This is a genomic window from Aquabacterium commune (assembly GCF_004362855.1).
GTDB classification, from domain to species: Bacteria; Pseudomonadota; Gammaproteobacteria; order Burkholderiales; family Burkholderiaceae_C; genus Aquabacterium; species Aquabacterium commune.
Window position 1 is genome coordinate 1 of sequence record NZ_SNXW01000011.1, and the last position, 55205, is coordinate 55205.

The window sequence follows — 55205 nt, forward strand, 5'->3', positions numbered from 1 at the left end:
GCCCAAAACGCCTGCCAAAGGTGCGTCCAGCCGCCATTGCTGTCATCTCAGCACATCCAACCATGGTCGGCGCTCATTTGTGCAGACCTTCCTTAACGAGCGGATCTTGCCAGGCACGTGAGCCGGATCCTGCGATGGAAGTGGCAACGACGCTGACCCTCGCAAAACTGTTTCCAGATAGGGGCCGTGGGTTCGTCGAAATCGACGCCGCTTCGACCACGGGTGCAGGCCGCGTGCACGTCGCTGTAGACGCCTCGACCTGAAGAGATCACTCGGTAAGTTCGGGTCAATCCAGGAGGACGAACACAGGTCTGCTTACAAAGTGCTTACATGATCTGCGTCGCAGCCCTCCCGGGCTCTTGCGAAAACGCTAAGTCATTGATTTAATTGGTAGGCCGTGTTGGACTTGAACCAACGACCAAAGGATTATGAGTCCTCTGCTCTGACCAACTGAGCTAACGGCCCCCTGAAACCAGCCTTGGATTGTAGGGCCGCCCCGCCGCTGAGCCCGAGAAACTAGGGATGTGAAACCGCATCGCCCTGTGGCCAGATGGCCCCTCTCATCATCGGACAAACCACCCAGGAGGCTCCATGCCCGGCAACACGTTCCTGCCAAGCTCGGCCACGCGCACCCTCTCCCTGCTGATCGGCACCCTCGCCCTCTGCGCCTCGGGCGCACTCCAAGCAGCCAGTTTCTCGCAGCCCGTCAACGTGATCCTCAGTGCCCCAGGTGGACTCACGTCCGACGGTGTCGATGTCGTCGAGCCCGGCCCCATCACCGTGGCCGACCTGCTCGCCCCCGGTGGCCGACTCGTGCCCGGCGATGGCAGCCAGATCGGAGACTTCATGTTGCCGCTGGAGTCCATCGAACTGAAGGACACCAGCATCCTCGTGCGCATCGCTCAAGGCGCCAGCAACGGCAGCACCGGCTACGTCGGTGCCGGCGGTCTGCCTGCCAGCTACACCTTCACAGGGCTGGAGGTCATTGGGCAGCAGATCACAGGCCTCAGCCTGAGCTTCGGAGACAACTTCAGCCCCTCTGGCTTCGTTGGCATCAGCAACCTGCCGGTCCTGGTCAGCAACAACTGGATCAGCCTGACTTCGCCACACAGCGTGCAGCTGAACCTGGACGCCCTGCGCTTTCTGGACCGCGGTCAGGGCGAGTCCAACAACTTCGCCGACATCCGCATCGACCTGCAACTGGCACCCGTGCCCGAGCCGCAAACATGGCTTCTGGGCCTGAGCGGGCTGCTCGCCCTGGGGGTTGTGGGCATCAGGCGTCACCGGCAAGCGCACTGATCCCGGAGCTCGCGATGTCCACGCCTTACCTGGGTGAGATCCGCATCAGCAGCTTCGCTTTCGCACCCAAGGGCTGGGCCCTGTGCAACGGCCAGCTGCTGCCCATCAACCAGAACCAGGCGCTGTTCAGCATCCTGGGCACGGCCTACGGTGGCGACGGCCGCGTCAACTTCGCCCTGCCCGACCTGCGCGGACGCAGCCCGGTTCACAGCGGCGCCACCTTGCCACTGGGCGCCCGCACAGGCGAGGAAGTCCATGCATTGGCGATGTCGGAGATGCCAGGGCACACCCACGCACTTCATGGCAACAGCGACGTGGCCAACACCACCACGCCGGTAGGCACCCTGCCCGCGGCCAGAGGGCGCGGCGGCAAAGACCTCTACGCCCAAGGTGACAGCATCCCCGTGTCCCTGCATCCCCAGGCCATCGCCAACGCGGGCTCGGGACAGCCGCACGAGAACATGCAACCCTTCCTGACGCTGAATTTCATCATCGCGCTGGTGGGCGTCTTTCCCCCTCGCAACTGAAGCTGGAGTCCTGCCATGCCAGAACCTTACGTTGGCGAGATCCGCATGTTCGCCGGCAACTTCGCCCCGGTGGGCTGGGCCTTTTGCGACGGCAGCATCCTGTCCATCGCAGAAAACGAGGTTCTGTTCACCCTGATCGGCACAACCTATGGAGGCGACGGCCAGGAAACCTTCGCCCTGCCCGACCTGAGGGGCCGCGCCCCCATCCACCAGGGAACAGGTCCAGGCTTGAGCCCTCGCCTCATCGGTCAGGCGGGCGGGGTTGAGCAGGTCACGCTCAGCACCGCGCACCTGCCCAGTCACCGCCACGCGTTGAACGCCACCGCGGCAGCCGCCACCGCAGGCACTGGCGTGTCAGGCAGCCTGCTGGCGGCCACCGCCACCACGCCGCTTTATGGCAGCACCACGGGCGGCGCCCCGATGGCCACGGTGGCACTGACGCCATCGAACGGTGGTCAGCAGGCCCAAGCCCATGAAAACCGCGCGCCGTACCTGGGGATGAACTTCATCATCTCGCTGTTCGGCATCTTCCCCTCGCCAAGCTGAGGAGCGACGCATGAGTGACCCATTCGTTGGTGAAGTTCGCATGTTCACCGGCAACTTCCCGCCCTCAGGCTGGGCCTTCTGCAACGGGCAGCTGTTGCCGCTGTCGCAGAACACGGCGCTGTTCTCGCTCCTGGGCACGACCTATGGCGGCGACGGGCGCAGCACCTTCGCCCTGCCCAAGCTGATGGACGCGATGCCCGTTGGCGCAGGCCAGGGCCCCGGTCTGGCGCCCGTGCAACTGGGTGAGGCCGGCGGTGCCGACAGCGTCACGCTGCAGCCCAGCCAAATGCCACCACACAGCCACGCCGTCAACACCGCCGTGGCCGCCGACAGCAAGGCCCCGAGCAACGACCGGTACATCGCGCCCACGGGGGACGGCAGCGCCGCTTACCGGGGACCATCGCATCAGGTGCCGCTGTCGGCCGCGGCCGTGTCCCTCAACGGCGGAGGTCGCCCTCACAACAACCGCCCGCCCGTGCAGGTGGTGAGCTTCATCATCGCTTTGCAAGGCGTGTTCCCGCAACGCGCCTGACACCGGAGACCGACATGAACAAACGCGAGTTCCTCAGCCGTGGAGGTGCGGGCGCGCTGGCCTCCAGCAGCGCACTGACGCTGACAAGCATGGCCCACGGCCGCGCGCATGCCCGGCCCGACAAAGCAAGGGACGCAGCACCAGGCCGCGAGGTCGATGCCTGGCGCGATCGCATCGGCGAGAGCTTCACAGCGCGCACGGCCATGGGGCGGTCTGTCACGCTGACACTCGCGCGCGTCTCGGCATGGGCCGCTCGGGCGCACACGCTGCACAATCCATCTGAGCTGCGGCAATTCAATCTGACCTTCGAGGGCGCGCGCCACCTGCCTTTGCATGAAGGACTGCACACCCTGTTGAGCGCCAGCCACGGCCCCCTGGCCCTGCACCTTCAGCCCCATCGCCAAGGCGACGGCATCCAGTACACCGCGCACTTCAGCCTGCTGACCTGAAGCTTCAGCCCGCGTTGGCCGTCACGTCACTTCTGGCTGAGCGCGTTGGAGACCAACCGCGAGGTGATGTCCACGATCTCGATCATGCGGTCGTAGGCCATGCGCGTGGGGCCGATGACGCCCAGCGTGCCGACCACCTGGCCATCGATCTGGTACGGCGCCGACACGACCGAAAGCTCCTCGAAGGGCACGGTCTGGCTCTCGCCGCCGATGTAGATGTTGACGCCTTCTGCTCTGCTGGAGCCATCGAGCAGGCGCATCAGCTGGGTCTTCTGCTCGAACAGGTCGAACATGCGGCGCAGCGAGCCCAGGTCGCTGGAGAAGTCCTGCACCGTCAGCAGGTTGCGCTCGCCCGACACCACGAGGTTGTCGTTGCTCTCGGCCATGACCTCGCCGCCCGCCTGCACCGCGGCCTGCATCAGCGAGGCCATGTCGGCGCGCAGCTGCTCGACCTCGTGCTTCAGGCGCTCGCGCATCTCCTCGATCGACAGGCCCGTGTAGTGCGCATTGAGCAGGTTGCTGGCCTCGACCAGTTGCGACTGGGTGGGGTCCTGGGCGGTGAAGATGACGCGGTTCTGCACGTCGCCATCGGGCGCGACCAGGATGACGAGGATGCGGCGCTCGCCCAGGCGCAGGAACTCGATGTGGCGGAACACCGTGGCCTTGCGCGGCGCCGTCACCACGCCCACGAACTGCGACAGGCTCGACAGCATTTGCGCGGCGTTCGAGATCACGCGCTGGGGCTGGTCGGGCTGGAGCTGGTCGCGGGTCTGGTGGGCCAGCTCGTCAAGGCTGAGCGGGCGCGCCGTCATCATGGTGTCCACGAATAGGCGGTAGCCGCGCGCCGTGGGCACCCGCCCGGCGGAGGTGTGCGGGCTGACGATGAGACCGAGCTCTTCGAGGTCGGCCATGACGTTGCGGATGGTGGCCGCCGACAGCTCCAGGCCCGAGGCCCGCGAAAGCGTGCGCGAGCCCACCGGTTGCCCGTCGGCGATGTAGCGCTCCACCAGCGCTTTCAAGAGGTATTTGGCCCGGTCGTCCAGCATGGTCTTCATTCTAGATGCCGCCTGCGGCACAGGGTAGGCCCGCCCTGCCGATGTCCTGATCTGACACAGCCGCTGTGGTGTAATTCTTCGCATGTCTCGCCTGCCTCCCTGCCGCTTCCGCCACGCCGCCTTGGTCGGCAAATACCAGGCCCGCGGCATCCGCGCGGTGCTGGAAGACGTGGCCCATTTGCTGGTGCGCGCCGGCCTCGACGTCTCCCTGGAGGCCGACACCGCGCTCAACACCGGCATGACCGACTACCCGGCCCTGTCCATCAAGGAGATCGGCCAGCAGTGCGATGTCGCCATCGTGCTGGGCGGCGACGGCACCATGCTGGCGATCGCCCGTGAGCTGGCGCGCTTCAACATCCCGCTCATCGGCATCAACCAGGGTCGCCTGGGCTTCATCACCGACATCCAATTGAAGGATGTGGCCACCGCCGTGCCCCTGATCCTCAGCGGGCAGTACGAAGAAGAGCACCGCGCCATGCTGGAAGGCGCCGTGCTGCGCCCGCACAGCGGCGGCGAGCTGGAAACCATCTACGAAGACTTCGCCATCAACGAGGTGGTGGTCAGCCGCGGCGCCACCGCGGGCATGGTCGAGGTGCGCGCCGAGGTGGACGGGCAGTTCATCGCCAACTACCGTGCCGACGGCCTGATCGTGGCCTCGCCCACCGGCTCCTCGGCCTACGCGATGTCCGCGGGCGGCCCCATCCTGCACCCGGCGCTCGGTGGCTGGGTGGTGGTGCCGATCGCCTCGCACACGCTGTCGAACCGGCCCATCGTCATCCCCGACACGGGCACGGTGACCATCGAGATCGTGGCCGGCCGCGACGCCAGCATGAATTTCGACATGCAAAGCCTGGCCAGCCTGCTGCACGGCGACCGCGTCACGGTGCGCCGCTCGGCCTACACGGTGCGCTTCCTGCACCCGCAAGGCTGGAATTACTACGCCACCCTGCGCCGCAAGCTGCGCTGGAACGAGGGAGTGAGCTGACACCATGCTGCGCCGCCTGAGCCTGCGTGATTTCGTCATCGTCTGCGAGCTGGACATCGAGCTGGGCGCCGGTTTCACCGCGCTGACCGGCGAGACCGGCGCGGGCAAATCCATCCTGATCGACGCCCTGCAACTGACGCTGGGCAGCCGCGGCGATGCCGGCGTGGTGCGCGAAGGCGCGGCGCGGGCCGACCTGAGCGCGGAGTTCGAGGTCTCCGCTGCCCTGGCCACGCAGCTGCGCCCCTGGCTGGAAGAGGCGGGCTTCGACACGGCCGAGCTGGACGACCGCGGTGGTCGCCTGCTGCTGCGCCGCGTGGTCGATGCCCAGGGCAAGAGCCGCGCCTGGGTCAATGGCGGCACCGCCACGCTGACGCAACTGCGCGAGCTGGGCGAACAGCTGGTGGACATCCACGGCCAGCACGCCTGGCAAAGCCTGACCCGTGCTGACAGCGTGCGCGCCCTGGTCGATGCGCAAGCCGCGGTGGACACTGCCACGCTGCAAAGCACCTGGGCCGCCCGCCGCGAAGCCCGACGCCGCCTGGACGAGGCCCGCGCCAAACAGGCCGACCTGGAGCGCGAGCGCGAGCGCCTGCAGTGGCAGATCGGTGAGCTGGCCAAGCTCGCGCCCCAGCCCGACGAGTGGGAGGCGCTCAACGCCGAGCACACGCGCCTGAGCCACGGCCAGTCCATCCTGGACGCGGCCCGCGTGGCGCTCGACATGGTCTCCGAGGCCGAGCTCAACGCCGAAGGCCTGACCTCGCGCGCCATCGATGCGCTCGACGAGGTCGCAGGCGTCGAGCCCCGCCTGGTCAACGCCCTGGAGGTGTTGCGCGAGGCCCAGGCCCAGCTGCAAGACGCCGCGCACAGCCTCAACGGCGTGCTGGGCCACACCGAGCTGGACCCGGACCGCCTGGGCGAGCTCGATGCGCGCCTGTCGGCCTGGATGGGCCTGGCGCGCCGCTACCGCCGCCAAGCCCACGAGCTGCCCGAGCTGCTGCAAGCCTGGCAGGTCGAGTTGGCCGAGCTCGACGCTGCCACCGATTTGGCCGCGCTGGAGCGCGACGCGACCCAAGCCCACGCCGCCTGGCTGAAGGCCGCGCAGGCCGCCTCCAAGCTGCGCAAGCAGACCGCGCCCAAGCTGTCCGAGGCTGTCACCGCGGCCATGCAGACGCTGGGCATGGCCGGTGGCCGCTTCGAAGTGGCCCTCACGCCGCAAGAAGAACCCCAGCCCTGGGGCCTGGAAGCCATCGACTTCCTGGTGGCTGGTCACGCGGGCAGCACGCCGCGGCCGCTGGGCAAGGTGGCCTCGGGTGGCGAGCTCTCGCGCCTGGCGCTGGCCATCGCGGTGACGGCCTCGCAGCACGCCGCCGCGCAACGCGGGGCTCAGGTCGCCACCCTCATCTTCGACGAAATCGATTCGGGCGTGGGTGGCGCGGTGGCCGACACCGTGGGCCGGCTGATGCAGGGCCTGGGTGCTGCGCAGGAGGGCGAGCAGGAAGGCGAGCAGGGACGCCGCCAGGTCCTGGCCGTGACCCACCTCGCGCAGGTCGCGGCCTGTGCCCACCACCACCTGCTGGTCAGCAAATCGCTGCAGGGCGGCCAGACCACCAGCGACATCCGCTCGGTGGATGACGAGGCCCGCGTGCAGGAAGTCGCCCGCATGCTGGGCGGCGCCGTCAGCGACACCAGCCTGGCCCATGCGCGCGCCATGCTGGACGCGGCCCGCACACAGGCCCACACACAGGCTGACACGCCAGCCAGCACCGGCCACGGCCCCAAGCGCCGCAACAAGGAAACCGCATGAGCAAGCTCGACATCGTGCTGCTGACAGGGATCTCCGGGTCCGGCAAGTCGGTGGCGCTCAACGCCCTGGAAGACGCCGGCTACTTCTGCGTGGACAACCTGCCGCCCGAGCTGCTCAGCGGCCTCATCGTGCTGGAAGAGGCGCGGGACGCCAGCATGCGCCGCCGGGTGGCCGTGGCGGTCGATGTGCGCAGCGCGGGCTCCCTGCCCCACCTGATGCCCGTCTTGCAAGAGCTGCAGCAGGACGGCCACAAAGTGCGCTCGGTTTTCCTCGATGCCAGCACCGACGCCCTGGTGCGGCGCTTCTCGGAAACCCGCCGACCACACCCGCTGTCCCAAGTGCACCAACCGGCCCCGCGCACGAACCCTGCCACCCCGGCGCCACGCCGCCGCGCGAGCGACAACGACACCACCCTGGCACCGCCCGCCGATCAGGCACTGGTCGAAGCCATCCGCACCGAGCGCGAACTGTTGAGCCCGCTGCGCGAAGTCTCCACCGTCATCGACACCTCGCTGTTGCGACCGGCCCAGCTGCGCACCTGGATCCGCAACATCGTGCAGGCCGCGCCCTCGCGCCTGACGCTGGTGTTCGAGTCGTTTGCCTTCAAGCAAGGCGTGCCCATGGACGCCGACTTTGTCTTCGACGTGCGCATGCTGCCCAACCCCTTCTACATCAAGGAGTTGAAGCCTCAGACGGGGCGTGACCAGCCGGTCATCGACTACCTGGCACAGCAGCCCGAATCGGCCGAACTGATCGCGCAGATCGAGGCCTTCCTGCTGCGCTGGCTGCCGGCCCTCGAAGGCGACCAACGCAGCTACGTCACGGTGGCGATCGGCTGCACCGGCGGCCAGCACCGCTCGGTCTATTGCGTGGAGCAACTGACGCAGCGCTTCTCGGCGCGTGGCGTGGTGCTGGCCCGCCACCGCGAGCTGGACGCCAAATGAGGCGGGGCCTCAGCCCTTCATCGCGTCGCGCAAGGCGGTCTTGAGCTGCTGACCGATCTCCGGCTTGCCCGCGAACGGGTCGGTCGGGTTGCGGCCCTGCACCACGTCTTCCAGGCGGGTCTGCACCATGCCGAGTGCCTGCGGGTGGGTGTAGATGTAGAACTGGCCCTTCTCGATGGCGTCGAACACCAGCGCGGCGGTGTCTGAGGCCGTGACCTTGCCCGAGGTGACGGCCTTGGTGCTCATGGCCTGGGCGATCATCTGGCTGGCCGTGGGCTTGCCCTCGCTGCGCATCTCTTTCGGGCGGTTGCGGTGCGACATGTGGATGCCCGTGGGCACGAAGTACGGGCACAGCACCGAGGCGTGCACCTGCTCGGTCACCAGCGCCAGGTCCTGGTAGAGCGTCTCGCTCAAGGACACCACGGCGTGCTTGCTGACGTTGTAGGCACCCATGTTGGGCGAGTTCAACAGGCCGGCCATCGAGGCCACGTTGACCATGTGGCCGCGGTAGGCCGGGTCTTTCTGGGCGGCGGCCAGCATCAACGGCGTGAAAACGCGCAGGCCGTGGACCACGCCAAACAGGTTCACGCCCAGCACCCACTCCCAGTCACGCTGGGTGTGCTCCCAGATCAGGCCGCCGTGGGCCACGCCCGCGTTGTTGATGACGATGTGCGGCGCGCCAAAACGCTCCATGCACAGGTCGGCCAAGGCCTGCACGTCTTCGGCGCGGGAGACGTCACCGCGCAGCGCAGCCACTTTGGTGCCGGTCTGCTCGCCGGTGGCGCTGAGTTCGGCCACGGCCTCATCGAGCGCGTCCTGCTGCACATCGGTCAGCACGAGGTTGAGGCCCTTCTTGGCGGCCAAGCGGGCCAGCTCCAGGCCAAAGCCGCTGCCGGCGCCGGTGATGACGGCGGTCTGGCCGCCTTGCAAAGTGAGGTTCGACATGGTGGGTGTCTTGTGATGTGTGTTTTGCGGTGGGGTTGGATGCGCGCGTGGCTCAGACCAGCTTGACCAGCTGCTTGCCGAAGTTCTTGCCCTTGAGCAGGCCCAGGAAGGCCTCGGGCGCGCTGGCGATGCCTTCGGCCACCGACTCGCGGAACTTCATGCGGCCGGTGGCGACCATGCCGCCCAGCTCCTGCATGGCCTCGGGCCAGACCTCGGGGTGCTCGCTGACGATGAAGCCTTGCAGCTTGAGCCGGCTCACGAGGATGAGCGAAGGGTTGGCCATCGGGATGGGCTGGCCGCTGTAGCCCGCGATCATCCCGCAGAAGGCGATGCGGCCAAACGCGTTCATGCGCAGCATCACGGCGTCCAGGCCCAGGCCACCGACGTTCTCGAAGCAGCCGTCGATGCCATTGGGCGCCGCCGCCTTGAGCGCGGCCGAGAAGCTGCGCAGGTCGGTCAGCGCCTTGTGGTCGAGGCAGGCGTCGAAGCCCAGCTCCTCGGTGACGTAGCGGCACTTGTCCGGGCCACCGGCAATGCCCACCACGCGGCAACCGCGGGCCTTGGCCAGCTGGCCCACCACGCTGCCCACGGCGCCACTGGCCGCGCTCACGACGACGGTCTCACCGGCCTTGGGCTCGATGATCTTGACCAGGCCGTACCAGCCCGTCACGCCGGGCATGCCGACCGCGCCCAGGTAGGCCGACAGCGGGATCTGGCGGGTGTCCACCTTGGTGATGGCGCCACGCTGGCTGGCGTCGATGAGGCTGTACTCCTGCCAGCCGCCCATGCAGACGACGGCATCGCCCACATCGAAACGCGGGTGCTTGCTGGCCACGACCTCACCCACGGTGCCGCCGATCATCACGGCGTCCAGGGGCTGGGGTTCGGCGTAGCTCTTGCTGTCGCTCATGCGGCCGCGCATGTAGGGGTCGAGCGAGAGGAAATGGTTGCGCACCAGCACTTGGCCCTCGGCCAGTTCCTCGGCCGTGGGCACGGGCGCTTCGACGAGCTTGAAGTTCTCGGGCGTGGGCTCGGCGGCGGGGCGCGAGGCCAGCAGGATCTGGTGGTTGACGAGGCTCATGGGTCGCTCCTGGGGAATCCGTTGAAGGGATGGAAGGGCGTGGGTGGCTCGAACGTGGTTCAGTCCGAGCCGGCGTGGCGCGCCAGTGGCTTGACCTCGCGGTCACCGACCGGCAAGGCGCGCAGGAACTTGAAGGTGCCCGTGGCATGGGCGCACAGGCGGTCGTGGGCGTCGAGCACCCGGGCCTCGGTGAAGGCCATGGAGGCGGTGGTGTGCAGCACCGAGCCGATCACGCGGATGCGGCCCTGCGCCGGGCGCATGAAGCTGGTTTTCATCTCGATGGTCACCAGGCCTGGCCCGCCGTCCGGCTGGTCCAGGTTGCGGCTGCGCGCGGCGTGGGCCATGGCCACGTCCATCAGCGTCATCTGCAGGCCACCGTGGGCCACGCTGAAGGAGTTGGTGTGGCGGTCTTCGACGTCGAGCGTGATTTCGGCCTCGCCATCGGCAAAGCGCTGCAACTCGCAGCCCAGGCCGGCGATGAAGGGGATGTGGACGGGAAAGGGGATGGCCATGGGGTGTCTGTTCAGCGCCGCCTCAGCCGCCGATCAAGGCGCTGACGCCACCATCGACAGCCAGGACCTGCCCGGTGATGTGCTTGCCCGCCTCGGACGCGAACAGCAGGGTCACGCCCTTGAGGTCCTCGTCGTCGCCCAGGCGCTGCAGCGGCGCGCCCGCGGCCAGGCGCTCTTCGCCCACCGCGGCCAGGGTGCCGGCCGTCATCTTGCTGGGGAAGAAGCCCGGCGCGATGGCGTTGACGCGGATGCCCAGATGCCCCCACTCACAGGCCAGGGCCCGCGTGAAATTCACCACAGCGCCCTTGCTGGTGTTGTAGGCGATGGTCTGCATGAAGGGGTGGTTGCCACCCAGGCCGGCGATGGAGGCCAGGTTGATGATGCGGCCCTGCTGGCGCGGGATCATGCTGGCCTTGGCAATGGCTTGCGACAGCAGGAAGTAGCCGCGCACGTTGAGGTTCATGACCTTGTCCCAGGCCTCCAGCGGGTGGTCTTGCGCTGGGGCGCCCCAGGTGGCGCCGGCGTTGTTGACGAGGATGTCCACGTCGCCCACGCGCTCCAGGGTCTCGTCGGCCAGGCGCTGGATGTCGGCGGGGTTGCCCGCGTCGGCGGCGATCCAGCGGGCGTCGATGCCAGCGTCCTGCAGCGCCATGACGGCCTGTTCCAAATCGGCGGCCTTGCGCGAGCTGATGACGACCTTGGCACCGGCCTCGCCCAACGCATGGGCCATCTGCAGGCCCAGGCCGCGCGAGCCACCGGTGATGAGGGCGGTCTTGCCCGTGAGGTCGAAGAGTTGCTGGACGGTGCGGGGGGTGCTCATGTCGGAGGTGCCTTCAGCGGGTTCAGTTCAGCGGGTTCAGACGAAGTAGTCGATCACCTGACGGCCCGCGGCCATCTCGCGGATTTGCGCGACCACGCCCTGGTGGTGCGGGTGCGGCTGGTAGGCGGCGAGCGCGGCGGCGTCGGCGAAGGTGGAGACCAGCACCACGTCGGCGGTGGCTTCCAGGCCTTCGGTCTTGATGCCCACGTCAAACTCGTGCATGCCGGGCACCAGGCCCTTGCAGGAGTCGAGCAAGGCCTTGACCTGGGGCGCGTCTTCCGCACGCTTGAGCTGGAACATCACGATGTGTCGGATCATCTCGGGGCTTTCAGGAAACGGTGGGCTCAGAACCAGTCGGCCTGGGCTTGCGCGCAGGTCAGGTCGCGGCGCGAGACCACGCCCAGCCAGGCGTCGATCTTGGGCAGCTCGTAAGAGAAGAAGTAATCGGCGGTGGCCAGCTTGCCTTGCAGGAAGCCGGCGCCCAGCGGGGACCGGTCCCAGGCACCGGCCGCTTGCGCCGCCTTGGCGGCCAGGGCCAGCTCCAGCCAGACCCAGGCCAGCACGGTGTGGCCAAAGGCCTGCAGGAAGGGCGTGGCGTTGGCCAGGGCCTCTTCGGACACGCCGGTGGACCAGGCCGCCTTGGTCGTGGCGCCCACCTTCTGCAGGGCTTGGGCCAGGGCGTTGGCGTGGCCAGCCAGGCCCTCGACGTGGCCGGCTTTCTGGATGGTTTCGCTGATGCGCTCGGCCAGCACGCTCAAGGCCTTGCCGCCGTTCATCACCACCTTGCGGCCCAGCAGGTCCAGGCCCTGGATGCCGTGGGTGCCCTCGTGGATCATGTTGAGGCGGTTGTCGCGCCAGTACTGCTCGACAGGGTAGTCACGCGTGTAGCCATAGCCGCCCAGGATCTGGATGGCCAGGGAGTTGGCCTCCTGAGCCCACTCCGAAGGCCAGCTCTTGGCCACGGGGGTCAGCAGCTCCAGCAACAGCCCGGCCTTCTCGGCTTCTTCGCCGGTGCCGGTCTGCTCGTCGTCCAGCAATTGGGCGCACAGCAGGCCCAAGGCCAGGCCGCCTTCGGCGATGGCCTTTTGCATCATCAGCATGCGCTTCACATCGGTGTGCTCGATGATGGGGATCTGCGGCGCGCTGTGGTCCTTGCCACCGGCGCCCATGCGTCGGCCTTGCGGGCGCTGCTTGGCGTAATCCAGCGAGTACTCGTAGCCAGCGTAGCCGAGCATGGTCGCGCCCAGGCCCACGCTGGTGCGGGCCTCGTTCATCAGCGTGAACATGCATTTGAGGCCCTCGCCCTCCTTGCCGATCAGGTAGCCCACCGCGCCGGCCTCGCCGTTGACGGGGAACTTGCCCTCACCGAAGTTCAGCAGGGTGTTGACCGTGCCGCGGTAGCCGCACTTGTGGTTCAGGCCGGCCAGTGCCACGTCGTTGCGCTGCGCCGTGATGCTGCCACCGGCCTTGACCAGCTTGCGCGGCACGATGAACAGCGAGATGCCCTTGACGCCTGGCACCGGCTTGCCGTCGGCCTGCGGGATCTTGGCCAGCACGAGGTGAACGATGTTCTCGCCCATCTCGTGCTCGCCGCCCGAGATCCACATCTTGTTGCCCTTGAGGCGGTAACGTGGCCCCAGGCTGTCCGCCTGCCAGCCGATGCCCGTGCCGTCACCGGCCACATCGGGCACCGCGCGCGTGGCGATGTCCGACAGGCTGGAGCCGGCCTGCGGCTCGCTCAGGCACATGGTGCCGAAGGTGCGGCCTTCGAAGCCGCCCTTGGCGAACACCTCGATTTGCTTGGGCGTGCCGTGCGCCAGGATGGTGTTGGCGTTGCCGCGCGTGAGCATCGGGTACGCGGCCAGCGAGACACTGGCCTTGTAGAAGAAGCTCATCGAGGCGATTTCCACCACCGTGGGCAGACGCATGCCGCCCACGCTCTCGTCCTTGCTGGCTGCCATCAGGCCGGATTCGTTGAAGGCGGCCATGGCCATCGCCGTTTCCTTGGGCAAAGTCACGGTCACGCCATCGAACTCGGGCTCGTGCGTGTCGGTCAGGCGGTTGAGCGGCGCGAACTGCTCTTGCGCGATCTTCTCGCTGAGGTCGAGCACGGCGGTGAAGGTCTCGCGGTTGTGCTCGGCGTGGCGCTCGCGCTGGCACAGGCTTTCGGCCTTCAGCCAGTCGTAGAGCAGGAAATCAACGGTGGCGCGGTGGGTCATGGTGTCTCTCTCAGATCAGCCCGGGCTCAGCCGGTGAAGCCCTTGCCTTGCGAGGCCAGTTGGGCCAGCAGCGGGGCGGGCGTCCAGAAGGCGGGGTCGCCATTGGGGTTGGCCGCGAAGCCCTTCATCAGCTCCACCACCTTGGGCAGGCCCAGCATGTCGGCGTAGAGCATGGGGCCGCCGCGATAGACCGGGAAGCCGTAGCCCGTCAGATAGACCATGTCGATGTCAGACGCCTTGGAGGCGATGCCCTCCTCCAGGATCTTGGCGCCTTCGTTGACCATGGCCAGCACCAGGCGCTGCACGATCTCGTCGTCGGAGATGGCGCGCGGCGTCACGCCCTTGTCGGCACGCACCTTGTCGATGCAAGCCTGCACCTCGGCCGAGGGCACGGGCTCGCGCTTGCCCACCTCGTAGTCGTACCAGCCCTTGCCGACCTTCTGGCCGAAGCGGCCCAGTTCGCAGATGGCATCGCCCACGGGGCTGTAGATGACGTCGGGTTGCTCGACCTTGCGGCGCTTGCGGATGGCAAAGCCGATGTCGTTGCCGGCCAGGTCGCCCACACGGAAGGGGCCCATGGCCCAGCCGAAGGCCTCGGCGGCCTTGTCCACCTGCTGCACGGTGGCGCCCTCTTCCACCAGGAAGAAGCCCTGGCGCACGTACTGCTCGAACATGCGGTTGCCGATGAAGCCATCGCACACGCCCGAGACCACGGCGACCTTCTTGATCTTCTTGGCCACGGCCATCACGGTGGCCATCACGTCCTTGGCGGTGTGCTTGGAGCGCACCACTTCCAGCAGGCGCATCACGTTGGCCGGGCTGAAGAAGTGCAGGCCGATGACATCACCGGGGCGCTTCGTCACTTCGGCGATCTTGTCCACGTCCAGCGTCGAGGTGTTGGACGCCAGGATGGCGCCTGGCTTCATGACGGCGTCCAGCTGGGTGAACACCTGGGCCTTGACGTCCATGTCCTCGAACACGGCCTCGATGACCATGTCGGCCTGGGCGATGTCCTCGTAGCTCAGGGTGGTGGTCAGCAGGGCCATGCGCTGCTCGTACTTGTCTTGCGACAGCTTGCCCTTGGCGACTTGGGCTTCGTAGTTCTTGCGGATGACACCGACGCCACGGTCGATGGCCTCCTGCTTCATCTCCAGCAGCTTGACGGGGATGCCTGCGTTCAGGAAGCACATGGTGATGCCGCCGCCCATGGTGCCGGCGCCGATCACGGCCACGCTCTTGACGTCGCGCAGCGGCGTGGTGTCGGGCACATCGGGGATCTTGCTGGCGGCGCGCTCGCCGAAGAAGGCGTGGCGCAGGGCACGGGCCTGGTCGCTGGTGACCAGCTTGGCGAACACGTCACGCTCGTAGGCGATGCCGGCGTCCAGGTCCAGCTTCGTGGCGGCTTCGACGCAATCGACACAACGCTGCGGCGCTTCCAGGTTCTTGCGGGTCTTGGCCAGCTCGGCGCGGGCCTTGGCGAAGGCATCCGCATCGGCCGGGGCGGCGACGCTCAGGTCACGCACCGAGGGCAGCGGGCGGGCATCGGCCACGCTCTGCGCGAAGGCGATGGCGGCAGGCAGCAGGTCACCGTCCACCAGTTGGTTGAAGAGCTTCTGGCCGGGTGCAGCCGCGAGCTTGTCAGCCGGCACCGAGGCGCCGGTGGTGATCATTTGCAGGGCAGTTTCCACGCCCAGCACGCGCGGCAGGCGCTGCGTGCCACCGGCACCCGGCACGATGCCGATGTTCACTTCGGGCAGCGCGATCTGCGTGCCCTTGGCGACCACGCGGTAGTGGCAGCCCAGGGCCAGTTCCAGGCCACCGCCCATGGCCACGCCATGGATGGCCGCCACGACGGGCTTGGCCGATTGCTCGACCGCGGCAATGGTCACGTGCAGGTCAGGCGCTGCGAAAGCCTTGGGGCTGCCGAACTCCTTGATGTCGGCGCCGCCGCAGAACACCTTGCCCGAACCGATGATGACGACCGCCTTCACGGCCGCGTCGGCATTGGCTTGCGCCAGGCCATCGACGATGCCGGCGCGCGTGCCCTGGCCGAGGCCATTGACGGGGGGGTTGGCGAGGGAGATGACGGCCACGCCGTCGGTGACTTGGTAGGTAGCGCTCATGGCAATGTCGGATAGCGTTCGGTGGAAACACACGGACCCCGACATCCCCCTGCCCCGAGGTGGGGCAGGACGGCCAGCGGCGTCCGCTCAGCGATCAGATCAATTCTGACAAGAAGCCTTGTAAGAATGCCGTTAGATTCTGACACAGGCGCTGCGGCCATGCACCGACGCCCGTTATCCCCCTGGTGAAAACACCTAGCGGGTGGCGATGGGGCAGCGTCGGGGTGAATGGCTGCGGGCGCGCTGTGCCGCAGCGGGATGGTGGCACGGATGGGGGCGGGCGCTGAGATTCAGGGCCGCGCGCAGGGGCTTGGGGCGAGGTGCGCAAGCGAAAAAGTGCGGGGTGCCGCCTGTTCTGAGCGGTGCACAAGCCGGTGTGAGCGACGCGCCGGCCGTTGGGCTCGGGCCACGCCCCAGGGAGGTGCGTGCGCAAGTTGCCTGTGCTCAGCACGCAAGGCGATGCAACTCGGCGCGTGTCACGGCGTGACTCGGCCACCGGTCAATTTGAGCCAAGCGCAAAGCAGTTTGGGCGGCGCGCGAGTGGGGGGAACTCGGCGGTCCGGTGAAAACGGGCGGCGGGTGGGAAAAAAGGGGCGGCGGGCCGCTGGGGGTGGGCGAAGGGCCGCTCGGAACAGGCGGCGGGCCGACGGTAACGGGCGAGAGGCCGGGCCAGGCGTGCGGGCTGCGGCTTGGGGTGGGCTGATGCCGCGCCAAATGGGCTTGTGTGTGGCGCAAATGGGCTGGCCGGCGGAGTGATTGGGACGAGTGGCGAGTGAATGAGGACGGCGCGCGATGGAATGGGAGAACTGCACCGCGGCGATGGGGTTGCGAGTGCCCCGGCATGGGGCGCGCTTGGAGCGAGATGGTTCGCGCTCCGAGCGGTTGGGGTCGTCAGTGCAGCAACGCCACCGGCGCTTCAGCCGATTGACCTCGGGATTGGGCCTCGGGTAGGCTGAGGCACAGTAAAAAGTGTGACATGGGGAGGAGGCATGCTGGGAAGCAGATGGGCGCGGTTGGGCGTTGCTGAGGCGGAGGGCAAGCGTTGATCTTTAGGTTGCCTAAACCGCTCAGGGTTCATGCGTGCGCAGAGAAAATAATGGCGAAAATGATATGTCAGATGTGAACCACCAAAAACAAGCGCAGGACTATTACAGCAAGGCTCCCCTTATCATCTTAGGCAGCGGGGCATCGGCTGCCCATGGCATGTCTGGCATGTGGGCGCTTGCGAATTACCTGGCCGCAAATACCGATATCTCAGGATTATCAGCTGACGAAATAGCAGCCTGGGAGAAATTCTGTGGGACCTTGGACGCTGGCGTTGATCTGGAGTCGGCGCTGCATCAGGTGGCTGTTACAGAAGAGCTAACCTCCAGAATTATCAAAGCAACTTGGTCGCTCATCAACGCTGAAGACATTCACATTTTTAACGAAAGCCTTCAGAACCAGGCGATGTTTCCGCTTAGCCGACTGTTGCGCCACATGTTCAAAAGCAGTCTTACCAGGTTAAACATCGTTACCACGAACTACGACAGACTCGCCGAATACGCCTGCGATCAGGAGCGAGTTCATCATTATACGGGCTTCACGCACGGATTTTTTCGGCAACTGGCTGGACCGAATGAGATAAATGCTGCCAGAAGAGTCAATATCTGGAAGGTTCACGGCTCACTCGATTGGTTTAAATCGCCGCTCGAAGACATTGTGGCCCTTTCAAACATTCAAGGCATCCCTGCAAATTACAAGCCGGAAATCGTGACGCCGGGTACTCAGAAATATCAAACGACGCATTTAGAGCCATATCGCTCAATCATTAATAATGCTGACCAAGCCATTACGGCGGCGAACTCTTACCTGTGCATTGGCTACGGCTTCAATGACGAGCATATTCAGCCGAAACTCATGGCGAGATGTCAGCGCCAGAATACCCCGATCACGATTATTACCTATGCGCTTTCAGACGCAGCCAGGAGGCTAATTACTGGCGGCAAGGTGCAAAATTACTTAGCAATAGAGCGGGGAGCAACAGACGAACAGTCCATCGTCTACTCCTCCTTGGACAAGACTCCAGTGACTGTTGAAAAAAACTTATGGAGTCTTGAGGGTTACCTGTCACTCATCATGTAGGAAGTAGAGATGCCGATTTTTAATTTTAGGGATGAAGACGCGCTTGGAAAGGTGGCCTCGGTCGATACGACAAACGTTATTGTAGACGTGGAAAATATCGAAAAACTCAAAAGGTTGCAAGTCAACCATCTGGCCGTGCTCCAAAGCAGCAGGCCTGGGCAGCATCTCATCGGGCTCATCACACAGGTGACCCGCAAGCGTGCTATGGAGGACATAGCCGATGATGGCATCAGCGAGCAGACCTCAGAGCTGAACTTGTGCAAAATCGCCCTGATTGGCACGATGTTGGATCGTGATGGAGACAGAGAAAACGTATTTCGCCGCACTCTGGAAAGCGTTCCAGAAATTGACGCGAATTGCTTTTCTCTGGAGGGCGAAAACCTTACTAGCTTTATGCGTACGCTCTCTAGCGTCTCAGCAGATGGCAATGCCCTGACACTGGGGAAATACACGCTAGACGAACACGCTGTTGCGTATCTCAACGGTAATAAGTTCTTCCAGCGCCACGCCTTCATCGGCGGCAGCACCGGGTCGGGAAAGTCTTGGACGACAGCCAAGATTATTGAGCAGATGGCAGGGCTTTCTACGGCTAACGCCATTGTTTTTGATCTTCATGGTGAATACGCACCATTGGTGGGCGAGGGTATTCAGCACTTCAAGGTGGCCGGCCCCGCAGATGTGGAGGCAAAACGCACAATTAGCGATGGCGTGCTTTACCTGCCTTACTGGTTGCTTTCGTATGAAGCGCTCGTATCAATGTTTGTTGACCGGAGTGATCAGAATGCGCCCAATCAGGCCATGATCATGTCCCGCGAGATCAACCAGACCAAAAGAAAGTACCTAGAGGGTGGAGACCAAAAGGAAATTCTGAAGCACTTCACCGTAGATAGTCCGGTTCCATTCGATCTGGATGTTCTGATGGGCAGACTGAACGAGATCAACGTGGAGATGATTCCGGGGGCATCGGTCGGCAAAGAAAAGCAGGGGGATTTTTTTGGGAAGCTCGCTCGGATGATTTCCCGCCTAGAGAACAAAATCTCAGATAGACGCCTGGGCTTCATGTTCAGTGGCGGCGGAGACGTTCTTGATTTTTCCTGGCTTGAAAAATTCACGACTGCCGTGCTCGGCAGCTCAGTGGAAAATGGCAAGGCCGGCATCAAGATCATCAATTTTTCCGAAGTACCATCAGACGTTCTTCCGCTGATCGTTTCCCTTGTCGCGCGGGTTACCTTTTCTGTCCAGCAGTGGACACCATCCGAGCTGCGCCATCCGATAGCGCTTCTGTGTGACGAAGCGCATCTCTACATGCCCCAACGAAACATGGCGGAGTCCGCCGACGATATCTCATTAGATATTTTCGAGCGTATCGCCAAGGAAGGTCGCAAGTACGGCGTCAGCCTTGTAGTTATAAGCCAGCGTCCATCCGAAGTTAATAAGACGATGCTAAGCCAATGCAGCAACTTCGTTTCAATGAGACTGACCAACGCCGAAGATCAAGGCGTTATCAAGAGGCTTCTTCCCGATAGTCTTGGCGGATTCAGCGACATCCTGCCAACCCTTGATACGGGCGAAGCTTTGGTTGTTGGGGATGCGAGCTTATTGCCAAGCAGAATTAGGATCGATGAACCCAAAAACAAGCCGAATAGCGGTACGGTGAATTTCTGGGATGAATGGCAGAAACCAGTCAAGGATAAGCGCTTATCAATCGCCGTCGATAATTGGCGCAAGCAGAGTATTCAATAGTAGAAGTCTGTACCAATCATATTTCGCCGCGGATTGACGCGTAAAGTGCAACACTCGTCATGCGTGACGGCACGCCAAGTGAGGGCAACTGAATCCCAACCTCTTTCGGAGTCGCATATCCAACTCTCGGGCCATTTCGTCGCATTCAGAATGGGTGGCTTTGCTCATGCACACTCCTTTCGGGAAATACTGCTAAAGCAGTCCGTTGGAGTTCTCGTTCGAGCCCCGCTCCCACAAGTGATAAGGGGTGCGAATTGACATACGAATCAGAAGCCCAGTTCATGGAACGGTTTCGCCAAAGCGCGGCAGGCAAGGGCGTTGTGGCGCGAGCAGAAGTCGCGAAGCTCGCAAAAGCGAAGCCGAAACAAGCGCTGGAGATCGCGCGGGGCATTGAGCACCCCTGGTATCGCTGTCAGGCCATCACGTCCGTCGCCGAAGTACATCCTGCGGCCAGCGCCGTGAAGGATTGGCTGCAAGAAGCGATGCAAGCCGCACAAAGCCAGACAGAGCCGAACCGCGTTGCGTCTGTTGCCAGCTGGCCGCTCCGGGTCCTCGTCAAGGTAGACGAAGCCTCTGCTGCTACGCACACCAAGGCACTGTTGAAAGTGATCGCTCTGGAACCCCATGGCTTGCGCAAGCTCGATGGACTGAAGGGCATCCTTGTCGCGGTTGCATCATCTGCAGAACTGCGCAGCTTGACCTTCACCCCTTTCCTGCAAGCAGCGAAAGCATCCCAAGGCTGGCGCACCGAGCGGATCATTGACCTTGTCGCCCGAACCCTTGCACCGTTGGACCGAAGCGATGCCATGTCCCTTCTTAGTTCTCGGCCCGCCACCCGTTACACCAAGCGCAGTCGCGCCCTTCTCTCCCAAATGTCAGGTGCCAGCGATACAGGTGCGCCGCTGGACACGTGAAGCACAGCAGCCCATCACCTACAGCCTCACACACAGATAACCCACATGCAAGCCATCGAATGGGCCGACTTTGCCAAGGTGGAGCTGCGCGTCGGGCGCATCGTCACCGCCGAGCACTTCCCTGAAGCCCGCAAGCCCGCGTACAAGCTCCTGATCGACTTCGGCCCGGACATCGGCACGCGCAAGTCCAGCGCCCAGATCACCGCGCTGTACCAGCCGGCACATCTCCTTGGCAAGCTGGTCGTGGCCGTCGTCAACTTCCCCGCGAAGCAAATCGGGCCGATCATGTCGGAGTGCCTGGTCACAGGCTTCCACAATGCCGAGGGGCACGTCACCTTGTGTGTGCCCGAACATGGCGTGCCCCTGGGCACCAAACTGTCATGAGCCTCGCCCCCCTCACCCACCACGGCAGCTGCCTCTGCGAAGGCGTCCGCTTCAGCATCACGGGGCCGCTGGCACCCATCGAGGTCTGCCATTGCGCGCAATGCCGCCGGGCGCAAGGCGGGCCCTTCGCCACCAACATCCCCGTGGCGACCAGCGCCCTCACCTTCCTGGCGGGTGAACACCTGCTGCAGTCGCACGCGTCGTCGCCGGGCAAGGAGCGGGTGTTCTGCCGGGTGTGCGGCTCACCGCTGTTCAGCCGTCGGGCCTCGCTGCCGGGCGTGGTGCGCATCCGGGCCGGCCTGCTGCACGAACCAGTGGCCACGCAGTTGGCCTTCCACGCTTTCACCGCGTCCAAAGCCAGTTGGTGGCCGCTCTCAGACGCCCTGCCGCATCACCCCGAAGGGGTGCCTCCCATGGCATCCCGCGCACCCACTCACGCTTCGGACGATTGAGCCGCCATGACGCCAACGCGAAGCATCAACAGCCATCGGATGACCCTCCTGGGCCTGTCCCTTGTCGCCGTCCTCGGCGCTCTGTCGGGCTGTGCATCGACGACCATCGACGTCACAGGCCAGGCGCTGCAGGCCCCGCTGTGCGGCCGCGCCTCTGCGGCATCTGCCTCCGCGTCCGTGGCGGTGCTTTGGGGGCCGTTGTGGCGGCCCGACCAGAAGGAGCCCCCGCTGCGGGAGGCCGCGGCGCTCAAAGGCCTCCAGCAGTTCTTTGCCACCCAGCGCTGCCTGACGGACGTGGCCATCCAGCGCATCGCCATCCCGGCGCAAGGCGAGCTGCTGTCGGATGCGGCGCTGCTGGACATGGCCAAAACGCTCACGCCCCACGCCAACAAGGTCATCCTGATCGTGGTCAGGGAGCTGGGACCCAAGCTGCGCATCGGGTTGCCCACGCTGGTCGAAGGCGGCACCGAGGTGGTGGTGGATGTGCGCGTGGTCGATGCCCAGCGCCAGACGCGCGAGGCCACGGTCCAGACCCACTGGCAAAAGGGTGGGCCGTTCTATGTCAAAGGCGTCAAGTCGCTTGACCAGGACATGCAAGCGGCCCTCGCCAGCGTGTTTGTGGCACCCTTCGCCACATCGCATCCGCCCTGAGGCACCCATGTCGTTCACACCCGCCTTCGCCCACCTGGCCGCCGACAACCAGTGGATGAACCGCAAGCTCTACAACGCCGCCGCGGTCCTGCCCGACGAGGCCTTGATGCAGCACCGTGGCGCCTTCTTCGGCTCGCTGTTTGGCACGCTCAGCCACCTCGTCGTGGCCGACACCCTCTGGCTGCAACGCCTGGCCCAGCACCCGCCCGGCTTTGCCACCCTGCAGGCCGTGGCGGCGCTGCCCCAGCCCACCGCGCTGGACCAGTTGCCCTGCACCACCCTGGCCGAGCTGACCGACCTGCGCGCCCTGCTCGACGACACCCTCACCCAGTTCTGCGCAGCCTTGCAGCCGGCGCAACTGGCCGAGCCCTTCGACTACGCCTCGACCAAAGGCGTGCGCAGCCGCAAGCTGCTGGGCGAGGTGCTGCAGCACATTTTCAACCACCAGACCCACCACCGCGGACAGGCCAGCACGCTGTTCTCGCAGATGGGCATCGACATCGGCGCCACCGACCTGCTCCTGCTGCTGCCCAACGTGGCATGAGCGTTGACACGCCCCCCCCCACAGCGTCCACACCGGAGCCCCCGCCATGCACATCACCGTCGAAACCACCATCGCCGCGCCCATCGAGGCCGTCTGGCAGGCCTGGACCACGCCCGCTGACATCGTGCAGTGGAACGCCGCTTCGCCCGACTGGCACACCACGCGGGCCTCGGTGGACCTGCGCGTGGGCGGGGCGTTCTCGTCGCGCATGGAGGCCAAGGACGGCAGCATGGGCTTCGATTTCGCAGGCACCTACACCCAGGTCGTGCCGCACGAGCTGCTGGTGGCCGACTTCGGTGGCCGCAGCCTGCGGGTGGCGTTCCTGAACAGCCCCACGGGCGTCACGGTGCGCGAGACCTTCGAGGCGGAAACCACCCACTCCGAAGAGGAACAACGCGCAGGCTGGCAGGCCATCCTCGACAACTTCGCGCGGCATGTCTTGCGCCAGCAAGGCGCTTGAGGCAAGGCCTCAAAATCACGCCATGAGCCCTTCCCTCCCCCACCTGCTGGGCACCGCCCTGCCCATCGTCCAGGCGCCCATGGCGGGCGTGCAAGGCAGCGAACTGGCGCTGGCCGTGTGCGCAGCAGGGGGCTTGGGCTCGCTGCCCGCTGCGGCCCTGAGCCCCGACGCCCTGCGCGCCGAGCTGGGCCTCATGGCCACGCAAAGCCAGGGCTGTCCGTGGAACGTCAACTTCTTCGCCCACGTGCCGCCGGTGCCCGACGCTGCGCGCGAGGCGGCATGGCGGGCCTCGCTGGCACCTTGCTACGCCGAGCACGGCATCGACCCCGCCCGCATCGCCACCGGCCCGGGCCGCAGCCCCTTCAGCGATGAGGTCGCCGAGCTGGTGGCCCCCTTCCGGCCGCCCGTGGTGAGCTTCCACTTCGGCCTGCCCTCGCCCGCCTTGCTGGCGCGGGTCCGCAGCTGGGGCGCCAAGGTGCTGTCCAGCGCCACCACCGTCGAAGAGGCGCTGTGGCTGCAAGCGCAAGGCGTGGACGCCATCATCGCGCAGGGCCTGGAGGCCGGTGGGCACCGTGGCTTCTTCCTCACGCGTGACCTGTCCACGCAGATGGGCACCTTCGCCCTGCTGCCGCAGATCGTGCAGGCCGTGTCGGTGCCGGTGATCGCAGCCGGTGGCATCGTCGATGCCCCGAGCGTGGCCGCGGCTTTCGCGCTGGGCGCCGCGGGCGTGCAAGCGGGCACGGCCTATTTGCTGTGCCCCGAGGCCACGACCAGCGCCGTCCACCGCGCGGCGCTGCAAAGCGAGGCGGCACGCCACACCGCCCTGACCACGCTGTTCACGGGCGGCCCGGCCCGGGGCATCGTCAACCGGGCCATGCGCGAACTCGGCGCGCTCGACAACCAGGCACCCGCCTTCCCGCTGGCCACCTCGGCCATCGCGCCGCTGCGCGCCGCGGCCGAGCGCGCAGGCCGCGGCGACTTCACACCGCTGTGGAGCGGGCAGAACGCGAGCGCATGCCGGGCGGTGTCAGCGGCTGAGGTCACACGGAGCTTGGCGCAAGGGGTGCCAGTGCCCGCCCGCATCACCGCCATCGCCCAAGCCCTGGCCACCGCCCACCGCACCGGCACCGCCTGGCAGCCCACCGGCGGCTGGCCCGAGCTCGGCACGGCCGACGCCTACGCCATCCAGGCTGCCGTGGCGGCGGAGCTGGGCTGGTTCCCCGATGGCCCGCGGGCCTGGAAGGTGGGCGGCACGGCGGACATCACCGCCGCGCCCTTGCCCGAGGTGCGGCCATCGCCCGCCGCATCACCTGTCACCTGGGTGCTGCCGGCGGGGCAGGACGAGGTGCTGATCGAGGCCGAACTGGCTTTCCGCCTGGCATCGGCACCGGTCGCGCCAACCGCCACGGACGCGCTGGCCTGTCTGGGCACGGTGTGCGTGTCGGTCGAACTCATCGGCACGCGCCTCGCCAATGGCCTGTCGGCCCCAGCGAACTGGAAGCTGGCCGACCAGGGCGTGCACGCAGGCTTGCTCATCGGCGAGGAGCAGGCCGCTGCGCCTGTCGCAGCCTTCACCGAAGCAGACTGGCAAGCCCAGGCCTGCCACATCCACGTGCAAGGGGCCGATGGGGCTGTGGCGGTGCACGAAGCCCGCGGCAGCCACCCCGCCATCCTGGCCGGCCTGCACCCCTTGGGCACCCTGCCCTGGCTGGCGCGGCATGCCACGGCACAGACCATGGCGCACAGCGGTGGCCTGAACACGGGCGACCTCGTCACCACCGGCGCCTGGCTGGTGGTCAAGGTGCGCCGAGGCGATGTGGTCGACGTCGGCTTCGAAGGCCTGCCCGGCGTGCGCGTGCACATCGCCTGAGCGGTTAACCTTCGCCCTCGTCGTTGGAACAACTGGAGCAGTCAGCCATGGACATCGGTCAGCATGTGGTGCAGCAGGGCTCGGGCGAGCCCATCGTCCTGGTGCATGGCTCTTACGCCACCACCTCCACCTGGAAGAAGATGGTGGAGCGGCTTTCGCAGACGCACCACTGCATCGCCATCAAGCTGCCCGGCCATGGCGGCATGCCCGACCCCACGGACTTCGCCTCGCCCAGCATCGAGACCGAACTCGCCGTGATCGAGGCCGCGGTGCGCCAGTTCACCGACCGCCCCATCCACCTCGTGGGGCATTCGTATGGCGGCGTGGTGGCGCTGGCGCAGGCGTTGAAAGGCTCTGTGCCCGTGTCACGCCTGACGCTGTTCGAGCCTGTGGCCACCTGGGTGCTCGACGTGGTCGAGGACCAGGCCATGCGCGCCGAACTGGACACCTTCCTGAGCCGCTACCGGCGCGATGCCGCCGCAGGGCAGCCGCACGTGTGCGGCCAGGTCATCGACTTCTGGGGCGGTGGCAACCACTTCGCGGCGCTGCCCGCCCACATCCAGGACGCCATGGGCACGATGGTGGCCAACAACCTGCGCCATTGGGACATCTGCACCGTGCCACGGCACAGCCGAGCCGACCTCTCAGCCCTGAACATCCCCACGCACCTGGTGTGTGGCACCCGATCCAACGACGTGGCTCGCGCCATCGTGGACCACTTGCACGCCGAACTGCCGTTCAGCCGCCGCACCGACATCGAAGGCGCCAGCCACGCCTTGGTGACCAGCCACCCCGAGGCCTGCCTGGCCGCCCTGCTCGACGAGGGCTGGCTGGCCGCGGCCTGAGCCTCAGACCTCCAGCCACTCCTTGCGCACGTACTTGTCGGCGCGGAGCTCGTCGGGCGTGCCCTGGAAGACCACTTCGCCGTGGCCCATCACGTAGCAGCGCTGCGAAATGTCGAGCGCGATGGTGAGCTTTTGCTCCACCAGCAACACGCCCAGGCCGCGCCGCTTGAGCTCCTTGAGGTACTCGCCCACCAGCTCCACGATCTTCGGCGCCAGGCCTTCGGTCGGCTCGTCGATCATGATCAGGTCGGGGTCTCCCATCAGGGTGCGGCACAGCGTCAGCATCTGCTGCTCACCGCCCGACATCACGCCGGCCTCGGTGTGCTGGCGCTCCTTGAGCCGCGGGAACATCTGGTACATGTCGTCCAGCGACCAGCGGCTGTTTTTGGCGCCGCCCTTCTGGCCGAGCAGCAGGTTCTGCTCCACGGTCAACTTGGGGAAGACGTCGCGGCTTTCGGGCACGTAGCCAATGCCCCGGCGGGCGATGTCATAGGGCTTGTCGCCCAGCAATTCCTTGTCGTTCCACTTGACCGAGCCATGGCCATCGACCAGGCCCATGATGGCCTTGATCGTGGTGGAGCGGCCCGAGCCGTTGCGGCCCAACAGGCTGACGATTTCGCCAGGGTTCACTTCCATGTCCACACCGTGCAGGATGTGGCTCTTGCCGTAGAAGGCGTGCAGGTTCTCAATCTTCAACATGGGGATCAGGCTCCAGCAGCTTCGGCGGCCTGCGCTTCGGCACGTTGGTTTTCGGCCAGCACCGAGCCCAGGTAGGCTTCCTTGACGCGGTCGTTGTTGCGCACGTTCTCGGGCGTATCAAACGCGATCACCTCGCCATACACGAGCACCGCGATGCGGTCGGCCAGGCCGAACACCACGCCCATGTCGTGCTCCACGGTCAGCAGGGTCTTGCCCTCGGTGACGTCGCGGATCATCTTCACGAAGTTGGCCGTCTCGGACTTGCTCATGCCGGCGGTGGGTTCGTCCAGCAGGATGACGTTGCTGCCACCCGCGATGGTCACGCCCACTTCGACGGCACGCTGCTCGGCATAGGTGAGGTTGGTGACGTTGGTGTCGCGCTTGCGGCGCATGCGGATCATGTCCAGCACCTCTTCGGCGCGGCGATTCACCTCGGTGAGGTTGGTGAGGAAGCGCCAGAAGGCATAGCGCTCGCCCATCGACCACAGCACCGCGCAGCGGATGTTCTCGAACACCGACAGGCGCGGGAACAGGTTGGAGACCTGGAAGCTGCGGGCCAGGCCCCGGCGGTTGACCTCGTAGGGCTTCATGCCCTGGATGGCCTCGCCATGCAGCACGATGTCCCCACTGGTGGGGGCCATGCGCCCGCTGATGAGGTTGAACAGCGTGGACTTGCCAGCCCCGTTGGGGCCAATGAGGGCGACGCGCTCGCCGGCCTTCACGGCCAGGTTGGCGCCACGGATGATCTCGGTCTTACCGAAGGACTTGCGCACATCGCGCAACTCCAGGGCCAGGCCGTTGGAAGGTGTCTTGCTCATGGGTGTGTTCCTTGCGCGGGTCTGGATGTCACAGGCCTTCACGGCGCTGGATCTCGGCCTCGATGTCCCCTTGGACCTGGCCCCAATGGCGCACGAACTGGCGTCGGCTCGCCTCGAACAGGCCCACCCCGGTGGCCAGCAGCAAGAGTGCCCCCACCCAGGCATCGGTGCCGCGGGTGTCCAGCATCACGCCGGCGAAGCTCATCTGCGGGCCCAGGGCCTCGTTGAGCTTGATGTGGTAAATCATCTCGACGATCACCGCCACCGCGACCAGCACGGTCAGGGCGGTGCCAGCCAGCGCCAGGTAAGACGTCCACAGCCGGCGCAGCATGCCGTAAGCCGCCACGCGCACGTTCATCATCAGCAGGCTGGCGATGCCGCCCGGGGCGTACATCACCATCAGCAGGAAGACCAGGCCCAGGTACAACAGCCACGCCTTGGTCAGCTCGGACAGCAGCACCGAGGCCAGCACCAGCAGCACCGCGCCGATGATGGGCCCGAAGAAGAACAGCGAGCCGCCCAGGAAGGTGAACAGCAGGTAGGCGCCGGAGCGCTGCGCACCGACCACCTCGGCCGTGACAATTTCAAAGTTGATGGCGTACAGCCCGCCCGCGATGCCCGCGAAGAAGCCGGCGATCATGAAGGCGAAGTAGCGCACGCGCTGCGTGTCGTAGCCTATGAATTCGACGCGCTCCGGGTTGTCACGCACGGCGTTGAGCATGCGGCCCAGCGGCGTCTGCGTGAAGGCGAACATCAGCACCGTGCAGATGAAGCAGTACACCGCGATCAGGTAGTACACCTCGATCTGCGGGCCGAAGCTCAAACCGAACAAAGGCTCGCCCACCACCCGGTTGCTCGACACACCGCCCTCGCCACCGAAGAACTCCGGCAGCATCAGCGACATCGACCACACCAGCTCACCCACGCCCAGCGTGATCATGGCGAAGGTGTTGCCCGACTTCTTCGTGCTGACCGCGCCCAGCAGGACCGCCACCAGCAAACCGGCGAAGCCGCCCACGATGGGCACGAGCATGACCGGGATGGCCCAGTCACCCGCACCCACCTTGTTGAGCGTGTGGATGGCCGCGAACGAGCCCAAGCCCGAGTACACCGCATGGCCGAAGGAGAGCATGCCCCCCTGCCCCAGCAGCATGTTGTAGGACAGGCAGACGATGACGGCGATGCCCATCTGCGTGAGCATGGTCATGGACAGGCTGCTGGTGAACAGCTTGGGCGCCACCAGCAGGACAAGGGCGAACAAGGACCACAGGATGAAGCGGCCGACGTTGTAGGGACGGAAAGAATAGGTATTGGCGCTCATGGTGCTCACTCCTCACGCGTGCCGAGCAGGCCTTTGGGCCTGAAGATCAGGATCAGCACCAGCAGGAGGTACGGCAGGATCGGTGCCATCTGCGACACCGTGATCTTCAACAGGGGGTAGGCCCAGTGCTCAAAGCTCACGGGCGAACCCAGGCTTTGCATCACGGAGGCGGCGGAAACGTCGATCACCACGGCGAAGGTCTGGATCAGGCCGATCAGCAGCGAGGCCAGGAAGGCCCCGGCCAGCGAGCCCATGCCACCGACCACCACCACCACGAAGATGATGGCGCCCACCGAGGCGGCCATGTTGGGTTCGGTCACGAAGGCATTGCCCCCGATCACACCGGCCAGACCGGCCAGTGCACAACCGCCACCGAACACACCCATCATCACGCGGGGCACGTTGTGGCCCAGGGCCTGCGTGGTGTCCGGGTGCGTGAGCGCCGCCTGGATGATCAGGCCGATGCGCGTGCGCGTCAGCAGCAGCCACAGCGAACCCAGCATGAACAGCGCCACCAGGGCCATGAAGCCGCGGTAGATGGGGAACTGCGTGCAGCTGTTGCCGGCGGCCGGGCCGCAGATGGCGGCATCGCCTGCGCCAGCCAGCCAGCTCAGGCCCTGGCCCTTGATGTTGGCCAGGGTGAACAGCGGGCCGCTGAGCGACTCGGGCACGCGGTAATCCACGTTGGCCGGGCCCCAGACCAGGCGCACCACTTCCAGCACCACGTAAGACAGGCCGAAGGTGACCAGCAACTCGGGCACATGGCCATACACGTGGACCTTGCGCAGGCTGTAGCGCTCAAAGGCCGCGCCCAGCACACCGACCAGCAAGGGCGCGATGATCAGGGCGGGAAAGAAGCCCAGGGTGCCTGCCAGCGCGTAGGCAAAGTAAGCCCCCATCATGTAAAAGCTGGTGTGCGCGAAGTTGAGCACACCCATCATGCTGAAGATCAGGGTCAGACCCGAGCTCAGCATGAACAGCAGCAAGCCATAGCTGATGCCGTTCAGAAAGAAGACGAAAAAGGTTTCCATGTCCGCAAGACGTGAGGCGGCCGCGGGGATCACCCGCGCCGCTGGACCTGCCTCGCACGACGGCAATCAGGCCCATCGCCCGCCTGCCGTGTGGACAGTGCGGGCATCTGACAAAAAAAGCGCAAGGGGCAGGTCAGGCCGAAGCCACCTGCCCCACCGTCATCACGACGGACGCTTCATCTGGCACGAAGTGGGCGTGCTGGCCACGTAGGCATCGAAGGCCTTGACGGGGACGAAGGTCATGCCCGTGCCTTCCACGTCGTAGCTGTTCTTGGCATCCACCTTGGCCCACTGCGCGATGAACAGCGGCTGCTGCAGCTGGTGGTCGGTCTTGCGCATTTCCACCTCGCCGTTGAAGCTCTTGAACTTCATGCCTTCCATCACCTTGGCCACCTTGACCGGGTCGGTGGACTTGGCCTGCGCCATGCCGTTGGACAGCATCACCAGCGCGGAGTAGGTGGCTGCAGAGTAGAAGTCGTCGTTGAAACGCTTCTTGAACTCGCCCACCAATTGCGCGTTGATGCCGCCCAGGTTGTAGTGGCCGTAGCCCACCTGGTAGATGCGGCCTTCGGCGGCCTTGCCCAGCGCGGTGGGCGTGCCACCGAAGTTGGCGTAGTAGGTGTAGAACTTGGCGGTCAGGCCCGCGTCGTTGGCGGCCTTCACCAGCAGCGCCAGGTCGGAGCCCCAGTTGCCGGTGATGACGGTGTCGGCGCCCGAGGCCTTGATCTTGGCCACGTAGGGCGCGAAGTCACGCACCTGGGCCAGAGGGTGCAGGTCGTCGCCGACGATCTGGACATCGGCGCGCTTGCGCTTGAGGTTTTCCTTGGCGAACTTCGAGACCTGCTGGCCGTGTGCGTAGTTCTGGTTGATCAGGTAAACCTTCTGGATGTCCTTCTGGTCCTTCATGAACGTGGTCATGGCCTCCATCTTCATGGAGGTGTCGGCGTCCAGGCGGAAGTGCCAGTAGCTGCACTTGCTGTTGGTCAGGTCGGGGTCCACCGCGGCGTAGTTCAGGAAGACGATTTCCTTGCCGGGGTTGCGTTCGTTGTGCTTGTTGACGGCGTCCACCAGGGCACCGGCAGCGCCCGAACCCAGGCCCTGCACGATGTAGCGCACGCCTTGGTCAGCGGCCGACTTCAGCGCGTTGAGCGACTCTGCCGGGCTGAGCTTGTTGTCGATGGAGATGATCTCGAACTTCACACCAGCGGGGTTGTTGGCGTTGAGCTTCTCTGCCACGAACTGGTAGCTCTTGAGCTGGTTCTGGCCGACGCTGGCCATCAGGCCGGACAAAGGATCGATCCATGCCACCTTGACGGTTTCACCCTTTTGGGCCAACGCTGCGCCAGCGGCCAGAGAACTCATCACCAACACGCTGAGGGCGCGAACGGGAAACTTCATTGCTTTCTCCTGTAGATAGGTCGATCAAGTACGACTGCACACAATTTACCCCCCGCGCTTGCGGGGGCGCGTCAGGGATGTCCCGGGGAAATGCACACTGCGCCAAGTCTGACCCAACAACCCATTGCGTCAGGTCATGACATGCGCTATGCACTCCGGCTGGAGCTGTCACACGCCGGACAAAATCCCCATGAAACCACCTTGAGGCCGCCATGAAAAAAGGGGTGCACATGGCACCCCTGGTTCGCGTCAGCTCTGCTGGGGCATCAAGCCGTCGGCAGCTTGTGGTCCTTGAAGGTCTCGCGCAGCTTGAGCTTGTAGATCTTGCCCGTGGCAGTGTGCGGGATCTCATCGACGAACACGACGTCATCGGGCGTCTGCCACGAGGGGATCTTGCCCTTGTAGAAGGCCAGCAGCTCTTCCGAGGTGACCTCGGCGCCCGGCTTCCTGACCACCACCATCAGCGGGCGCTCGTCCCACTTCGGATGATGGGCTGCGATGGCCGCGGCCTCGTGCACGGCCGGGTGGGCCATCAACACGTTTTCCAGGTCGATGGAGCTGATCCACTCGCCGCCGGACTTGATCACGTCCTTGGAGCGGTCGGTGATCTGCATGTAGCCATCAGAGTCGATGGTGGCCACGTCGCCCGTGGGGAACCAGCCGTCGTGCAGCGGCGACTTGTCGATGTTGAAGTAGCCATTGACCACCCAGTGGCCCTTGACCTCCAGGTCGCCGGCGGACTTGCCGTCCCACGGCAGCACCTTGCCCTCGCCATCGACGATGCGCATGTCGATGCCGAACACCGACTTGCCCTGCTTTTCCAGGATCTTCTGCTTGGCCTCGGTCGGCAGGTCGGCGTGCTTGGACTTCAGGCGGCCCAGCGTGCCCAGCGGCGACAGTTCGGTCATGCCCCAGGCGTGGATGACCTCGACGCCGAAGTCGTTCTCGAAGGTGCGGATCATGGCAGGCGGGCAGGCCGCACCACCGATGACCGTGGCCTTGAAGGTGCTGAACTTCAGGTTGTTCGTCTTGACGTGGTTGAGCAGGCCCAGCCAGATGGTCGGCACACCGGCCGACATCGTGACCTTCTCTTCTTCGAACAGGTTGAAGAGCGAGGCGCCATCGAGGTGGTGGCCCGGGAACACCAGCTTGCAACCCACCATGGCGGCGGCGTACGGCAGGCCCCAGGCGTTGACGTGGAACATTGGCACCACGGGCAGGATGACGTCGGTGGCCTTGATCGCCATGGCATCGGGCAGCGCAGCAGCGAAGGCGTGCAGCACGGTCGAGCGGTGCGAGTAGATGGCGCCCTTGGGGTTGCCGGTCGTGCCCGAGGTGTAGCAGATCGAAGCCGCGGTGTTCTCATCGAACGAGGGCCACGCGTAGTTGCCATCTTCGGCAGCAATCAGCTCTTCGTAGCACAACAGGTTGGGGATCGACGATTCCTTGGGCATGTGCTCGCGGCCGCACATGACGATCACGTGCTTGACCGTGGGCATCATCGGCGCGAGCTTGTCCACCAGCGGGAAGATGTTGATGTCAACGAAGATGGCTTTGTCCTTCGCATCGCTCACGATCCAGGCGACTTGCTGCGGGAACAGGCGCGGGTTGATGGTGTGGCAGACGCGCTGCGAGCCGGAGACGCCGTAGTAGATCTCCATGTGGCGGTAGCCGTTCCAGGCCAGGGTGCCGACACAGTCACCGGCCTCCAGACCCAGGCGGTCGAGGGCCTGGGCGAGCTTGCGCGAGCGCAGCTCCACTTCGGCCCAGGTGGAGCGGTGCATGTCACCTTCCACGCGCTTGGACACGATTTCGATGTCGCCGTTGTGCCGCGCAGCGTGCGTCAGCAGAGACGAAATCATCAAGGGCATGTGCATCATGTTGCCCATCAGGCTCATGGGGGACCTCCGGAAGACAGAAAACGCTGGGATGTTCGAACCGACCGGTCGTTGAATGTGAAAACACCCACAACCAGATCAGCCCGAAAATCATAGACGGCTTTGCAGCCTGTCGCGCTCTCACCCACCCCGGGAAACCCCTTGGGTCAAGCACCCGCAGGGCATGCCCACCCCGCCATCATCTGATGACAAAAAATATCAGATGAGGCCGGGCTTCACGCGGCTTCACGCGGCTTCACGCGGCTTCACGTGCCGTCACGCGCCGCTCACCGGCACCAGGGCCTGCAAAGCAGCCACGAAAGCCTCGGGCAAGGCGGTGGGGCGGCGGTTGTCGCGGTCCACATAAACATGCACGAAGTGGCCGCAGGCCGCGGCAAGGGGTTCGCCCTCTTCGAACAGGCCGATCTCGTAGCGCACGCTGCTCTTGCCGATGTGGGCCACGCGGATGCCGGCGTCCACGTTGCGCGGGAAGGCCAGCGGCGCGAAGTAATTGCAATGCGTCTCGATGACCAGGCCGATGACCTCGCCGGCGTGGATGTCCAGCACGCCCGCTTCGATCAGGTAGCGGTTAACCGCCGTGTCGAAGTAGCTGTAGTAGGTCACGTTGTTGACGTGGCCGTAGATGTCGTTGTCCATCCAGCGCGTGGTGATGCGGCTGAAATGGGCGTAGGCGTCGCGAGGGAGGGCTTGGGGTCGGCTCATGGCGCCAGATTATTCATGATGTTGGCGGTGTACTGCCTGCATTGACCGGCCATCGAGGGCGAGGCTACATTAATGACCCGTCGGTCAGTTGACCGGACCGCCGCGCCCTGGCGCCAGCGTTTGCCCCTGAGTCCACCTTGAGCCGCCCTTCCCCGCCCGCAATGCCCTTGCCTGCCCAGGCCGTGGACGACACGCCCGTCTGCCCCATTGGTGCCACGGTGGGTGCCACGGTCGCAGCCATCGCGCAGCGCCTGCCCGGCGTGCGCCAGCGCCGCAAGGCCGCTCGGCCGCAAGAGCTGCTGGAAGCCGCGCTCGGCCTGTTCGTGGAGAAAGGCCTGGCCGCCACCCGCACCGAAGACGTCGCCCGGCTGGCCGGCGTCTCCAAGGGCACGCTCTACCTCTACTACCCCAGCAAGGACGCGCTGTTCAAGGCGGTCGTGCACACCTACCTGGCCCAGGTGATCGCCGTGGGCACGGAAATGGCTGACAAGTTCGATGGCCCTGCCTCGGAACTGCTGCCCTTGCTGGCCCACACCTGGTGGACACAAGTGGGCTCGTCCAAGGCCGCCGCGCTGATGATCCTGATCATGAGCGAGGCCTCGGCCTTCCCTGACCTGGCCCAGTACTACGTGGACGAGGTCGTGGCGCCCAGCCACGCGCTGCTGGCCCGCGTGGTGCAACGCGGCATCGACCGGGGCGAATTCAGGCCCATGGACGTCACCTCGGTCGTGCAGGCCCTGATCGCACCGGCCCAGTTCCTGGTGCTTTACCGCCAGTGCACGGCCGTTTGCGCCGCCAACCCGGTGCCCCTGGACCCCGAGCGCTTCATGCAAACGCAGATCGAACTGCTCCTGCGCGGCCTGGAGGTTCGGCCTCAGGCGTGACGAATACGCCACCGCACCCGCACGAACCCCTCCCTGATTCAGGTGGGTGTTCTTAAAATCTCAGTTTTCCCCGCATTCCCTCCCCATATCGTCTCCCGTAGGATGCCCAGCATGAACGTCGAACAAGCCCGCTTCAACATGATCGAGCAACAGATCCGCCCCTGGGATGTCCTGGACACCTCGGTGCTGGGCCTGTTGTCGGCCGTGCGCCGCGAAGATTTCGTCCCCGCCGCTCACCAGGCCCAGGCCTTCATGGACCTGGAGTTGCCTCTGGGCAACGGCCGCAGCCTGCTGGCCCCGCGCGTTGAAGCCCGCCTCGTCCAGGACCTCAACCTCAGCAAGCGCGACACCGTGCTGCTGGTGGGCGCTGCCACCGGCTACGTGGCCGCCCTGCTGGCCCACAAGGCCCAGCGCGTGATCGGCCTGGAATCGGACGCCGCTTTGGCCGCCGTGGCGCGCAACAACCTGCGCAAGGGTGGCGTGAACAACGCTGAAATCGTCCAGGCAGATGGCAGCCAGGGCTTCGCGGCCCAGGCTCCGTTCGATGCCATCCTGCTGGCGGGTTCGGTGGCCCAGGTGCCCCAGACGCTGCTCGACCAGCTCAAGGTCGGCGGCCGCCTGCTGGCCATCGTCGGTGACGAGCCGGTGATGCAAGCCACGCTTTTCACCCGCGTGGCCGATGGCCAGCTCAGCCGCCAGGCGCTGTTCGACACCGTCGCCAATCGCCTGTCCGGCTTCCCCGAGCCGAGCAAATTCCACTTCTGACCCCTCCGCTTCGGCATGGCGTGGCCCCGGCCGCGCCGCCCTGTTTCACCCCAAGGATCCCAAGATGTCCACGCGCGCGCACCAGTTCCCGAGCTCCCTCCGTTCTGTGGTCGCCGCCTGGCGTCCCGTGGTCCGGGTGGTGGCCTGCGCAAGCCTCAGCCTGGGCCTCACCGCCCTGCCCCTTGGCGCCCACGCCGAGGGCCTGCTGGAGTTGCTGGACGCCGCCAAGGGGTATGACGCGGCCTACCTGAGCGCAAAATCGCAGGCCGAGTCCATCCAGTACCAGGCCGCACAGGCGCGCGCACTGCAGCGCCCCTCGCTGAACTTGCAGGCGGGCATCACCCGCAGCCACCTGGACTCCAGCGCCCCCAGCATCATCAACCCCCTGACCGGCACCCCGGTCAGCTACAGCAGCAGGTCCACCAGCCGCAAGGTGGGCCTGGCCGCGCGGCAGGCGCTGTACAACGCGGGCAACACGGCCAAGCTGGACCAGGCCGAGCAATCGCTGCTGGCCGCAGAAGCCGACCTGCAAACGGCCACCAACGACCTGACGGTGCGCATCACGCAAGCCTATTTCGACGTGCTGGGGGCGCAAGACGTGCTCAACACCACGCAAGCCAACAAGGCAGCCCTGGCCGAACAACTGGCCGCCGCCAAGCGCAGCTTCGAAGTCGGCAACTCGACCATCACCGACACCCGCGAGGCCCAGGCCCGCCACGACCTGGCCACCGCACAGGAAATCGCCGCCACCAACGACCTGCGCGTCAAGCGCATCGCCCTCGACCAACTCGTCGGCCGCAGCAACGTCACGCCCACCCCCCTGCGCACCCCGGTCAACCTCGACGCGCTGTCGCCCGGCCAGGTGGAAGACTGGGTCGGACAGTCGGCTGCGTCGCCGAGCGTGCGCAAGGCCGAGGTCGGCCTGCAGGTGGCCACCCTCGAAATCGACAAGGCCCGCGCAGGCCACTTGCCCACGCTGGACGCCGTGGCCAACGTCGTGCGCAACGACATCGACTCCAGCAACGTCAACGCCAGGATCGCTGGCGGCGCAGGCACGAGCAGCTCGATCGGCCTGGAGCTGAACATGTCGCTGTATGCGGGCGACGCCGTGCAGAACCGGATCCGCGAAGTCCTGCAGCTCAAGGAAAAGGCAGAGCACGATGTGGACAACGCCCGGCGCGCCGTGACCCTGGGCACCCGCCAGGCCTACTTCGGCGTGCAATCGGGCCTGGCCCAGGTCAAGGCCTACGAGGCCGCCGAATCGTCCGCCAAGCTGGCGCTGGAAGCCACGCAACTGGGCTACCGCGTGGGCGTGCGCATCAACAAGGACGTGCTGGACGCCCAAACCCAGCTGACCAGCACGCAGAAGGACCTCTACAAGGCCCGCTACGACGTGATCGTCGGCTCGGTCAAGCTGCGCCAGGCCAGCGGCACCCTCAAGGCCGAAGACCTGTCCGAGCTCAACAAGCTGCTGGCGAACTGAGGCCTGAGATCACGGTTCAGCCGACGGCGAGGGCCGCTCCGGCCCCTGCAACCCCTGTGCACGGGCCGAGAGATAGGCGTAGAGGTCTGCGATGTGGACGGTCACGCTGGGCTCGCCTTGCCAGGCGGGCATCGTCAGGGCGTGCTGTCGGCGCTGCAGGAGGTCCTCCAGCAGGGCGTCCAGGGCCGGATTCGCGCGGCTGTCCTTGGCAACGGGCAGGCCCCAGTCATAGCGGTAAAGCACCGTGCTGACAAACTGGCGCGAACCCATCTCGCGCACCCTGGGCAGCAAATTCGGCCCGCCTGCCGATCCCGTGGCCGCAGCCCCGTGGCAGGTGGCGCACTTGTCCTGGAAAAGGCGCCAGCCCCCGTAAACCGAGCCAGGCGGCGTGGCGGCTTTCGCGACCTCCTGGGCCGCCTGCCGGTTCTGCCACTCGATGCTGCACCCCGTCAGAGACAGGGCCAGCAGGACGGCAGTCGCCGCCCGAACGGCCGCGCGGAGCCTTCCCTGGGCATGTGCTGCGCGCCTCAGCACCAACGTGGACATCGTGGCCATGGTCCTCACCTTTCGCATGCCGATGGGCATGGTGCATTCTGCGCGCGACACCCACAGGTTCGACAAGCCGTGCTTGCCCTCCATTTGACCGAGATCAGGGCCTGAGCGGGGTACGCTGCACACTCTGCACAACCCCATGCCCGTCCCATGACGAAGTCCTCCCTCCCCGGCCGCACCCTGTCGCTGCTGCGCGAAGAATGGCGCCAGCTCACGACCATCCGCGCCAGCGACCGCCCCTGGCAGATGCCCTTCGCCGCGGCCCTGGCCTCGGGCTTGCCGCTGCTGATCGGGGCCTGGTTTGACCGCATGGACCACGGCCTGGTGTCTTCGCTGGGCGGGCTGGTCTTCCTCTACCTGCCCGAGACGCCCATGTCCCACCGCATGGTGTCGCTGATGGCGAGCGCGTTCGGCATGACGGCTTGCTACGCGCTGGGCGTCATGAGCCACCTCGTGCCACCGGTCATGGTGATCGTGCTCACCCTCATCGCCACGCTGGTCACCATGGTGTGCCGCTTCTACCGACTGGCGCCGCCAGGCAGCCTGTTTTTCATCATGGCCGCGGCCATTGGCGCGCACTCACCGGGCGATGTCCTGCAGATCCCGCTGAAGGTCGGCCTGCTGGCCATGGGTTGTCTGCTGGCTTGCCTTGTCGCTTTCGCTTACAGCATCCACATCCTGCGACGCAGGCCCGCGCAGCCCGTCGCGCCGCTGCCCGCGCCCACCTTCGACTTCGTGGTCTTCGATGCCGTGGTGATCGGCGCTTTCGTGGGCATCTCGCTGGCGCTGGCGCAACTGCTCCACCTGGAGAAGGCCTATTGGGTGCCGGTGAGTTGCCTGGCGGTGATCCAGGGCATGTCCCTGCGCGCCGTGTGGGACAGGCAACTGCAGCGCATCGTGGGCACGGGCATCGGGCTGCTGCTGTCCTGGGGACTGCTGAGCCTGCCGCTGGACAAATGGAGCGTGTCGCTGTGCATGATCGCGCTGACCTTCGTCGTCGAAACAGCCGTGGTCAGGCACTACGGCTTCGCCGCCATCTTCATCACGCCGCTGACCCTGTTGCTGGCTGAAGCCACCACGCTGGGGCACGGCGCCTCCGGTGCGCTCATCGAGGCTCGTTTTTTCGACACCGTGCTGGGCAGCCTGGTGGGCCTGGCGGGAGGTGTCTGCCTGCACAGCACCACGTTCCGCCAGGTGGCGAGCCATGCCTTGCGCAAGCTGATCCCGACCCGCTTCCTGGCATGAGGCAGGGAGTGGCACAAATGCCTCGCCAGGGCCTGCAGACCACACGCATCGCGGATCGCGTACCAAAGTCGTGCGAAAGTGCCCCTGCGAGAGGCTAGGGTAAGCCCTAGGCTGGTGTCACTTTGACGACAATGGAGGCCGCGCTTCGCAACCGTGAAGCTCTGTCGAAGGAACCAGCATGAACCAGGCACAACCTGTCACTCTCGATGTCCAGGCCACTGTCATCGAAGTTCTGCCGTCCATGGGGCTCGCGTGGCTCCGTGACGGCGACATGCGCGAGTGGGCCGTCACCAAAAGCACGCCGGGTGTGGATCTGGGCGCATTGACGCTCGGCAAGACGGTGTGCCTGCACGTTCGCTCCGTGGACGGCAAGCAGCTTCCTTGCGGCTGCCACGCTTGAGCGCTGTCACGCGCCAACAGGCACGGCACACCCCCGGGCTTGTTCCCCGTTGTGCCCTCCGCTCCGTTCCCCGGTTGCGCCTCGGCTGCCCCGGGGCTGGACAACACACCCCACACCATCTGGCGACGGTGTTGGACTCGCCACGAAAAAGGCCTCCAAGGGATGTGCTTGGAGGCCTTTGGACGATGTCTTGGTGCCGGCTGTCGGATTCGAACTGACGACCTACCGCTTACAAGGCGGGTGCTCTACCAACTGAGCTAAGCCGGCGAAAAATTCAATGCGTGATTCTAACGCGAGCGCCGTGGCTCATTTCACCCGACGCAAAGCCGGGCGTCCGCCGCCTGTGGGCGGCTCTGGCGGTTGAGGGTCTGCGTCATCGCTCGTCGGGCTCTGGGCAAGTTTGTCCACCGCCTTGACCGGCGAAGGGCGCTCCTTGGGGGCCTTCTGAGCGGGTGCCAGGCGTAACCCACCAGCCGCAGGGGTGCCTGCGCCAGGAGACGCGCCTGCATCCAACTGCACCTCGGCATCCACCAGGTGCGCATCGTCACCCGCAGGTGCCGATGCAGGCGAATCCACACCCTGACCACCCAGCGGCGTGGGCACAGGGAAAGCCATGCCCTGCCCGTTTTCACGCGCATAGATCGCGATCACGTGGTCCACGGGCACGGAAATGTCGCGGGCCACGCCACCGAAGCGCGCCTTGAACTCGACGAACTCATTGCCCAACTGCAACTGGCTGGTGGCCTCGAAGCTGACGTTGAGCACGATCTCGTTGTTCTTGACGTACTCCTGAGGCACTTGCACCGAACGGTCCACGTACACGGCCAGGTAAGGCGTGAAGCCATTGTCCGTGCACCAGTCATGCAGGGCACGGATCAGGTACGGCCGTGTGGACGACCCCTGGGAATCTTGTTCGATGGACATGCTCGGTCAGGTGATCAGTCAGGCGAAGAAGGTCACTTGCGCATCACCTTCTCGGAAGGCGTCAGTGCCTCGATGTAGGCCGGACGCGAGAAGATGCGCTCAGCATACTTCAACAGCGGCAGCGCATTCTTCGACAGCTCGATGCCGTAATAGTCCAGGCGCCACAGCAACGGTGCGATGGCCACGTCCAGCATGGAGAAGTCGTCGCCCAGCATGTACTTGTTCTTCAGGAAGATCGGGGCGAGCTGCGTCAGGCGATCGCGGATCTGCGAACGGGCCTTCTCCAACTGCTTGTCGTTGGCTTTGACACCACCGCGGCCTTCCAGCATGTTGACGTGGGCAAACAGTTCCTTCTCGAAATTGAGCAGGAACAGGCGCACGCGGGCGCGGGCCACCGGGTCACCCGGCATCAGCTGCGGGTGCGGGAATCGCTCGTCGATGTACTCGTTGATGATGTGCGATTCGTACAGGATGAGGTCACGCTCGACGAGGATGGGCACCTCGTTGTACGGGTTCATCAGGGCGATGTCTTCGGGTTTGGCAAAGATATCGACGTCACGGATCTCAAAATCCATGCCCTTTTCGAACAGAACGAAACGGCAACGATGCGAATAGGGGCAGGTCGTACCGGAGTAAAGCACCATCATGGCGGTGGGCTCCTAAGAAGCTGAACAGGGATGCGCTTCGCAGCACAAACAACGAAGCGCAGTGGCCGCAATCAGCATGCCACTGCGCTGTGGGGCCCTCACCGGCTGACCGGCAAGGACCTCGGGATCACTTCACGTCTTTCCAGAACGCCGCATTCAGGCGCCAGGCGATGAAGGTGAAGATGGCCAGGAAGATCAGCACGCCCGCACCGATGCGGGTGCGCTGGGTTTGCATCGGCTCACCCATCCACTGCAGGTAAGCCACCAAGTCGGCGATGTTGCTGTCGAACTCCTGCGGCGACATCTTGCCGGGGGTCAGTTGCTCGAATCCATCGAACTTGTGGACCTTCTTGGCAGGGTCGTGCGGATCGGCCTCTTCCACAAACTTGGCAGCACGCTGACCTTGCAACTCCCACAACACGTGCGGCATGCCGACGTTGGGGAAGATCAGGTTGTTCCAGCCGGTCGGACGGGTGTCGTCGCGGTAGAAGCTGCGCAGGTAGGTGTAGAGGTAGTCAGCACCAGAGCCACTGGCGCCAGCGCGCGAGCGGGCCACCAAGGTCAGATCGGGCGGCACGGCACCAAACCATTCCTTGGCGTCCTTGGTGTCCAGAGACACCTTCATCAACTCGCCCACCTTGTCGGTGGGGAACAGCAGGTTGTCCTTGATCTGCTGCTCGGTCAGGCCGATGTCCTTCAGGCGGTTGAAGCGCATGAAGGCTGCCGCGTGGCAGTTCAGACAGTAGTTGACGAAGATCTTGGCACCGTTTTGCAGCGCGGCCAGGTCGGTCACGCGTTCCTTGGGGAACTTGTCCAGCACCAGGCTTTCGCTGCTGGCATGCGCACCCGACATCAGCGCCAGGGTGGCCAGCAAAGAGGCAAGGAGTTTTTTCATCTTTGTTTCCTGCTTCAGTGGGGCTTGAACGTCACGCGATCGGGCACTTGCTTGAAGGTACCGATCTGGCTCCAGAAAGGCATCAACACGAAGAAACCGAAGTACAGCAGCGTGCCCACTTGCGACACGACGTTGCCGATTTCCGAGGGAGGTTGCACGCCCAGGTAACCCAGGATGCAGAAGTTCACCACGAACACGGCGTAAACAACCTTGTGCCAGCCCGGACGATAGCGGATGGACTTGACCGGGCTCTTGTCGAACCAGGGCAGGCCCGCCAGGATCACCACGGCGCCACCCATCACGGCCACGCCCCAGAACTTGGCTTCGAAGGTCTTGAGCAGACCGATGACCACGGCAGCGACCACGAGGCCCGCAACCTTGGTTTTGCCATCGCCCTTGCCCTTGACCAGGTTCAGCACCGCACCCAGGCCGATGATGATGGCCAGGACGTTGACCATGTCATCGGTGGTCGCACGCAGCATCGAGTAGAACGGCGTGAAGTACCAGACCGGTGCAATGTGCGGTGGGGTCTTGAACGGGTCGGCCGGGATGAAGTTGTTGTACTCCAGGAAGTAGCCACCAAACTCAGGCATGAAGAAGATCACGGCCGTGAAGATGAACAGGAAGCCACCGACGCCCAGCAGGTCGTGCACCGAGTAGTAGGGGTGGAAAGGCACGCCGTCCAGCGGATGGCCATTGGCATCCTTGGGACCTTGCTTGATTTCCACGCCATCCGGGTTGTTCGAACCCACCTCGTGCAGCGCGATGATGTGCGCCACCACCAGGCCCAGCAGGACCAGGGGCACGGCAATCACGTGCAGCGAGAAGAAACGGTTCAGCGTGGCATCGCCCACGACGTAGTCGCCGCGGATCAGGATGGCCAGGTCAGGACCGATGAAAGGCACTGCGGCGAACAAGTTGATGATCACCTGGGCGCCCCAGAAGGACATCTGGCCCCAAGGCAGCAAGTAGCCCATGAAGGCTTCGGCCATCAGGCACAGGAAGATCAGGCAACCGAAGATCCAGACCAGTTCGCGCGGCGTGCGGTAGGAGCCGTACATCAACCCGCGGAACATGTGCAGGTACACCACCACGAAGAAGGCCGATGCACCGGTGGAGTGCATGTAGCGGATCAGCCATCCCCAGGGCACATCGCGCATGATGTACTCGACCGAGGCGAAGGCCAGGGCCGCATCAGGCTTGTAGTTCATGACCAGGAAGATACCGGTCACGATCTGGATCACCAGCACCAGCAGGGCCAGGGAGCCGAAGAAATACCAGAAGTTGAAGTTCTTCGGTGCGTAGTACTCCGACAGGTGCTCTTTGTAGAGCTTGGACGCCGGAAAGCGGTTGTCCACCCAGTTCAGGAGCTTTTCGCCAGCGCTGGCGCCGGCAGGAGCTTGTTTCATTTCAGCCATCGTGACTTCTCCGGTCAGGCCTTCTTGTCTTCACCAATGAGCAGCTTGGTGTCAGACACGTACATGTGGGGCGGCACTTCGAGGTTGTCGGGCGCCGGTTTGTTCTTGAAGACGCGGCCGGCCAGATCGAAGGTCGAACCGTGGCAGGGACACAGGAAACCGCCCGGCCAGTCGTCCGGCAGGGAGGCCTGGGCACCGGCCTGGAACTTGGAAGAGGGCGAGCAACCCAGGTGGGTGCAGATGCCCACGGCGATCATGACGTCCGGCTTGATCGAGCGGTGCTCGTTGCGGGCGTACTCGGGGGTCAGCTCATCGGGCTTGCGCTCGGACTTGGGGTCGGCCAGTTGGCCGTCGATCTTGCTCAGGCCGGCCACTTGCTCGGGCGTGCGCTTGATGATCCAGACGGGCTTGCCGCGCCATTCGACGGTCATCATCTCGCCCGGCTTCAGGGCGCTGATGTCTGCCTCGACGGCGGCGCCAGCAGCGCGGGCACGTTCGGAAGGCTGGAAGGTCGAAACGAAGGGGATGGCGGTGGCCACGCCGCCTGCACCGCCGACGGCGCAGGCCATGGTCACCCAGGTCCGACGGCTTTGATCCACTGGCTGATTGCTCATGGGTATCCTCGAGGACTGGTGATTCGATGACATTGAATGGGGGTCAACTCAGCATTGTAAGGGACACAGCCTCCCACTTTCTCACCCGACGCCACCTTGTGCCAGATGGCAGCCTGCGCTCACGGTGCGACATTTCCACCACACAGCGCCCTCTTGTCACAGCCCACGGCTCGGGACTTGCATTGCGTTCGCCTCAAGTCGTTCTACATTGAGCGTGATTTTTCACGCAGCAAGCCGTCAGATTTTCGCGGCACACCGAACAGGAGCGAGCCATGGGTTTTTTCAGTGAGTTCAAGGAGTTTGCCGTCAAGGGCAATGTGGTGGACTTGGCGGTCGGTGTGATCATCGGCGGCGCTTTTGGCAAAATCGTCGATTCCGTGGTCAATGACCTGATCATGCCGCTGGTCGGCAAGGTGGTGGGCGGGCTGGATTTCAGCAACTACTACGTGGCCCTGGCCGGCCAAGCGGCCGGACTGACGCTGGCCGATGCCAAAAAGCAGGGTGCCGTGTTCGCCTATGGCAGCTTCATCACCGTGGCCTTGAATTTCGCCATCCTGGCGTTCATCATTTTCCTGATGATCAAGCAGATCAACCGCCTCAAGCGCGAAGAGCCGGCTGCGCCCGCCGCACCAGCCGTCACGCCGGAAGATGTCGTGTTGCTTCGTGAGATTCGTGACAGTTTGAAAAAATAACGCAAGGCAGGCGCGGTCCGTCCGATAACCATCGATGAAAGGCAATCCCATGTGGAGAGCCTCCCCTCACCCGATGCACCTGACTGGACCGGCGCCGTGAACGACCCCCGACTCGACCCTGTTTTGCATGCAGCCGCCAGCCGCATCCAGGCGGCGGTGTCGGCGGCCGTCGAGAAAGCGCTTGTGCAACTTGGCCCCCTGGCCCTGGCAGCCACGAGCAATCAGGCCCGCCAACAGCTGATGACCTGCGAGCGCGAGCTCAAGCTGAAGTCAGGCCGCATCCTGCAGGCCTTCCAGCGCGAGCTGCAGGCACAGATCGACAAGCACCACAGCCCTGACCAGGACGGCAAACCGGCGCCCAAGGGTGAGCTGGACTGGGACGCTCTTTCCCTGGTGGACAACCAGGAAGTCGAGCGCGGCGTGTGGGCCGACCGGCTGGCGCAGACCCTCACGCAGGATTGCGAGGAGCACCTCAAATCCCTGTTCGCGCACATCGCAACCCTGCTCAAGGACGCGAGTGCCGACAGCAACCCGCTGCGCCCCCAGGCCGTGGCGAAAGCCCTGCTCGAAGCCCTGGCCAGCGCCGAGTGCGACGAAGACACCTGCCTCACCCTGGCGGGGCAGATGGGGCGGGTGCTGGGCCCCGAGCTCAACACGACCTACGGCCTGATCGTTCAGGACATGCGCCAGCGCGGCATCCAGGCGCAGGGCATGTCGGTGAACCGCAGCCGCGGCACGTCCAGCGGGCATGGCGCCTTCAGCCCCTCGGCGGCGGGCGGACTGCACTCTGATTTCGGACCGCTGGGCAGCAAGCCCGGCGCATTCGCCGCCACCCTGCCCGGCGCGATGGGCGCGCCTCGCAGCGGCTTTGGCCAGGCCGAAGCGCAGGCCCACCAGCGCGCAGCCCAGGCGCTGGGCCACATGTTCGGCATGCACCTGCCCACGGCCCCCATGGGCATGGAGGGCAGCTTCCTGAGCAGCCAGGCCGACGGCCTCGGCCACGGCCCGACCGCCCAGGCCGCCCGTGCAGACTTCCAGCACCTGCTGCGTCGCATTGCGATTCAGTCCGCGCAGGTGCCGTGGTTCGGAGATGCCGGCGGCGCGGCAGAAGGCATGGCCGCTTCGGCAGGCTTTGCCGGCCCCTTGATGGCCCCCAACCTGATCCGGGCGCACCGCGAGGAGCTCGTCCAGGCCACCGGCGGCGCAGCACTCGACCAGATGGTCATCGACATCGTGGCGGCGCTGTTCGACCAGGTCTTGTCCGACCCGAAGGTGGCGCCGCAGATGGCCCGCCAGATCGCCCGACTGCAGATGCCGGTGCTGCGCGTCGCGCTCGGCGACATGAGCTTCTTCAATTCACGCAAACACCCGGTGCGGCGCTTCGTGAACCGCGTGGCAACGCTGTCGGCATCCTTCGACGATTACGAACAGGGCCCAGGCCTGGCCTGCCTGGAGCGCGTCACGGCGCTGGTCAACGCCATCGTCGATGGTGACTTCGACAACATGTCGGTGTACGAGTCCAAGCTCGGCGAGCTGGAGTCCTTCATCGACACGGAGAGCACACGCGATGCGGCCGAACACGCCGCCGTCGCCGCCCTCCTCAGCGGCAAGGAGGCCGACCTGCGGGTGCAGCAGCGCTACATGCAGATCCTGCAGCGCGAGCTGGCCGACATCGAACTGCCCACTTTCGTGCGGGACTTCATCACCCAGATCTGGAGCCAGGTCCAGGTGATGGCTTCGGCGCGCGATGGCGCTGGGTCACCGTTCTCGCTGCGCATGAAGAAAGCAGGGCACGAACTGGCGCTCAGCGTGCAGCCTAAAGGGCATCCGCAACTGCGCAAGGCCTTCTTGCTGACGCTGCCGCAGCTGATGCGCGACATCAACGAAGGCCTGGGCCTGATCCAGTGGCCAGAAGAAGCCAAGCAGGCCTTCTTCGCCCAGTTGCTGCCCGCCCACGCCGAGTGCCTGAAAACCGCGCCGCACCATGACCTGACCCAGCGCATGCTGGAGCAGCGGCTGAACAAGGTCGAGCAGATCGCCATCCCGAGCCGGGAAGAAGCGGCCAACGACCCGCTGCCGGCGCCGCTGGCCGACCTGTCGGCTGCGCCCACGCTGACGGTGGTGACGGCGCTCAGCCGCGAGGAAATCCAGCAGGCGGGCTTTGTGCCCGAAGCCGTGGTGGCGCAGGAAGCCAAACTGGACATCGACCTCAACCTGCCCGGTGAGCCTGACCCCTCCCTGAGCGAGATCGACATCAACCTGGACGCGCCGCCGCTGCCCGCCGCTGGCGCCCAGCTCGTGCACCACATCCAGAAGGGCACGGCCTACCAGATGCACATGCAGGGTCAGTGGAAAAAAGTGCGCCTGACCTGGATCAGCGAAGGCCGCAACTTCTTCATCTTCACGCATGGCAACACGCACAAGCAGACCATCTCGCTGACGGCCCGCACGCTGGCCAAGATGTGCGAAAGCAACCGCTTCAAGGCCTTCGAGCAGTCCGAGTTGATCGAGCGCGCCACGGTGCGCGCACGCCGCCAGTTGGCCGCCCTCAGCGCCGACGCACGGACGCGCACGGCAGCCTGAGGCCGTGACCAGCCATCACACCCGCACGCCCCTGCCCGCCAGCAGCAGGCGGGCCATCTCGACCGCCTGAGCAAAACTGGACGCATCGGCGCGACCGGTGCCGGCCAGATCGAAGGCCGTGCCATGGTCGGGGCTGGTGCGCACGAAGGGCAGGCCCAGCGTCACGTTCACGCCCTGGTCCAGGCCCAAGTACTTCACGGGGATCAGCCCCTGGTCGTGGTACATCGCGATCACCACATCGAACTCGCCGGTGTGCTCGGGTGGTGCGTGGCGCGCGCGCATGAAGACGGTGTCAGGCGCCCACGGGCCCGATGCGTCGATGCCCTCTGCGCGCGCCGCGTCGATGGCCGGGCCGATGATGCGCAGCTCCTCGTCGCCGAACAAGCCGCCCTCGCCGGCGTGGGGATTCAAGCCGGCCACACCGATGCGCGCCCGCGGCTGCCCCCAGAGCTGCGCGCTGCGGTGGGTGATGCGCAGGGTCTCCAGCACGGCGTCGAAAGTGACCTGCTCGATGGCCTGCCGCAGCGAGACGTGGATGGTCACGAGCACCGTCTTGAGTTGCGGGTTGGCCAGCATCATGCGCACCGGCGCGATGGGCTGCCCCGGCGGCGTGCCCTCGGCCTGCAGCAGCTCGGTGTGCCCCGGGTAGGGCTCACCCGCCAGGGCCAGGGCTTCCTTGTGCAGCGGCGCCGTGACGATGCCCGCGGCACTACCAGACTGCGCCAAGCGGACCGCGGCACGGATGCACGCCGCTGCGGCCACGCCGGCGCGGCGGTCCACCTGACCCCAGGGGGCCTCGATCAGATCGGCGGGCAGCCCGGGCGGCGACCACACGCCCATGTGGCCAGCCGGCAACGCACCACCATCCCCCCAGGACGCCAGATGCACCACCTTGGGGCGATCACCGACCGGCAGGCAATCGGTCGCCCTCTGCATGACCTGTGGGCAACCCACCACCGCAGCGGCGTGCGCACCCTGCCCCCACCAGCGCGCGATGATTTCCGGGCCGACACCACAGGCATCGCCCATGGTCAAGGCCAGGCGAGGCGCCCCGGTCACAGGGGTTGCGTGGGCATGGGACAGGGCGGTGGTCATGGGCAGGCGCGGAGAGCAAAAAGTCAATCCAGCGGACGATTCTCCCCCCAACTGGCCGCACCCCACCCTCCGAGGGGTCTGGCGCGCACGGTCCTGGCGCACCGATTGCTACACTGTCACCATGACTTGGTTGGACGACGTGAAATGGGACGACCGCGGGCTGGTGCCTGCCATCGCCCAGGAAGACAGCACCGGCGACGTGCTGATGGTGGCCTGGATGAACCGGGAGGCTTTGGCGCGCACGGCCGAAACCGGCGAGGCGGTGTATTTCAGCCGTTCGCGCAACAAGCTGTGGCACAAGGGCGAAGAGTCGGGCCACATCCAGAAGGTGCACGCCATCCGCCTGGACTGCGACGCCGACGTCATCCTGTTGCGCGTGACGCAAACCGGCCACGAACCCGGCATCGCTTGCCACACCGGCCGTCACAGCTGCTTCTTCCAGAAGTACGACAATGGGCAGTGGGTGACGGTGGACGCCGTCATCAAGGACCCGACACAGATTTACACATGACCCGCGACGCATCCACACATGACGTGCTGGCCCGGCTGGCCGAGGTGATCGAGTCGCGCAAAGGCGGCGACCCGGCCACCAGCTACGTGGCACGCCTGTTCCACAAAGGCACCGACACCATCCTGAAAAAGGTGGGCGAGGAGGCCGTGGAAGCCGTCATGGCCGGCAAGGACTTGGCCGCGCAGGCCTCGGCCGAGCACCGCCAGGCCGCGGTGGGCGAATTTGCCGACCTGTGGTTCCACAGCATGGTCGCCCTGTCGCACCTCGGTCTCAGCCCTGCCGACGTGGTCAATGAGCTGGCCCGACGCGAAGGTCTGTCGGGTCTGGAAGAATTCGCCTCGCGCCCGGCCGCCCCCAATGGGTCGGGGCCCCAAGGCAAACCGTGATTTGCAAACCGTGATTTTGGGCTTGTGAGCCCGCCTGGAGAGAAAAATGGGATCGTTCAGCATTTGGCACTGGTTGATCGTGCTGGTCATCGTGGTGATGGTCTTTGGCACCAAGAAGCTCAAAAACGTCGGCAGCGACCTGGGGTCGGCCGTCAAGGGCTTCAAGGACGGCATGAAGGAAGGCGGGACAACCACCGCTGACGCATCGCCGGCGCCGCAGCAGGTGGTCAACGAAGCCGCTCGCCGTGACGCCAACACCGTGGACGTTGACAGCAAGACCAAGTCCTGATGCCGTCGGTGACGCGCCCTGCCCTGGCGCCATCGAACAGCGCAGCGACCATGGAGGCGAACCAGCCATGATCGACTTCGGCATCGACAAGCTCGCCCTGATTGGCGCGGTGGCGCTGATCGTGATCGGGCCGGAGCGCCTGCCGCGCGTGGCCAAAACCGTCGGCGTGCTGCTGGGCAAGGCGCAGCGCTACGTGTCGCAGGTGCAAAGCGAGGTCAACCGCTCCATCGAACTGGAAGAACTCCAGAAGGTCAAGCAAGGGCTGGAGACGGCCGCGCATGACCTGGGCCACTCGGTGCAAGCTGGCCTGCACGATGCCCAGTCGGCCCTCGACGGCACGGCGGCCAATGGCGAGGCCGGCAGCAGCACCAGCTTTTACAACGACTTGCCCACGCCGTCTTACCACGCCATTGGCACGCCCTTGCGCAAGAACTGGCGGCTCAAGCGGAGCGCCACACCGCTGTGGTACAAGCAGCGCCAAGGTGTGCGTCGCCACGTGCAATCGGGTGCCGCCCGCGTGGCGCGCTTCCGTCCGCGGTGATGCCCCCATCCCCCACAACCACCGTCCCAGCCGGTTGCCCCTGAGATCGCCCCACGTGACCGACCCGACCCCCGACCATGGCACCGACCCCAACCGCCCGGACGGCAGCGAACAACCCTTCGTCAGCCACTTGGTGGAATTGCGCGACCGGCTGATCCGCGCCGTCATCGCCATCGGTGTGGCCTTCATCGCTCTGGCCATCTACCCCTCGCCCGCCGGTCTCTACGACCTGCTGGCCATGCCCCTGATCGAGCACCTGCCCAAGGGCGCCACGCTGATCGCCACCAACCCGATCTCGCCCTTCATGGTGCCAGTCAAGGTGACGATGCTGGCCGCGTTCATGCTGGCGCTGCCTGTGGTGCTCTACCAGGTCTGGGCCTTTGTGGCGCCGGGGCTGTACGCGCACGAGAAACGCCTGGTGATGCCCCTGATCATCTCCAGCACGGTGCTGTTCTTCACCGGCGTGGCCTTCTGCTACTTTTTCGTGTTCGGCAAGGTTTTCACCTTCATCCAGAACTTCGCGCCCAAGAGCATCACGGCCGCACCTGACATCGAGGCCTACCTCAGCTTTGTGCTCAACATGTTCATCGCATTCGGTGCCGCCTTCGAGGTGCCGGTGGTGCTGGTCATCCTCGTGCGCATGGGCATGGTGACGGTGGAAAAACTCCGGGACTTCCGCAGCTACTTCATCGTGATCGCCTTCGTGGTGGCCGCGGTGGTCACGCCACCGGATGTGGTCTCGCAACTGGCTTTGGCCATCCCGATGTGCCTGCTGTACGAAGTCGGCATCTGGGCAGCGCAGCTGTTCGTCAAGCACACGCAAGCCCCGCAGGAAGACAGCACCGCGGCGCCCTGAGCGCCATCGACCTTGCGCTGCCAGGTCACAGCGCGATCACTGCCCATCGTCGTCCTCTTCGCGGGCCTTGGCGCTGGCCTTCGGGCGGCGGGCGGTCACCACCGTCACGGTCAATTGTTCTTCGCCGCGCTGCACGCGGATCTGAGCCGGCTCTCCCGGTTTGAGCGCGGCCACGGCATTGAGCAGTTGCGCGGTGCTGCCCACACTGACCGCGCCCACCGTGGTGACCACATCGCCGGGTTTGAGCCCGCCGAGTGCCGCCGGGCCATTGCGCAACACACCGGTGATCAGCACACCATCGCGCGTTTTCAGGTTGAAGGTCTCGGCGATCTCGGGTGAGAGGTCGCGCGGCTCCACACCGATCCAGCCGCGGGTGACCTGTCCATCGCGGATCAGGCTGTCCATCACCTGACGAGCCGTGGACACGGGGATGGCGAAGCCAATGCCCATGTTGCCGCCCGAGCGCGAGTAGATGGCGCTGTTGATGCCGATGAGGTTGCCGCTGGCGTCAACCAGCGCACCGCCCGAGTTGCCCGGGTTGATGGCCGCATCGGTCTGGATGAAGTTCTCAAACGTGTTGATGCCCAGTTGGTTGCGGCCCAGCGCACTGACGATGCCGCCGGTGACGGTCTGGCCGACGCCAAAGGGGTTGCCAATGGCCAGCACCGAATCGCCCACCTGAAGTGTCTCGGAATTGCCCAGGGTGATGGCGGGCAGGCGTTCCAGGTCGATTTTGAGCACGGCCAGATCGGTGTCAGGGTCGGTGCCGATGACCTTGGCCTTGGCATGGCGTCCGTCGGTCAGCATGACCTCGATGTCGTCCATGCGTTCCACGACGTGGTTGTTGGTCAGCACATAGCCCTCGGGCGAGACGATCACGCCGGAGCCGATGCCCGACTGGGGTTGCTGGCCCTGCTCACCATAGAAGTACTTGAACCACGGGTCGTTGCGGTGCGGGTTCTGCGCGCTGGAGTTGTTGGTGAAGACGCTGACCACGGTGGGCGCAGCCACCCGGGCCGCTTCGCTGAAGCCCTGCCCTGCCACGCGCCCTTTGCCGGCTGGCGCGCTGACCACCGACACGGTGGCGTCGGGCAGCGACTTGCGCCACGTCATGTTCAGGATCCATTGCGGCTTGAACGTGGACACCACGAACAGCACCGCGACGGCGACCGTCACCGCCTGTGAGAACATCAGCCAGGTTTTGCGCATGTGGACGTCAATCGCCGAGAAAGGGCCTGTCGTGATCGAAAGAGAAGCTCTGGTGTCGCACCTCCAAGCCTTGCTGGAAGTGGACCGTTTCAAGGATTATGGGCCGAATGGCCTGCAGGTGGAGGGGCGCGCGCAGGTCCGCAAGGTCGTCACCGGTGTGACAGCCAGCCTGGCCCTGATCGATGCGGCCATCGCGCAAGGTGCCGACGCCATCGTCGTGCACCACGGCCTGTTCTGGCGTGGCCAGGATGGCCGGGTGACGGGCTGGATGCGCCAGCGCCTGGGGCGCCTCATCGAGCACAACATCAACCTGCTGGCCTACCACCTGCCGCTGGACGCGCATGGCTCGCTGGGCAACAACGCCCAATGGGGGCAGCGCCTGGGCCTGGTGGCAGATGGCCGCTTCGGCGAGCAGGACCTGGGCTTCATCGGCCCCACACCGGCCGGGCTCACGCTCGACGGCCTGACCGCGCACATCGCCCAGACCATGGGCCGTGAGCCGGTGGTGGTGCCGGGCGATGGCCGTGTGCTGCGGCGTGCGGCGTGGTGCAGCGGTGGCGCGCAGGGCCACTTCGAGCAGGCCATTGCCGCGGGTGCCGACCTCTTCCTGACGGGCGAGATCTCGGAACCCCAAGCACATCACGCGCGGGAAACCGGTGTGGCCTTCCTGGCCTGCGGTCACCACGCGAGCGAGCGCTATGGCGTGCAGGCGATCGGTGACCACCTGGCCGCGCGCATGGGCCTGGCGCACACCTTCATCGACGTGCCCAACCCTGCTTGACCACGGCTTGAGGCAGCGGCCTCAGTGCGCCAACACCTGCTCCAGTTCGGCGAAGCTGCGCGAGTGCAGGTCGGGCTCGATGGTCGTGTTCATGGCCATCTCCAGCCGGCGCGCCGAGAACAAACCGCGCAGCACCGTGCCGCCGTCCTTGCGCTGCGTGACCAGCAGGTATCGCAGACCGTTTTCCTGCAAGGTGGCCGCGATGTCGCCCAGGTGGGCAGTGCGCACATCGGCCAGGTCCACCGTATCCCAGTGCGTGACCGGGGTCATGATGTCGGCCAGCGTGAGCTCACTGTGCGGCACGTGGTGGTGTGAGGCCCGTTGCACGGGGCGCTCTCCCTGGATGTCTTCGGCCGTGACCATGCCCGCCAGTTCGCCATCGGCGCCCGAGACGAACACCATGCGCACGCCAGCGCGCATCATGAGGTGCAAGGTGGCGTCCAGGCCATCGCGGTGACTGGCAACCACACAGGGGCTGTGGTGCAGGTCGGTGAGCAGGCTGAGGGCCGGATCGTGGGCCCGGGCGGCGCGCTGCACCTTGGGCAGGCGAGGCGCCAGCCGGAGGGCCTGAAGAGGCAGGGGCTTGTGGCCATGGCGTTGGGGCATGTTGCACTCCTTTCGCTGTGTTGCACAAACACAGGTTACGCCTGCGCAAGGCGTCTGTGCGCCTGCGCCGCGATGCCCCTCACGCCATGGGTGCGATGGAATTCACGCTTGCTTCACATGGCCTGAAGTGCCAGGCGCATGCAAGCTGTGCTTCAGAGGCGCACCGGGATGCCACGCGCGGCCATCACGGCCTTGGCCTGGGCCACGGTGTACTCGCCGTAATGGAAGATGCTGGCCGCCAGCACCGCATCGGCGCCGCCTTGCTGCACGCCATCGGCGAGGTGATCGAGGTTGCCGACACCGCCCGAGGCAATCACGGGCACGCCCACGGCATCGCTGACGGCACGGGTCAGGGCGAGGTCGAAGCCCGACTTGGTGCCATCGCGGTCCATGCTGGTCAGCAGGATCTCGCCGGCGCCGTGCTCGGCCATCTGCGCGGCCCAGGCCACGGCGTCCAGGCCGGTGTTCTTGCGGCCACCATGGCTGTAGACGTCCCAGCCCGGCCCCTTGGCGACCAGGTCATCGCCCTGGCGCTTCTTCGCGTCGATGGCCACGACGATGCACTGCGAACCGTATTTCTCGGACGCATCGCGGATCACCTGCGGGTTGGAGATCGCCGCCGAATTGAAGCTGACCTTGTCCGCGCCGGCATTGAGCAGGCGGCGCACGTCCTCCACGACGCGCACCCCGCCGCCCACCGTCAGCGGGATGAAGACCTGCGAGGCCACCGCTTCGATGATGTGCAGGATCAGGTCGCGACCATCGCTGGTGGCGGTGATGTCCAGGAAGGTGAGCTCGTCGGCGCCCTGCTCGTTGTAGCGGGCAGCGATTTCCACCGGGTCACCGGCGTCACGCAGTTCGACGAAATTCACGCCCTTGACGACGCGACCGCCGGTCACGTCCAGGCAGGGGATGATGCGTTTGGCCAGCACGTGCGCGTCCGCCTCAGGCTTTGCCGTTGAGTTCGTCGGCGCGCTTTTGCGCTGCGGCGAAATCCAGGTCGCCGGTGTAGATGGCGCGACCGCAGATCACACCTTCCACGCCTTCGGGCTCGACCGCGCACAGCGCTTCGATGTTGGCGATGTTGGACAGGCCGCCCGAGGCGATCACGGGCACGGTCAGGGCCTGGGCCAACTTGACGGTGGCTTCGATGTTCACGCCCGAGAGCATGCCGTCACGGCCGATGTCGGTGTAGATCACGCCTTCAACGCCGTAGTCTTCGAATTTCTTGGCCAGGTCGATGACCTCGTGGCCGGAGAGCTTGCTCCAGCCGTCGGTGGCGACCTTGCCGTCCTTGGCGTCCAGGCCGACGATGATGTGGCCACCGAAGGCGGTGCAGGCGTCTTTCAGGAAGCCAGGGTTCTTGACCGCGGCCGTGCCGATGATCACGTAGCTCAGGCCATCGTCGAGGTAGCGCTCGATGGTGTCGAGGTCGCGGATGCCGCCGCCGAGTTGCACGGGGATCTCGTCGCCGACTTCCTTGATGATGGCCTTGATGGCCGCCTCGTTGACCGGCTTGCCCGCGAAGGCGCCGTTGAGGTCCACCAGGTGCAGTCGGCGCGCGCCCGCGTTCAGCCAGCGTCGGGCCATGGCCGCGGGATCTTCACCGAAGGTGGTGGAGTCGTTCATGTCGCCCTGCTTGAGGCGAACACATTTGCCGTCTTTCAGGTCAATGGCGGGGATCAGCAGCATGGCTGGAATGCGGGTCGGTGGGTCGGTGGGCAAGGCGTCTGGCGAACCAGGCGCGGGAGGTTGGCGGCGGTGCCGGCCTGGCCTGTGAGCCCGCGCGGGTCCACAGGTTGCCGGCCCTGCTCAAGGCCGCCAGAGCAGGAAGTTGCGGTACAGGGCGAGGCCGTGTTCGGCACTTTTTTCCGGGTGGAATTGCGTGGCGAAAATGTTATCCCGTGCCACCACACTGGTAAAGCGGACACCGTACTCGGTTTCGCCTGCGCTGTGTTGGGGATTGTCCACATGTGCGTGGAAGCTGTGCACGAAGTAAAAGTAGCTGTCGTCGGGGATGCCAGCCCACACCGGATGGGGCTGGCCACCGTGCAGGTCGGCATGGCGCGTCTGGCTGACGCGGTTCCAGCCCATCTGCGGCACTTTGTAGCGGCTGCCATCGGGCTGGGTCATG

General features: G+C 65.5%; 58 protein-coding genes, 2 tRNA genes and 1 pseudogene (1 of these 61 running past the window's edge). 32 read left to right on the forward strand and 29 right to left on the reverse strand.

Annotated features, from left to right (window positions below):
* Window positions 1–263: hypothetical protein (locus EV672_RS18870; protein WP_208110791.1), on the forward strand; the 263-nt coding region annotated here is incomplete at its 5' end.
* 125 nt (window positions 264–388) lie between these two features.
* Here the strand turns inward: EV672_RS18870 and EV672_RS15750 are convergent.
* Window positions 389–465 (reverse strand) — tRNA-Ile (locus EV672_RS15750).
* A gap of 126 nt (window positions 466–591) precedes the next feature.
* Here EV672_RS15750 and EV672_RS15755 point away from each other — a divergent pair.
* From EV672_RS15755 to EV672_RS15775, 5 genes are read left to right on the forward strand one after another with little or no spacing between them, the layout of a single operon-like run.
* Complete coding sequence (locus EV672_RS15755; RefSeq protein ID WP_133610937.1) at window positions 592–1299, forward strand: PEP-CTERM sorting domain-containing protein; 708 nt, start codon at window positions 592–594, stop codon at window positions 1297–1299.
* A 14-nt stretch (window positions 1300–1313) separates the two neighbouring features.
* Complete coding sequence (locus EV672_RS15760; RefSeq protein ID WP_133610939.1) at window positions 1314–1826, forward strand: phage tail protein; 513 nt, start codon at window positions 1314–1316, stop codon at window positions 1824–1826.
* A 15-nt stretch (window positions 1827–1841) separates the two neighbouring features.
* Complete coding sequence (locus tag EV672_RS15765; protein ID WP_133610941.1) at window positions 1842–2372, forward strand: phage tail protein; 531 nt, start codon at window positions 1842–1844, stop codon at window positions 2370–2372.
* Window positions 2373–2382: 10 nt separating this feature from the next.
* Window positions 2383–2904 carry a phage tail protein gene (locus EV672_RS15770; RefSeq protein WP_133610943.1) on the forward strand — a complete coding sequence of 174 codons (522 nt, stop codon included), beginning with the start codon at window positions 2383–2385 and terminating at the stop codon, window positions 2902–2904.
* Between the two features lie 14 nt (window positions 2905–2918).
* The gene (locus tag EV672_RS15775; RefSeq protein WP_133610945.1) at window positions 2919–3353 is read left to right on the forward strand and encodes a DUF6916 family protein; all 435 of its coding nucleotides are present in this window, start codon (window positions 2919–2921) and stop codon (window positions 3351–3353) included.
* A 26-nt stretch (window positions 3354–3379) separates the two neighbouring features.
* On the opposite strand, the gene hrcA is transcribed toward EV672_RS15775, so the two are convergent.
* Window positions 3380–4399, reverse strand: a complete 1020-nt coding sequence (hrcA, locus tag EV672_RS15780; RefSeq protein WP_133611057.1) for a heat-inducible transcriptional repressor HrcA — start codon at window positions 4397–4399, stop codon at window positions 3380–3382.
* 91 nt (window positions 4400–4490) lie between these two features.
* On the opposite strand from hrcA, the gene EV672_RS15785 reads away from it, so the two are divergent.
* Genes EV672_RS15785 through rapZ form a run of 3 tightly spaced genes read left to right on the forward strand, consistent with a single transcriptional unit; the run spans window position 4491 to window position 8141 of the window.
* Complete coding sequence (locus tag EV672_RS15785) at window positions 4491–5393, forward strand: NAD kinase (protein WP_133610947.1); 903 nt, start codon at window positions 4491–4493, stop codon at window positions 5391–5393.
* Between the two features lie 4 nt (window positions 5394–5397).
* Window positions 5398–7197: a DNA repair protein RecN gene (gene recN / locus EV672_RS15790; protein ID WP_133610949.1), complete on the forward strand. Its 1800-nt coding sequence runs from the start codon at window positions 5398–5400 to the stop codon at window positions 7195–7197.
* Window positions 7194–8141, forward strand: coding sequence for an RNase adapter RapZ (rapZ, locus tag EV672_RS15795; protein ID WP_133610951.1), 948 nt, complete (start codon window positions 7194–7196; stop codon window positions 8139–8141). The genes recN and rapZ overlap by 4 nt, the downstream gene beginning before the upstream one ends.
* 9 nt (window positions 8142–8150) lie before the next feature.
* Here rapZ and EV672_RS15800 read toward each other — a convergent pair whose 3' ends face one another.
* Genes EV672_RS15800 through EV672_RS15830 form a run of 7 tightly spaced genes read right to left on the reverse strand, consistent with a single transcriptional unit; the run spans window position 8151 to window position 15841 of the window.
* Window positions 8151–9086 carry an SDR family oxidoreductase gene (locus tag EV672_RS15800; protein WP_133610953.1) on the reverse strand — a complete coding sequence of 312 codons (936 nt, stop codon included), beginning with the start codon at window positions 9084–9086 and terminating at the stop codon, window positions 8151–8153.
* Between the two features lie 52 nt (window positions 9087–9138).
* A complete protein-coding gene (locus EV672_RS15805; RefSeq protein ID WP_133610954.1) occupies window positions 9139–10167 on the reverse strand; it encodes an NADP-dependent oxidoreductase in 1029 nt (342 codons plus the stop codon).
* Window positions 10168–10226: 59 nt separating this feature from the next.
* Entirely contained in the window at window positions 10227–10679 is a 453-nt protein-coding gene (locus tag EV672_RS15810; RefSeq protein ID WP_133610956.1) for a PaaI family thioesterase, read from the reverse strand.
* 22 nt (window positions 10680–10701) lie between these two features.
* Entirely contained in the window at window positions 10702–11499 is a 798-nt protein-coding gene (locus EV672_RS15815; protein WP_133610958.1) for an SDR family oxidoreductase, read from the reverse strand.
* A gap of 36 nt (window positions 11500–11535) precedes the next feature.
* Window positions 11536–11817, reverse strand: coding sequence for a Dabb family protein (locus EV672_RS15820; RefSeq protein WP_133610960.1), 282 nt, complete (start codon window positions 11815–11817; stop codon window positions 11536–11538).
* A 26-nt stretch (window positions 11818–11843) separates the two neighbouring features.
* Window positions 11844–13718, reverse strand: a complete 1875-nt coding sequence (locus tag EV672_RS15825) for an acyl-CoA dehydrogenase (RefSeq protein WP_133610961.1) — start codon at window positions 13716–13718, stop codon at window positions 11844–11846.
* Between the two features lie 26 nt (window positions 13719–13744).
* Window positions 13745–15841 (reverse strand): 3-hydroxyacyl-CoA dehydrogenase NAD-binding domain-containing protein, encoded by a 2097-nt coding sequence (locus EV672_RS15830; protein WP_133610963.1) that lies wholly within the window; start codon window positions 15839–15841, stop codon window positions 13745–13747.
* A 1119-nt stretch (window positions 15842–16960) separates the two neighbouring features.
* Between EV672_RS15830 and EV672_RS15835 the strand changes: the two genes are divergently transcribed.
* The 10 genes and pseudogenes from EV672_RS15835 (at window position 16961) to EV672_RS15880 (ending at window position 25828) form a co-directional block, all read left to right on the forward strand.
* On the forward strand, window positions 16961–17965 hold the full coding sequence (locus tag EV672_RS15835) for an SIR2 family protein (protein ID WP_208110792.1): 1005 nt from the start codon (window positions 16961–16963) through the stop codon (window positions 17963–17965).
* A gap of 9 nt (window positions 17966–17974) precedes the next feature.
* On the forward strand, window positions 17975–19708 hold the full coding sequence (locus EV672_RS15840; RefSeq protein ID WP_133610967.1) for an ATP-binding protein: 1734 nt from the start codon (window positions 17975–17977) through the stop codon (window positions 19706–19708).
* A 254-nt stretch (window positions 19709–19962) separates the two neighbouring features.
* Window positions 19963–20622 (forward strand): hypothetical protein, encoded by a 660-nt coding sequence (locus EV672_RS15845; protein ID WP_133610969.1) that lies wholly within the window; start codon window positions 19963–19965, stop codon window positions 20620–20622.
* A 45-nt stretch (window positions 20623–20667) separates the two neighbouring features.
* The gene (locus EV672_RS15850) at window positions 20668–21006 is read left to right on the forward strand and encodes a tRNA-binding protein (RefSeq protein ID WP_133610971.1); all 339 of its coding nucleotides are present in this window, start codon (window positions 20668–20670) and stop codon (window positions 21004–21006) included.
* Window positions 21003–21458 carry a GFA family protein gene (locus tag EV672_RS15855; RefSeq protein WP_133610973.1) on the forward strand — a complete coding sequence of 152 codons (456 nt, stop codon included), beginning with the start codon at window positions 21003–21005 and terminating at the stop codon, window positions 21456–21458. Before EV672_RS15850 ends, EV672_RS15855 begins: the two co-directional genes overlap by 4 nt.
* Before the next feature lie 6 nt (window positions 21459–21464).
* A complete protein-coding gene (locus EV672_RS15860) occupies window positions 21465–22109 on the forward strand; it encodes a hypothetical protein (RefSeq protein ID WP_133610975.1) in 645 nt (214 codons plus the stop codon).
* 7 nt (window positions 22110–22116) lie between these two features.
* Window positions 22117–22653 carry a DinB family protein gene (locus EV672_RS15865; RefSeq protein ID WP_133610977.1) on the forward strand — a complete coding sequence of 179 codons (537 nt, stop codon included), beginning with the start codon at window positions 22117–22119 and terminating at the stop codon, window positions 22651–22653.
* 46 nt (window positions 22654–22699) lie between these two features.
* Window positions 22700–23113 carry an SRPBCC family protein gene (locus tag EV672_RS15870; protein ID WP_133610979.1) on the forward strand — a complete coding sequence of 138 codons (414 nt, stop codon included), beginning with the start codon at window positions 22700–22702 and terminating at the stop codon, window positions 23111–23113.
* Between the two features lie 22 nt (window positions 23114–23135).
* Window positions 23136–24176: pseudogene (locus EV672_RS19130) on the forward strand (NAD(P)H-dependent flavin oxidoreductase); the annotation flags it as partial.
* An 854-nt stretch (window positions 24177–25030) separates the two neighbouring features.
* Window positions 25031–25828 (forward strand): alpha/beta fold hydrolase, encoded by a 798-nt coding sequence (locus EV672_RS15880; RefSeq protein ID WP_133610983.1) that lies wholly within the window; start codon window positions 25031–25033, stop codon window positions 25826–25828.
* A 3-nt stretch (window positions 25829–25831) separates the two neighbouring features.
* Here EV672_RS15880 and EV672_RS15885 read toward each other — a convergent pair whose 3' ends face one another.
* From EV672_RS15885 to EV672_RS15915, 7 genes are all read right to left on the reverse strand, one after another.
* Window positions 25832–26527 (reverse strand): ABC transporter ATP-binding protein, encoded by a 696-nt coding sequence (locus tag EV672_RS15885; protein WP_133610985.1) that lies wholly within the window; start codon window positions 26525–26527, stop codon window positions 25832–25834.
* Window positions 26528–26532: 5 nt separating this feature from the next.
* Window positions 26533–27345, reverse strand: coding sequence for an ABC transporter ATP-binding protein (locus EV672_RS15890; protein ID WP_133610987.1), 813 nt, complete (start codon window positions 27343–27345; stop codon window positions 26533–26535).
* A 28-nt stretch (window positions 27346–27373) separates the two neighbouring features.
* Window positions 27374–28666, reverse strand: a complete 1293-nt coding sequence (locus EV672_RS15895; protein ID WP_133610989.1) for a branched-chain amino acid ABC transporter permease — start codon at window positions 28664–28666, stop codon at window positions 27374–27376.
* 5 nt (window positions 28667–28671) lie between these two features.
* Entirely contained in the window at window positions 28672–29697 is a 1026-nt protein-coding gene (locus EV672_RS15900) for a branched-chain amino acid ABC transporter permease (protein ID WP_133610991.1), read from the reverse strand.
* Between the two features lie 162 nt (window positions 29698–29859).
* Complete coding sequence (locus EV672_RS15905; RefSeq protein WP_133610993.1) at window positions 29860–31095, reverse strand: branched-chain amino acid ABC transporter substrate-binding protein; 1236 nt, start codon at window positions 31093–31095, stop codon at window positions 29860–29862.
* Window positions 31096–31361: 266 nt separating this feature from the next.
* Window positions 31362–32993: a 3-(methylthio)propionyl-CoA ligase gene (locus EV672_RS15910; RefSeq protein WP_133610995.1), complete on the reverse strand. Its 1632-nt coding sequence runs from the start codon at window positions 32991–32993 to the stop codon at window positions 31362–31364.
* Between the two features lie 255 nt (window positions 32994–33248).
* On the reverse strand, window positions 33249–33695 hold the full coding sequence (locus EV672_RS15915) for an acyl-CoA thioesterase (RefSeq protein WP_133610997.1): 447 nt from the start codon (window positions 33693–33695) through the stop codon (window positions 33249–33251).
* Window positions 33696–33832: 137 nt separating this feature from the next.
* Here EV672_RS15915 and EV672_RS15920 point away from each other — a divergent pair, with 137 nt between their 5' ends.
* From EV672_RS15920 to EV672_RS15930, 3 genes are all read left to right on the forward strand, one after another.
* Window positions 33833–34579, forward strand: coding sequence for a TetR/AcrR family transcriptional regulator (locus EV672_RS15920; RefSeq protein WP_243738728.1), 747 nt, complete (start codon window positions 33833–33835; stop codon window positions 34577–34579).
* Between the two features lie 111 nt (window positions 34580–34690).
* Window positions 34691–35344, forward strand: a complete 654-nt coding sequence (locus EV672_RS15925; RefSeq protein WP_133610999.1) for a protein-L-isoaspartate O-methyltransferase family protein — start codon at window positions 34691–34693, stop codon at window positions 35342–35344.
* Between the two features lie 64 nt (window positions 35345–35408).
* A complete protein-coding gene (locus tag EV672_RS15930) occupies window positions 35409–36827 on the forward strand; it encodes a TolC family outer membrane protein (protein WP_133611001.1) in 1419 nt (472 codons plus the stop codon).
* Window positions 36828–36836: 9 nt separating this feature from the next.
* Here EV672_RS15930 and EV672_RS15935 read toward each other — a convergent pair whose 3' ends face one another.
* Entirely contained in the window at window positions 36837–37382 is a 546-nt protein-coding gene (locus tag EV672_RS15935) for a c-type cytochrome (RefSeq protein WP_133611003.1), read from the reverse strand.
* 147 nt (window positions 37383–37529) lie between these two features.
* Here EV672_RS15935 and EV672_RS15940 point away from each other — a divergent pair, with 147 nt between their 5' ends.
* Together EV672_RS15940 and EV672_RS15945 are read left to right on the forward strand one after the other, a co-directional pair.
* Complete coding sequence (locus EV672_RS15940) at window positions 37530–38624, forward strand: FUSC family protein (RefSeq protein ID WP_133611004.1); 1095 nt, start codon at window positions 37530–37532, stop codon at window positions 38622–38624.
* Window positions 38625–38802: 178 nt separating this feature from the next.
* Entirely contained in the window at window positions 38803–39024 is a 222-nt protein-coding gene (locus tag EV672_RS15945; protein WP_133611005.1) for a hypothetical protein, read from the forward strand.
* Between the two features lie 191 nt (window positions 39025–39215).
* On the opposite strand, the gene EV672_RS15950 is transcribed toward EV672_RS15945, so the two are convergent.
* The 6 genes from EV672_RS15950 to petA form a co-directional block, all read right to left on the reverse strand.
* Window positions 39216–39291 (reverse strand) — tRNA-Thr (locus EV672_RS15950).
* Window positions 39292–39330: 39 nt separating this feature from the next.
* Entirely contained in the window at window positions 39331–39948 is a 618-nt protein-coding gene (locus EV672_RS15955) for a ClpXP protease specificity-enhancing factor (RefSeq protein WP_133611006.1), read from the reverse strand.
* Between the two features lie 32 nt (window positions 39949–39980).
* Window positions 39981–40595 (reverse strand): glutathione S-transferase N-terminal domain-containing protein, encoded by a 615-nt coding sequence (locus tag EV672_RS15960; protein ID WP_133611007.1) that lies wholly within the window; start codon window positions 40593–40595, stop codon window positions 39981–39983.
* A gap of 127 nt (window positions 40596–40722) precedes the next feature.
* Window positions 40723–41490, reverse strand: coding sequence for a cytochrome c1 (locus EV672_RS15965; RefSeq protein ID WP_133611008.1), 768 nt, complete (start codon window positions 41488–41490; stop codon window positions 40723–40725).
* A gap of 14 nt (window positions 41491–41504) precedes the next feature.
* Window positions 41505–42908: a cytochrome b gene (locus EV672_RS15970; RefSeq protein WP_133611009.1), complete on the reverse strand. Its 1404-nt coding sequence runs from the start codon at window positions 42906–42908 to the stop codon at window positions 41505–41507.
* A gap of 14 nt (window positions 42909–42922) precedes the next feature.
* Window positions 42923–43522, reverse strand: coding sequence for a ubiquinol-cytochrome c reductase iron-sulfur subunit (gene petA / locus EV672_RS15975; RefSeq protein ID WP_133611010.1), 600 nt, complete (start codon window positions 43520–43522; stop codon window positions 42923–42925).
* A gap of 272 nt (window positions 43523–43794) precedes the next feature.
* On the opposite strand from petA, the gene mscL reads away from it, so the two are divergent.
* Both mscL and EV672_RS15985 read left to right on the forward strand, forming a co-directional pair.
* Complete coding sequence (gene mscL / locus EV672_RS15980) at window positions 43795–44214, forward strand: large conductance mechanosensitive channel protein MscL (RefSeq protein ID WP_133611011.1); 420 nt, start codon at window positions 43795–43797, stop codon at window positions 44212–44214.
* Between the two features lie 96 nt (window positions 44215–44310).
* Window positions 44311–46797 carry a DUF1631 family protein gene (locus tag EV672_RS15985; protein WP_166643611.1) on the forward strand — a complete coding sequence of 829 codons (2487 nt, stop codon included), beginning with the start codon at window positions 44311–44313 and terminating at the stop codon, window positions 46795–46797.
* A 15-nt stretch (window positions 46798–46812) separates the two neighbouring features.
* Here EV672_RS15985 and pdxA read toward each other — a convergent pair whose 3' ends face one another.
* Complete coding sequence (pdxA, locus tag EV672_RS15990; protein WP_243738729.1) at window positions 46813–47892, reverse strand: 4-hydroxythreonine-4-phosphate dehydrogenase PdxA; 1080 nt, start codon at window positions 47890–47892, stop codon at window positions 46813–46815.
* 121 nt (window positions 47893–48013) lie between these two features.
* Between pdxA and hisI the strand changes: the two genes are divergently transcribed.
* From hisI to tatC, 5 genes are all read left to right on the forward strand, one after another.
* Window positions 48014–48403, forward strand: a complete 390-nt coding sequence (hisI, locus tag EV672_RS15995) for a phosphoribosyl-AMP cyclohydrolase (protein WP_133611013.1) — start codon at window positions 48014–48016, stop codon at window positions 48401–48403.
* Window positions 48400–48789, forward strand: a complete 390-nt coding sequence (locus EV672_RS16000) for a phosphoribosyl-ATP diphosphatase (protein ID WP_133611014.1) — start codon at window positions 48400–48402, stop codon at window positions 48787–48789. Before hisI ends, EV672_RS16000 begins: the two co-directional genes overlap by 4 nt.
* A 46-nt stretch (window positions 48790–48835) precedes the next feature.
* On the forward strand, window positions 48836–49078 hold the full coding sequence (gene tatA, locus EV672_RS16005; protein WP_133611015.1) for a Sec-independent protein translocase subunit TatA: 243 nt from the start codon (window positions 48836–48838) through the stop codon (window positions 49076–49078).
* Window positions 49079–49145: 67 nt separating this feature from the next.
* Window positions 49146–49619 (forward strand): Sec-independent protein translocase subunit TatA/TatB, encoded by a 474-nt coding sequence (locus tag EV672_RS16010; RefSeq protein WP_133611016.1) that lies wholly within the window; start codon window positions 49146–49148, stop codon window positions 49617–49619.
* A gap of 55 nt (window positions 49620–49674) precedes the next feature.
* Window positions 49675–50475, forward strand: a complete 801-nt coding sequence (tatC, locus tag EV672_RS16015) for a twin-arginine translocase subunit TatC (protein WP_133611017.1) — start codon at window positions 49675–49677, stop codon at window positions 50473–50475.
* Window positions 50476–50511: 36 nt separating this feature from the next.
* Here tatC and EV672_RS16020 read toward each other — a convergent pair whose 3' ends face one another.
* The gene (locus tag EV672_RS16020; RefSeq protein WP_133611018.1) at window positions 50512–51684 is read right to left on the reverse strand and encodes a S1C family serine protease; all 1173 of its coding nucleotides are present in this window, start codon (window positions 51682–51684) and stop codon (window positions 50512–50514) included.
* Window positions 51685–51715: 31 nt separating this feature from the next.
* Between EV672_RS16020 and EV672_RS16025 the strand changes: the two genes are divergently transcribed.
* Complete coding sequence (locus tag EV672_RS16025; protein WP_424923168.1) at window positions 51716–52465, forward strand: Nif3-like dinuclear metal center hexameric protein; 750 nt, start codon at window positions 51716–51718, stop codon at window positions 52463–52465.
* A gap of 21 nt (window positions 52466–52486) precedes the next feature.
* On the opposite strand, the gene EV672_RS16030 is transcribed toward EV672_RS16025, so the two are convergent.
* The 4 genes from EV672_RS16030 to hisH all read right to left on the reverse strand — a co-directional run.
* Complete coding sequence (locus tag EV672_RS16030; RefSeq protein ID WP_133611020.1) at window positions 52487–53071, reverse strand: CBS domain-containing protein; 585 nt, start codon at window positions 53069–53071, stop codon at window positions 52487–52489.
* Between the two features lie 152 nt (window positions 53072–53223).
* Window positions 53224–54003, reverse strand: a complete 780-nt coding sequence (gene hisF, locus EV672_RS16035) for an imidazole glycerol phosphate synthase subunit HisF (RefSeq protein ID WP_133611021.1) — start codon at window positions 54001–54003, stop codon at window positions 53224–53226.
* Window positions 54004–54016: 13 nt separating this feature from the next.
* The gene (hisA, locus tag EV672_RS16040) at window positions 54017–54763 is read right to left on the reverse strand and encodes a 1-(5-phosphoribosyl)-5-[(5-phosphoribosylamino)methylideneamino]imidazole-4-carboxamide isomerase (RefSeq protein ID WP_133611022.1); all 747 of its coding nucleotides are present in this window, start codon (window positions 54761–54763) and stop codon (window positions 54017–54019) included.
* A gap of 120 nt (window positions 54764–54883) precedes the next feature.
* Window positions 54884–55205: the 3' portion of an imidazole glycerol phosphate synthase subunit HisH gene (gene hisH, locus EV672_RS16045; RefSeq protein ID WP_133611023.1), read on the reverse strand. It continues 365 nt past the right edge of the window; the window shows 322 of its 687 coding nt (coding positions 366–687); its start codon lies beyond the right edge, outside the window; the stop codon is at window positions 54884–54886.

Bases quoted from the DNA above. Each gene is read 5' to 3' on its own strand.
- EV672_RS15855 (WP_133610973.1), top strand. From the start codon at position 21,003: ATGAGCCTCGCCCCCCTCACCCACCACGGCAGCTGCCTCTGCGAAGGC.
- EV672_RS15850 (WP_133610971.1), top strand. From the start codon at position 20,668: ATGCAAGCCATCGAATGGGCCGACTTTGCCAAGGTGGAGCTGCGCGTC.
- EV672_RS15760 (WP_133610939.1), top strand. From the start codon at position 1,314: ATGTCCACGCCTTACCTGGGTGAGATCCGCATCAGCAGCTTCGCTTTC.
- EV672_RS15865 (WP_133610977.1), top strand. From the start codon at position 22,117: ATGTCGTTCACACCCGCCTTCGCCCACCTGGCCGCCGACAACCAGTGG.
- EV672_RS15765 (WP_133610941.1), top strand. From the start codon at position 1,842: ATGCCAGAACCTTACGTTGGCGAGATCCGCATGTTCGCCGGCAACTTC.
- pdxA (WP_243738729.1), bottom strand. From the start codon at position 47,892: ATGACCACCGCCCTGTCCCATGCCCACGCAACCCCTGTGACCGGGGCG.
- EV672_RS15935 (WP_133611003.1), bottom strand. From the start codon at position 37,382: ATGGCCACGATGTCCACGTTGGTGCTGAGGCGCGCAGCACATGCCCAG.
- EV672_RS15940 (WP_133611004.1), top strand. From the start codon at position 37,530: ATGACGAAGTCCTCCCTCCCCGGCCGCACCCTGTCGCTGCTGCGCGAA.
- EV672_RS15810 (WP_133610956.1), bottom strand. From the start codon at position 10,679: ATGGCCATCCCCTTTCCCGTCCACATCCCCTTCATCGCCGGCCTGGGC.
- mscL (WP_133611011.1), top strand. From the start codon at position 43,795: ATGGGTTTTTTCAGTGAGTTCAAGGAGTTTGCCGTCAAGGGCAATGTG.
- EV672_RS15890 (WP_133610987.1), bottom strand. From the start codon at position 27,345: ATGAGCAAGACACCTTCCAACGGCCTGGCCCTGGAGTTGCGCGATGTG.
- EV672_RS15900 (WP_133610991.1), bottom strand. From the start codon at position 29,697: ATGGAAACCTTTTTCGTCTTCTTTCTGAACGGCATCAGCTATGGCTTG.
- EV672_RS15755 (WP_133610937.1), top strand. From the start codon at position 592: ATGCCCGGCAACACGTTCCTGCCAAGCTCGGCCACGCGCACCCTCTCC.
- EV672_RS16020 (WP_133611018.1), bottom strand. From the start codon at position 51,684: ATGCGCAAAACCTGGCTGATGTTCTCACAGGCGGTGACGGTCGCCGTC.
- EV672_RS15815 (WP_133610958.1), bottom strand. From the start codon at position 11,499: ATGAGCACCCCCCGCACCGTCCAGCAACTCTTCGACCTCACGGGCAAG.
- EV672_RS15825 (WP_133610961.1), bottom strand. From the start codon at position 13,718: ATGACCCACCGCGCCACCGTTGATTTCCTGCTCTACGACTGGCTGAAG.
- EV672_RS15925 (WP_133610999.1), top strand. From the start codon at position 34,691: ATGAACGTCGAACAAGCCCGCTTCAACATGATCGAGCAACAGATCCGC.
- EV672_RS16010 (WP_133611016.1), top strand. From the start codon at position 49,146: ATGATCGACTTCGGCATCGACAAGCTCGCCCTGATTGGCGCGGTGGCG.
- EV672_RS16000 (WP_133611014.1), top strand. From the start codon at position 48,400: ATGACCCGCGACGCATCCACACATGACGTGCTGGCCCGGCTGGCCGAG.
- EV672_RS15910 (WP_133610995.1), bottom strand. From the start codon at position 32,993: ATGAGCCTGATGGGCAACATGATGCACATGCCCTTGATGATTTCGTCT.
- EV672_RS15785 (WP_133610947.1), top strand. From the start codon at position 4,491: ATGTCTCGCCTGCCTCCCTGCCGCTTCCGCCACGCCGCCTTGGTCGGC.
- recN (WP_133610949.1), top strand. From the start codon at position 5,398: ATGCTGCGCCGCCTGAGCCTGCGTGATTTCGTCATCGTCTGCGAGCTG.
- EV672_RS15915 (WP_133610997.1), bottom strand. From the start codon at position 33,695: ATGAGCCGACCCCAAGCCCTCCCTCGCGACGCCTACGCCCATTTCAGC.
- EV672_RS15960 (WP_133611007.1), bottom strand. From the start codon at position 40,595: ATGATGGTGCTTTACTCCGGTACGACCTGCCCCTATTCGCATCGTTGC.
- hisI (WP_133611013.1), top strand. From the start codon at position 48,014: ATGACTTGGTTGGACGACGTGAAATGGGACGACCGCGGGCTGGTGCCT.
- EV672_RS15840 (WP_133610967.1), top strand. From the start codon at position 17,975: ATGCCGATTTTTAATTTTAGGGATGAAGACGCGCTTGGAAAGGTGGCC.
- EV672_RS15945 (WP_133611005.1), top strand. From the start codon at position 38,803: ATGAACCAGGCACAACCTGTCACTCTCGATGTCCAGGCCACTGTCATC.
- EV672_RS15830 (WP_133610963.1), bottom strand. From the start codon at position 15,841: ATGAGCGCTACCTACCAAGTCACCGACGGCGTGGCCGTCATCTCCCTC.
- petA (WP_133611010.1), bottom strand. From the start codon at position 43,522: ATGAGCAATCAGCCAGTGGATCAAAGCCGTCGGACCTGGGTGACCATG.
- EV672_RS15955 (WP_133611006.1), bottom strand. From the start codon at position 39,948: ATGTCCATCGAACAAGATTCCCAGGGGTCGTCCACACGGCCGTACCTG.
- EV672_RS15800 (WP_133610953.1), bottom strand. From the start codon at position 9,086: ATGTCGAACCTCACTTTGCAAGGCGGCCAGACCGCCGTCATCACCGGC.
- EV672_RS15905 (WP_133610993.1), bottom strand. From the start codon at position 31,095: ATGAAGTTTCCCGTTCGCGCCCTCAGCGTGTTGGTGATGAGTTCTCTG.
- EV672_RS15805 (WP_133610954.1), bottom strand. From the start codon at position 10,167: ATGAGCCTCGTCAACCACCAGATCCTGCTGGCCTCGCGCCCCGCCGCC.
- EV672_RS15860 (WP_133610975.1), top strand. From the start codon at position 21,465: ATGACGCCAACGCGAAGCATCAACAGCCATCGGATGACCCTCCTGGGC.
- EV672_RS15970 (WP_133611009.1), bottom strand. From the start codon at position 42,908: ATGGCTGAAATGAAACAAGCTCCTGCCGGCGCCAGCGCTGGCGAAAAG.
- EV672_RS15895 (WP_133610989.1), bottom strand. From the start codon at position 28,666: ATGAGCGCCAATACCTATTCTTTCCGTCCCTACAACGTCGGCCGCTTC.
- hisA (WP_133611022.1), bottom strand. From the start codon at position 54,763: ATGCTGCTGATCCCCGCCATTGACCTGAAAGACGGCAAATGTGTTCGC.
- EV672_RS15880 (WP_133610983.1), top strand. From the start codon at position 25,031: ATGGACATCGGTCAGCATGTGGTGCAGCAGGGCTCGGGCGAGCCCATC.
- EV672_RS15965 (WP_133611008.1), bottom strand. From the start codon at position 41,490: ATGAAAAAACTCCTTGCCTCTTTGCTGGCCACCCTGGCGCTGATGTCG.
- EV672_RS15820 (WP_133610960.1), bottom strand. From the start codon at position 11,817: ATGATCCGACACATCGTGATGTTCCAGCTCAAGCGTGCGGAAGACGCG.
- EV672_RS15870 (WP_133610979.1), top strand. From the start codon at position 22,700: ATGCACATCACCGTCGAAACCACCATCGCCGCGCCCATCGAGGCCGTC.
- tatA (WP_133611015.1), top strand. From the start codon at position 48,836: ATGGGATCGTTCAGCATTTGGCACTGGTTGATCGTGCTGGTCATCGTG.
- EV672_RS15930 (WP_133611001.1), top strand. From the start codon at position 35,409: ATGTCCACGCGCGCGCACCAGTTCCCGAGCTCCCTCCGTTCTGTGGTC.
- rapZ (WP_133610951.1), top strand. From the start codon at position 7,194: ATGAGCAAGCTCGACATCGTGCTGCTGACAGGGATCTCCGGGTCCGGC.
- EV672_RS15775 (WP_133610945.1), top strand. From the start codon at position 2,919: ATGAACAAACGCGAGTTCCTCAGCCGTGGAGGTGCGGGCGCGCTGGCC.
- EV672_RS15770 (WP_133610943.1), top strand. From the start codon at position 2,383: ATGAGTGACCCATTCGTTGGTGAAGTTCGCATGTTCACCGGCAACTTC.
- EV672_RS15885 (WP_133610985.1), bottom strand. From the start codon at position 26,527: ATGTTGAAGATTGAGAACCTGCACGCCTTCTACGGCAAGAGCCACATC.
- hrcA (WP_133611057.1), bottom strand. From the start codon at position 4,399: ATGCTGGACGACCGGGCCAAATACCTCTTGAAAGCGCTGGTGGAGCGC.
- EV672_RS16030 (WP_133611020.1), bottom strand. From the start codon at position 53,071: ATGCCCCAACGCCATGGCCACAAGCCCCTGCCTCTTCAGGCCCTCCGG.